Source organism: Phytohabitans maris, assembly GCF_031085175.1.
Classification (GTDB): Bacteria; Actinomycetota; Actinomycetes; order Mycobacteriales; family Micromonosporaceae; genus Phytohabitans; species Phytohabitans maris.
Genome location: NZ_JAVHUY010000007.1, coordinates 57672 through 113349, shown reverse-complemented (window position 1 = coordinate 113349; position 55678 = coordinate 57672). Strand labels below are relative to the sequence as shown.

60 protein-coding genes, 3 tRNA genes and 1 pseudogene (2 of these 64 only partly in view) are annotated in these 55678 nt (G+C 70.0%); 44 read left to right on the top strand and 20 right to left on the bottom strand.

Annotation, left to right across the window (positions count from 1 at the left end):
- Positions 1 to 835 carry the 5' portion of a urocanate hydratase gene (gene hutU / locus RB614_RS09340; protein ID WP_308711991.1) on the bottom strand. 812 nt of this gene lie to the left of the window's left edge, so the window shows 835 of its 1647 coding nt (coding positions 1-835); its start codon is at positions 833 to 835; the stop codon falls past the left edge of the window.
- A 12-nt stretch (positions 836 to 847) separates the two neighbouring features.
- Positions 848 to 1735: a MurR/RpiR family transcriptional regulator gene (locus tag RB614_RS09335; protein WP_308711990.1), complete on the bottom strand. Its 888-nt coding sequence runs from the start codon at positions 1733 to 1735 to the stop codon at positions 848 to 850.
- 101 nt (positions 1736 to 1836) lie between these two features.
- On the opposite strand from RB614_RS09335, the gene RB614_RS09330 reads away from it, so the two are divergent.
- The gene (locus RB614_RS09330) at positions 1837 to 2709 is read left to right on the top strand and encodes an expansin EXLX1 family cellulose-binding protein (protein WP_308711989.1); all 873 of its coding nucleotides are present in this window, start codon (positions 1837 to 1839) and stop codon (positions 2707 to 2709) included.
- Between the two features lie 363 nt (positions 2710 to 3072).
- Here RB614_RS09330 and RB614_RS09325 read toward each other — a convergent pair whose 3' ends face one another.
- The 3 genes from RB614_RS09325 to bcp form a co-directional block, all read right to left on the bottom strand.
- Complete coding sequence (locus RB614_RS09325) at positions 3073 to 3591, bottom strand: GNAT family N-acetyltransferase (protein ID WP_308711988.1); 519 nt, start codon at positions 3589 to 3591, stop codon at positions 3073 to 3075.
- A gap of 89 nt (positions 3592 to 3680) precedes the next feature.
- A tRNA-Leu gene (locus tag RB614_RS09320) sits at positions 3681 to 3764 on the bottom strand.
- 17 nt (positions 3765 to 3781) lie between these two features.
- Positions 3782 to 4258: a thioredoxin-dependent thiol peroxidase gene (bcp, locus tag RB614_RS09315; protein WP_308711987.1), complete on the bottom strand. Its 477-nt coding sequence runs from the start codon at positions 4256 to 4258 to the stop codon at positions 3782 to 3784.
- Positions 4259 to 4334: 76 nt separating this feature from the next.
- Here bcp and RB614_RS09310 point away from each other — a divergent pair, with 76 nt between their 5' ends.
- The 4 genes from RB614_RS09310 to RB614_RS09295 all read left to right on the top strand — a co-directional run bounded on the left by RB614_RS09310 (position 4335) and on the right by RB614_RS09295 (position 6980).
- Entirely contained in the window at positions 4335 to 5045 is a 711-nt protein-coding gene (locus tag RB614_RS09310) for an energy-coupling factor ABC transporter permease (RefSeq protein WP_308711986.1), read from the top strand.
- A 71-nt stretch (positions 5046 to 5116) separates the two neighbouring features.
- On the top strand, positions 5117 to 5449 hold the full coding sequence (locus RB614_RS09305) for a PDGLE domain-containing protein (protein WP_308712126.1): 333 nt from the start codon (positions 5117 to 5119) through the stop codon (positions 5447 to 5449).
- A complete protein-coding gene (cbiQ, locus tag RB614_RS09300) occupies positions 5446 to 6201 on the top strand; it encodes a cobalt ECF transporter T component CbiQ (RefSeq protein ID WP_308711985.1) in 756 nt (251 codons plus the stop codon). Before RB614_RS09305 ends, cbiQ begins: the two co-directional genes overlap by 4 nt.
- Positions 6198 to 6980, top strand: a complete 783-nt coding sequence (locus tag RB614_RS09295; protein WP_308711984.1) for an energy-coupling factor ABC transporter ATP-binding protein — start codon at positions 6198 to 6200, stop codon at positions 6978 to 6980. The genes cbiQ and RB614_RS09295 overlap by 4 nt, the downstream gene beginning before the upstream one ends.
- Before the next feature lie 12 nt (positions 6981 to 6992).
- On the opposite strand, the gene RB614_RS09290 is transcribed toward RB614_RS09295, so the two are convergent.
- The 4 genes from RB614_RS09290 to RB614_RS09275 form a co-directional block, all read right to left on the bottom strand.
- On the bottom strand, positions 6993 to 8000 hold the full coding sequence (locus RB614_RS09290; RefSeq protein WP_308711983.1) for a hypothetical protein: 1008 nt from the start codon (positions 7998 to 8000) through the stop codon (positions 6993 to 6995).
- 35 nt (positions 8001 to 8035) lie between these two features.
- On the bottom strand, positions 8036 to 8734 hold the full coding sequence (locus RB614_RS09285) for a DsbA family protein (protein WP_308711982.1): 699 nt from the start codon (positions 8732 to 8734) through the stop codon (positions 8036 to 8038).
- On the bottom strand, positions 8731 to 9246 hold the full coding sequence (locus tag RB614_RS09280) for a MauE/DoxX family redox-associated membrane protein (protein ID WP_308711981.1): 516 nt from the start codon (positions 9244 to 9246) through the stop codon (positions 8731 to 8733). Before RB614_RS09280 ends, RB614_RS09285 begins: the two co-directional genes overlap by 4 nt.
- A 74-nt stretch (positions 9247 to 9320) precedes the next feature.
- A complete protein-coding gene (locus tag RB614_RS09275; RefSeq protein ID WP_308711980.1) occupies positions 9321 to 9869 on the bottom strand; it encodes a sigma-70 family RNA polymerase sigma factor in 549 nt (182 codons plus the stop codon).
- 144 nt (positions 9870 to 10013) lie between these two features.
- Here RB614_RS09275 and RB614_RS09270 point away from each other — a divergent pair, with 144 nt between their 5' ends.
- Genes RB614_RS09270 through RB614_RS09260 form a run of 3 tightly spaced genes read left to right on the top strand, consistent with a single transcriptional unit; the run spans position 10014 to position 13615 of the window.
- Positions 10014 to 11681: a copper resistance CopC/CopD family protein gene (locus tag RB614_RS09270; RefSeq protein WP_428982960.1), complete on the top strand. Its 1668-nt coding sequence runs from the start codon at positions 10014 to 10016 to the stop codon at positions 11679 to 11681.
- A gap of 11 nt (positions 11682 to 11692) precedes the next feature.
- Positions 11693 to 12385, top strand: a complete 693-nt coding sequence (locus RB614_RS09265; protein ID WP_308711978.1) for a YcnI family protein — start codon at positions 11693 to 11695, stop codon at positions 12383 to 12385.
- A 51-nt stretch (positions 12386 to 12436) separates the two neighbouring features.
- Positions 12437 to 13615, top strand: a complete 1179-nt coding sequence (locus tag RB614_RS09260) for a hypothetical protein (RefSeq protein ID WP_308711977.1) — start codon at positions 12437 to 12439, stop codon at positions 13613 to 13615.
- 262 nt (positions 13616 to 13877) lie between these two features.
- On the opposite strand, the gene RB614_RS09255 is transcribed toward RB614_RS09260, so the two are convergent.
- Positions 13878 to 15110: a glycosyltransferase family 87 protein gene (locus tag RB614_RS09255; protein ID WP_308711976.1), complete on the bottom strand. Its 1233-nt coding sequence runs from the start codon at positions 15108 to 15110 to the stop codon at positions 13878 to 13880.
- Positions 15111 to 15174: 64 nt separating this feature from the next.
- Between RB614_RS09255 and orn the strand changes: the two genes are divergently transcribed.
- Together orn and RB614_RS09245 are read left to right on the top strand one after the other, a co-directional pair.
- Positions 15175 to 15765, top strand: coding sequence for an oligoribonuclease (gene orn / locus RB614_RS09250; RefSeq protein WP_308711975.1), 591 nt, complete (start codon positions 15175 to 15177; stop codon positions 15763 to 15765).
- An 87-nt stretch (positions 15766 to 15852) separates the two neighbouring features.
- Positions 15853 to 15928: transfer RNA gene (locus tag RB614_RS09245), tRNA-His, on the top strand.
- Between the two features lie 151 nt (positions 15929 to 16079).
- Here RB614_RS09245 and RB614_RS09240 read toward each other — a convergent pair.
- Complete coding sequence (locus tag RB614_RS09240; RefSeq protein WP_308711974.1) at positions 16080 to 17315, bottom strand: L,D-transpeptidase; 1236 nt, start codon at positions 17313 to 17315, stop codon at positions 16080 to 16082.
- A gap of 150 nt (positions 17316 to 17465) precedes the next feature.
- The gene (locus RB614_RS09235) at positions 17466 to 18716 is read right to left on the bottom strand and encodes a L,D-transpeptidase (RefSeq protein ID WP_308711973.1); all 1251 of its coding nucleotides are present in this window, start codon (positions 18714 to 18716) and stop codon (positions 17466 to 17468) included.
- Between the two features lie 269 nt (positions 18717 to 18985).
- Between RB614_RS09235 and RB614_RS09230 the strand changes: the two genes are divergently transcribed.
- Positions 18986 to 19058 (top strand) — tRNA-Lys (locus tag RB614_RS09230).
- Between the two features lie 502 nt (positions 19059 to 19560).
- Here the strand turns inward: RB614_RS09230 and RB614_RS09225 are convergent.
- Positions 19561 to 20280 carry a GntR family transcriptional regulator gene (locus RB614_RS09225; protein ID WP_308711972.1) on the bottom strand — a complete coding sequence of 240 codons (720 nt, stop codon included), beginning with the start codon at positions 20278 to 20280 and terminating at the stop codon, positions 19561 to 19563.
- Positions 20281 to 20301: 21 nt separating this feature from the next.
- Positions 20302 to 20847 carry a GntR family transcriptional regulator gene (locus RB614_RS09220; protein ID WP_308711971.1) on the bottom strand — a complete coding sequence of 182 codons (546 nt, stop codon included), beginning with the start codon at positions 20845 to 20847 and terminating at the stop codon, positions 20302 to 20304.
- Positions 20848 to 21271: 424 nt separating this feature from the next.
- Here RB614_RS09220 and folE point away from each other — a divergent pair, with 424 nt between their 5' ends.
- From folE to RB614_RS09170, 10 genes are read left to right on the top strand one after another with little or no spacing between them, the layout of a single operon-like run.
- Complete coding sequence (gene folE / locus RB614_RS09215; protein ID WP_308711970.1) at positions 21272 to 21889, top strand: GTP cyclohydrolase I; 618 nt, start codon at positions 21272 to 21274, stop codon at positions 21887 to 21889.
- A gap of 41 nt (positions 21890 to 21930) precedes the next feature.
- Positions 21931 to 22305, top strand: a complete 375-nt coding sequence (locus tag RB614_RS09210; protein ID WP_308711969.1) for a 6-pyruvoyl trahydropterin synthase family protein — start codon at positions 21931 to 21933, stop codon at positions 22303 to 22305.
- A 5-nt stretch (positions 22306 to 22310) separates the two neighbouring features.
- Positions 22311 to 23030: a 7-carboxy-7-deazaguanine synthase QueE gene (locus RB614_RS09205; RefSeq protein ID WP_308711968.1), complete on the top strand. Its 720-nt coding sequence runs from the start codon at positions 22311 to 22313 to the stop codon at positions 23028 to 23030.
- On the top strand, positions 23014 to 23523 hold the full coding sequence (locus RB614_RS09200; protein WP_308711967.1) for a phosphoribosyltransferase: 510 nt from the start codon (positions 23014 to 23016) through the stop codon (positions 23521 to 23523). Before RB614_RS09205 ends, RB614_RS09200 begins: the two co-directional genes overlap by 17 nt.
- Entirely contained in the window at positions 23520 to 24365 is an 846-nt protein-coding gene (locus RB614_RS09195) for a class I SAM-dependent methyltransferase (RefSeq protein WP_308711966.1), read from the top strand. Before RB614_RS09200 ends, RB614_RS09195 begins: the two co-directional genes overlap by 4 nt.
- Positions 24347 to 25030: a hypothetical protein gene (locus tag RB614_RS09190; RefSeq protein ID WP_308711965.1), complete on the top strand. Its 684-nt coding sequence runs from the start codon at positions 24347 to 24349 to the stop codon at positions 25028 to 25030. The genes RB614_RS09195 and RB614_RS09190 overlap by 19 nt, the downstream gene beginning before the upstream one ends.
- The gene (locus RB614_RS09185) at positions 25027 to 26058 is read left to right on the top strand and encodes a radical SAM protein (RefSeq protein ID WP_308711964.1); all 1032 of its coding nucleotides are present in this window, start codon (positions 25027 to 25029) and stop codon (positions 26056 to 26058) included. Before RB614_RS09190 ends, RB614_RS09185 begins: the two co-directional genes overlap by 4 nt.
- Complete coding sequence (locus RB614_RS09180) at positions 26055 to 27146, top strand: DegT/DnrJ/EryC1/StrS family aminotransferase (protein WP_308711963.1); 1092 nt, start codon at positions 26055 to 26057, stop codon at positions 27144 to 27146. The genes RB614_RS09185 and RB614_RS09180 overlap by 4 nt, the downstream gene beginning before the upstream one ends.
- On the top strand, positions 27143 to 27793 hold the full coding sequence (locus RB614_RS09175; protein ID WP_308711962.1) for a 3'-5' exonuclease: 651 nt from the start codon (positions 27143 to 27145) through the stop codon (positions 27791 to 27793). Before RB614_RS09180 ends, RB614_RS09175 begins: the two co-directional genes overlap by 4 nt.
- The gene (locus tag RB614_RS09170) at positions 27790 to 28578 is read left to right on the top strand and encodes a dTMP kinase (RefSeq protein ID WP_308711961.1); all 789 of its coding nucleotides are present in this window, start codon (positions 27790 to 27792) and stop codon (positions 28576 to 28578) included. The genes RB614_RS09175 and RB614_RS09170 overlap by 4 nt, the downstream gene beginning before the upstream one ends.
- Before the next feature lie 8 nt (positions 28579 to 28586).
- Here RB614_RS09170 and RB614_RS09165 read toward each other — a convergent pair whose 3' ends face one another.
- Positions 28587 to 29120 carry an NUDIX domain-containing protein gene (locus RB614_RS09165; protein WP_308711960.1) on the bottom strand — a complete coding sequence of 178 codons (534 nt, stop codon included), beginning with the start codon at positions 29118 to 29120 and terminating at the stop codon, positions 28587 to 28589.
- Positions 29121 to 29283: 163 nt separating this feature from the next.
- Between RB614_RS09165 and RB614_RS09160 the strand changes: the two genes are divergently transcribed.
- A complete protein-coding gene (locus RB614_RS09160) occupies positions 29284 to 30120 on the top strand; it encodes a class I SAM-dependent methyltransferase (RefSeq protein ID WP_308711959.1) in 837 nt (278 codons plus the stop codon).
- A gap of 150 nt (positions 30121 to 30270) precedes the next feature.
- Here RB614_RS09160 and RB614_RS09155 read toward each other — a convergent pair whose 3' ends face one another.
- The 3 genes from RB614_RS09155 to RB614_RS09145 all read right to left on the bottom strand — a co-directional run bounded on the left by RB614_RS09155 (position 30271) and on the right by RB614_RS09145 (position 33519).
- On the bottom strand, positions 30271 to 31548 hold the full coding sequence (locus tag RB614_RS09155; protein WP_487379826.1) for an NsdA family TPR-like regulatory protein: 1278 nt from the start codon (positions 31546 to 31548) through the stop codon (positions 30271 to 30273).
- A gap of 17 nt (positions 31549 to 31565) precedes the next feature.
- Positions 31566 to 32027: a DNA-processing protein DprA gene (locus tag RB614_RS09150; protein WP_308711957.1), complete on the bottom strand. Its 462-nt coding sequence runs from the start codon at positions 32025 to 32027 to the stop codon at positions 31566 to 31568.
- 103 nt (positions 32028 to 32130) lie between these two features.
- Positions 32131 to 33519, bottom strand: coding sequence for an NsdA family TPR-like regulatory protein (locus RB614_RS09145; protein WP_308711956.1), 1389 nt, complete (start codon positions 33517 to 33519; stop codon positions 32131 to 32133).
- A gap of 471 nt (positions 33520 to 33990) precedes the next feature.
- On the opposite strand from RB614_RS09145, the gene RB614_RS09140 reads away from it, so the two are divergent.
- The 16 genes from RB614_RS09140 to RB614_RS44590 all read left to right on the top strand — a co-directional run bounded on the left by RB614_RS09140 (position 33991) and on the right by RB614_RS44590 (position 48788).
- A complete protein-coding gene (locus RB614_RS09140; RefSeq protein ID WP_308711955.1) occupies positions 33991 to 34881 on the top strand; it encodes an SAM-dependent methyltransferase in 891 nt (296 codons plus the stop codon).
- Between the two features lie 350 nt (positions 34882 to 35231).
- Positions 35232 to 36599, top strand: coding sequence for an APC family permease (locus RB614_RS09135; RefSeq protein WP_308711954.1), 1368 nt, complete (start codon positions 35232 to 35234; stop codon positions 36597 to 36599).
- Positions 36600 to 36604: 5 nt separating this feature from the next.
- Positions 36605 to 37483 carry a hypothetical protein gene (locus RB614_RS09130; RefSeq protein ID WP_308711953.1) on the top strand — a complete coding sequence of 293 codons (879 nt, stop codon included), beginning with the start codon at positions 36605 to 36607 and terminating at the stop codon, positions 37481 to 37483.
- Positions 37480 to 38682 carry a histidine decarboxylase gene (locus RB614_RS09125; protein ID WP_308711952.1) on the top strand — a complete coding sequence of 401 codons (1203 nt, stop codon included), beginning with the start codon at positions 37480 to 37482 and terminating at the stop codon, positions 38680 to 38682. The genes RB614_RS09130 and RB614_RS09125 overlap by 4 nt, the downstream gene beginning before the upstream one ends.
- Before the next feature lie 89 nt (positions 38683 to 38771).
- Complete coding sequence (locus RB614_RS09120; protein ID WP_308711951.1) at positions 38772 to 39026, top strand: hypothetical protein; 255 nt, start codon at positions 38772 to 38774, stop codon at positions 39024 to 39026.
- A 639-nt stretch (positions 39027 to 39665) separates the two neighbouring features.
- Positions 39666 to 39863 carry a hypothetical protein gene (locus tag RB614_RS09115; protein ID WP_308711950.1) on the top strand — a complete coding sequence of 66 codons (198 nt, stop codon included), beginning with the start codon at positions 39666 to 39668 and terminating at the stop codon, positions 39861 to 39863.
- Between the two features lie 1218 nt (positions 39864 to 41081).
- Positions 41082 to 41264 (top strand): FxSxx-COOH cyclophane-containing RiPP peptide, encoded by a 183-nt coding sequence (gene fxsA / locus RB614_RS09110; RefSeq protein ID WP_308711949.1) that lies wholly within the window; start codon positions 41082 to 41084, stop codon positions 41262 to 41264.
- A 203-nt stretch (positions 41265 to 41467) separates the two neighbouring features.
- Entirely contained in the window at positions 41468 to 41854 is a 387-nt protein-coding gene (locus RB614_RS09105; RefSeq protein WP_308711948.1) for a hypothetical protein, read from the top strand.
- A gap of 192 nt (positions 41855 to 42046) precedes the next feature.
- Complete coding sequence (locus RB614_RS09100) at positions 42047 to 42961, top strand: hypothetical protein (RefSeq protein WP_308711947.1); 915 nt, start codon at positions 42047 to 42049, stop codon at positions 42959 to 42961.
- 19 nt (positions 42962 to 42980) lie between these two features.
- Entirely contained in the window at positions 42981 to 43151 is a 171-nt protein-coding gene (locus RB614_RS09095; RefSeq protein ID WP_308711946.1) for a hypothetical protein, read from the top strand.
- Between the two features lie 214 nt (positions 43152 to 43365).
- On the top strand, positions 43366 to 44040 hold the full coding sequence (locus RB614_RS09090) for a GNAT family N-acetyltransferase (RefSeq protein WP_308711945.1): 675 nt from the start codon (positions 43366 to 43368) through the stop codon (positions 44038 to 44040).
- A gap of 367 nt (positions 44041 to 44407) precedes the next feature.
- Complete coding sequence (locus tag RB614_RS09085; RefSeq protein ID WP_308711944.1) at positions 44408 to 46228, top strand: zinc ribbon domain-containing protein; 1821 nt, start codon at positions 44408 to 44410, stop codon at positions 46226 to 46228.
- A gap of 786 nt (positions 46229 to 47014) precedes the next feature.
- The gene (locus RB614_RS09080) at positions 47015 to 47890 is read left to right on the top strand and encodes a class I SAM-dependent methyltransferase (protein WP_308711943.1); all 876 of its coding nucleotides are present in this window, start codon (positions 47015 to 47017) and stop codon (positions 47888 to 47890) included.
- Between the two features lie 175 nt (positions 47891 to 48065).
- Entirely contained in the window at positions 48066 to 48203 is a 138-nt protein-coding gene (locus RB614_RS09075) for a hypothetical protein (RefSeq protein ID WP_308711942.1), read from the top strand.
- Positions 48204 to 48400: 197 nt separating this feature from the next.
- Entirely contained in the window at positions 48401 to 48580 is a 180-nt protein-coding gene (locus RB614_RS09070) for a hypothetical protein (protein WP_308711941.1), read from the top strand.
- Positions 48495 to 48788 carry a hypothetical protein gene (locus RB614_RS44590; protein WP_487379825.1) on the top strand — a complete coding sequence of 98 codons (294 nt, stop codon included), beginning with the start codon at positions 48495 to 48497 and terminating at the stop codon, positions 48786 to 48788. The genes RB614_RS09070 and RB614_RS44590 overlap by 86 nt, the downstream gene beginning before the upstream one ends.
- A gap of 671 nt (positions 48789 to 49459) precedes the next feature.
- Here RB614_RS44590 and RB614_RS09065 read toward each other — a convergent pair.
- Positions 49460 to 49723 (bottom strand): hypothetical protein, encoded by a 264-nt coding sequence (locus tag RB614_RS09065; protein ID WP_308711940.1) that lies wholly within the window; start codon positions 49721 to 49723, stop codon positions 49460 to 49462.
- On the opposite strand from RB614_RS09065, the gene RB614_RS09060 reads away from it, so the two are divergent.
- Positions 49707 to 50480, top strand: coding sequence for a S1 family peptidase (locus RB614_RS09060; protein ID WP_308711939.1), 774 nt, complete (start codon positions 49707 to 49709; stop codon positions 50478 to 50480). The two genes, RB614_RS09065 and RB614_RS09060, sit on opposite strands and share 17 nt — an antisense overlap.
- A gap of 514 nt (positions 50481 to 50994) precedes the next feature.
- On the opposite strand, the gene RB614_RS09055 is transcribed toward RB614_RS09060, so the two are convergent.
- The gene (locus RB614_RS09055) at positions 50995 to 51516 is read right to left on the bottom strand and encodes a hypothetical protein (protein WP_308711938.1); all 522 of its coding nucleotides are present in this window, start codon (positions 51514 to 51516) and stop codon (positions 50995 to 50997) included.
- Between the two features lie 37 nt (positions 51517 to 51553).
- On the opposite strand from RB614_RS09055, the gene RB614_RS09050 reads away from it, so the two are divergent.
- From RB614_RS09050 to RB614_RS09030, 5 genes and pseudogenes are all read left to right on the top strand, one after another.
- A complete protein-coding gene (locus tag RB614_RS09050) occupies positions 51554 to 51838 on the top strand; it encodes a hypothetical protein (RefSeq protein WP_308711937.1) in 285 nt (94 codons plus the stop codon).
- Positions 51839 to 52419: 581 nt separating this feature from the next.
- Positions 52420 to 53571: a hypothetical protein gene (locus RB614_RS09045; RefSeq protein ID WP_308711936.1), complete on the top strand. Its 1152-nt coding sequence runs from the start codon at positions 52420 to 52422 to the stop codon at positions 53569 to 53571.
- Positions 53572 to 53730: 159 nt separating this feature from the next.
- Positions 53731 to 53859 (top strand): hypothetical protein, encoded by a 129-nt coding sequence (locus tag RB614_RS09040; RefSeq protein ID WP_308711935.1) that lies wholly within the window; start codon positions 53731 to 53733, stop codon positions 53857 to 53859.
- A gap of 122 nt (positions 53860 to 53981) precedes the next feature.
- A pseudogene (locus RB614_RS09035) lies at positions 53982 to 54716 on the top strand (S1 family peptidase); the annotation flags it as partial.
- Positions 54717 to 55056: 340 nt separating this feature from the next.
- Positions 55057 to 55678: the 5' portion of a DNA glycosylase family protein gene (locus tag RB614_RS09030; RefSeq protein ID WP_308711934.1), read on the top strand. It continues 134 nt past the right edge of the window; only the first 622 of its 756 coding nucleotides appear in the window; its start codon is at positions 55057 to 55059; its stop codon lies off the right edge, out of view.

Here is a 55678-nt window from a genome sequence, read left to right as displayed (position 1 = left end):
AGTCCGGCGCGTCGGACAGGTCGACGCCGATCGGCAGGTAGCTGAGCGGGTCGTGGGCGGAGGTCTGGTCGGTGACGATGTCGACCTCGACGCCGCGGCGGAGCAGCTCGGGCAGTACCGTGGCGGCGTTGCCCACGACCCCGACGGAGAGTGCTTTTCGCTCCCGCTTCGCTTGTGTGGCTTGGGCTACGGCTTCGTCCAGAGTGGACGCTATGGTGTCCAGGTAGCGGGTCTCCACCCGGCGGGCGAGCCGTGCCGGGCCGACGTCGACGACCAGGCAGGCGCCGCCGTTCATGGTGACCGCGAGTGGCTGCGCGCCGCCCATCCCGCCGCAGCCGCCGGTGACCGTGAGCGTGCCGGCCAGCGTGCCGTCGAAGCGCTTGGCCGCGACCGCGGCGAACGTCTCGTACGTGCCCTGCAGGATGCCCTGGGTGCCGATGTAGATCCAGGAGCCGGCGGTCATCTGCCCGTACATGGTCAGGCCGAGCCGCTCCAGCCGGCGAAACTCGGGCCAGGTGGCCCAGTCGCCGACCAGGTTGGAGTTGGCGATCAGCACGCGGGGCGCCCACTCGTGCGTGCGGAAGACGCCCACCGGCCGCCCCGACTGCACCAGCATCGTCTCGTCGTCGCCGAGCGTGCCGAGCGTGCGGACCAGCGCGTGGTACGACGGCCAGTCCCGGGCGGCCTTGCCGGTGCCGCCGTACACGACGAGGTCTTCGGGGCGCTCGGCCACGTCGGGGTCGAGGTTGTTCATCAACATCCGCAGCGCGGCCTCCTGCGGCCAGCCACGGGCGGTGCGCTCGGTGCCCCGCGGGGCTCTGACGGTCGGCGGCATGATCCCTTCCCCTCAGCTCGTGAAGACCTGGCGGCGGGTGACGGACTGCTCGAACTCCTCCAGCCGGCGCTGCGCCTCCTCCGGCGCGGCGTCGCAGATCGCCTGCAGCACCACCATGGTGAGCGCCATCGGCGCGGTGTGCAGGTCGAAGACGAGCTGGGTGCCGACCGCGGCGGTGAGCGCCACGTCGGCGTGCTCGGCCGCCGGGCTCACCGGCGAGTCGGTGATGACCACAGTGGAGAGACCGGCCGCGCGGGCGTCGCGGAGTGCGTCGAGCGACTCGCGCGGGTAGCGGGGGAGCACCACCGCCAGCAGCGCCGTGGCGCCGGCCGACCAGGCCTGCTCCAGCCGGTCGGCGAGCAGGCTGCCACCGGAGTCGAGCACCCGCACGTCGGGCAGGACCTTGGCGGCGAAGTACGCGAAGTAGGCGGCCAGCGGCGCCGCGGCGCGCAGGCCGAGCACCGGCAGCGGGCGGCTCGCGGCGAGCAGCACGCCCGCGGCGGTGAGTGCGGCGCGGTCGGCGAGCTGGTCGGCCAGGCGGTCGAGGTGGCGCATCTCGGCGCGGACGGCCTGCTGCACCTCGTTGCCGACAGCGGGGGGCGCGGCCACCGCGCCGCTGCCGGTGAGCTCGCGCAGCCGGCGGCGCAGCGCGGGGAAGCCGTCGTAGCCGAGCGCCATCGCGAACCGGGTCACCGACGGCTGGCTCACCCGGGCCAGGTCGGCGACCTCGGCCGCGGAGAGGAACGCCGCCGCCGAGGCGTGCTGCACCAGGCTGTGGGCGATCCGCCGCTGCGTCGGGGTGAGGCGGACACCCTGGAAGAGCCCGACCACGCCGTCGCCTTTCGCGGCGGGCGCGTCGGCGTCACCTCGGGCGCCCGCCGCCTCGGCAGGGTCATTCATACGCCGACTCTATGTATGAAGTCATTCACTCGCAATGGGGTTGGCTTAGGTCTCGATTAGAAGCGTTGCATCCAGGTCGTGCGTTCCGGCAGCATCTGGCGGTGCTCGTCGGTCGCCGCTGGGTCCTCGTCGGTGCCGCGGCCCTGCTCGCGGCCGTGACAACCGCCGTGCTGACCCTGCGCTCGGGCCCCTCCCCGGCCTGCGCCGCTCCGCCGACCGGCAGCACCGTCCACCGCGGCAAGGCGACCTTCTACGACGCCAAGGGCGAGGGCGGCAACTGCTCGTACGTGAGTGCCCCGGACGACAGCCTCTATGTCGCGCTCGGCCCGTCCGAGTACTCCGCCGGCGTGGCGTGCGGCGGCTACCTGGACGTCACCGGCCCCAAGGGCAAGGTCCGGGTCCTGATCATGGATCAGTGTCCGGAGTGCGAGGCCGGCCACCTCGACCTGAGCAAGGAGGCGTTCGCGAAGATCGCCAACCCGGTCGACGGGGACGTGTCGATCTCGTACAAGGCCGCGCCGAACCCCACGCTGCCCGGCCCGCTCAGCTTCCGGATCAAGGAGGGCGCGTCCCGGTACTGGTTCGCCGTGCTGGTGGCCGACCACGGCAACCCGCTCCGCTCGGTCGAGGTCCGCTCCGGCTCGACCTGGCGCGCCACCCAGCGGGCCGAGTACAACTACTGGATCTACGAGAGCGGGCTCGGCCCCGGCCCGTACACGATCCGGCTCACCGACGTGTACGGCCAGCGCGCCACCGCCACGGGCATCAAGATGGCCCCGGAGCAGGTGCAGAAGACCAGCGTCCGGCTGTATGGCGCCGGCGCGGCCGCCCCCAAGGCATCCGCATCGACGAAGGCTTCGACCTCGCCCGCGGCGAAACCCAAGGCGAGCCCGCGCCCCACCACCGCGCCGCCCGCCCTGGCCCCCGCGGCCGCCGTCGCCGACGAGCAGATGGGCGCTGCGGCCAGCTGCTAGGCCGGTTTCGAGAGGTTCCCAAACCCGGAAAGAGGATTGGGCTACCGCGACGCCCGTCGTGGTCCGGACCGTCGCTCCCGCGGCCTCACCCTCCGCGTCGCGCGATCTCACCCCGGCCCCTGCGGGGAGCCACCGGTCGTCCGGGGTCTGCGCGTCCACGACGCCTCAAGTCCGGTGACAGCGCGCGGAAACCGGCGCGGACCCGGCAGCGGAGGCCGGGGAAGTCGGCGAGCGCTGCGAGCCGCCGGCCTCCGCGGTGCCCGCGGGAAAGCACCCCAAGAAAACGCTCCGCTGCGCTCCACGTTTCCCCGGGGACCCCGCGCGTGCGGTCCGCAGGTGACGCGGACGGGGGTATATGTCTCTCTATCGTAGGGGCAGCCACATCAGGGTCTCGTCGCGGTCGTCGTCCGGACCCAGCCGCAGCGCGCCGGGGAGGCGGCCGACCTCCTTGTACCCCAGGGCGGCGTAGAAGCGCTCCAGGCCCAGCCCGCCGCGCACCGTCACGTGCAGCGCCTCGCGTCCGAGCAGCCGGGCCAGGCGCTCGGCCTCCCGCATCAGCGCGGAGCCGTACCCCCGGCCCTGGCACTCGGGGTGGACCATCACCCGCTTGAGCGTGCACCAGTGGTCCTTCAGCGCGAAGCGGTTGTCCACGAAGATCAGCATCGCCACGAGGCGGTCGTCCTCGTACCCGGCGAGCAGGCGGTCGGGCCCCTCCTCGACCGCGGCGAAGGCCTCGGCGGCCGTGGGGAGTACGTCGTCGCGGGTCACCGGCTCGACGAAGCCGACCGCGCCACCGGCGTTGGTGGCCTCGGTCCAGATCGACACGATCTCCTCGCGGAGGGCGGGCGTCAGTGCGGGGTCGAGATCGAACCGGATCGCCATACCCCCATCCTGCCGTCCCCGCGTGAACGGCCGGCGAGGCGATCGGGTCAACCGGGCGGGCGAGCGCCCACCAGGGGTAGGACCGAGCGTGCGGGAGAGGGGACTCGAACCCCTACGTCCTCTCGGACACCAGGACCTAAACCTGACGCGGCTGCCAATTACGCCACTCCCGCAACGGCAAGGAGTCTACTCAGTCGAGCCCCAGATCCTTGCGGAGCTTGGCGACGTGCCCGGTCGCCTTGACGTTGTAGAGCGCCCGCTCGACGCGCCCCTCCTCGTCGAGCACGAACGTGGAGCGGATCACGCCGGTCACGGTCTTGCCGTAAAGCTGCTTCTCGCCGTACGCGCCGTACGCGGTGAGCACCGACTTGTCCTGGTCGGAGACGAGCGGAAAGGTCAGCGCGTCCCGCTCGCGAAACTGCGCCAGCTTGGCCGGCTTGTCCGGCGAGATGCCGACCACCTCGTACCCCGAGGCCTGGAGCGAGGCCAGCGAGTCGCGGAAGTCACACGCCTGCTTGGTGCAGCCGGGCGTCATCGCCGCCGGGTACGCGTACAGCACGACCTTGCGACCGCGCAGCTCCTTGAGGGAGAGCGTCTCCCCGGTGTCGGTGGGAAGAGCGAAGTCCGGTGCCATGTCACCGGGGGCAAGGCGAGGTGTCTCGGGCATGACCCGAACCCTACCGGAACATGGCTTATTGCCAGCTCTTGGCAAGAAAGCGCATGCAGAAATAAGCTCCGGAACCATGGAAGCTGTCGCGCTCCACATATCGAACGGCGTGCTTAACGGCCCCGTATCGGCAATATACGGAGTAATCGCCCTCGTGGCCCTCGCGTACTGCATCTCGCGCGGCCGGCGGGACCTCGACGACCGCCTCGCGCCGATGGCGGGGCTGGTCGCGGCGTTCATCTTCGCCGTGCAGATGCTCAACTTTCCGGTGCTGCCGGGCGTCAGCGGTCACCTCCTCGGCGGCGCGATGGCCGCACTGCTGGTCGGGCCGTGGGTGGGCGCGCTGTGCGTGTCGGTCGTGCTGATCGTCCAGGCGCTGGTCTTCGCCGACGGCGGGGTCACCGCGCTCGGCGCCAACGTCACCAACATGGCGCTGGTCGGCACCGCGGTCGCGTACCTGCTGATCGCCCTGCTCCTGCGCGTGCTGCCGCGCACGCCGACCGGGCTCGGGATCACCGCGTTCGTCGCGTCGGTGGTCGCGGTGGTCGCCGCGTCGCAGAGCTTCGTGCTCCAGTACGCGCTCGGCGGCACCACCGACCTGGAGCACTACAGCCTCGGCGCGATCGCCGGCACCATGGCCGGCACGCACATCCTGATCGGCATCGGTGAGGGCCTCATCGCGGCGGTCACGGTCGTGACCGTGGCCAGGACCAGACCCGATCTCGTGTACGCGTTGCGCGGTCTGCGCCAGCCCCAGCAGGTGACGGCGGAAGGGGTGGCGGCGTGAACGCACCCCACGAGAACGCTCCGCTTCGCTCCACGTCCCCGCGGGGGCCCCGCAGAAGGACGACCTGGTTCATCCTCGGCGGCCTGCTGATCGCGCTGCTGCTCGCCGGCGTGGTGAGCAACTTCGCCTCCGGTTCGCCGGACGGGCTCGACTCGGCCTCCACCAAGGGCTGCACGGTCGACGACAACGGCGAGATCACCGGCGGCTCGTGCATGGGGCAGAACGCGAAGGACAGCGAGGCGGCGGACAGCCCCTTCGCCGACTACGGGATCAGCGGCATCGGCAACTCGTACCTCTCGACGGGCCTGGCGGGAGTGGCCGGCGTGCTGCTGACGTTCGCGGTCGGCGGGGGCCTGTTCTGGCTGGCGCGCAGCCGCAGGCAGCCGGCAGAGAAAGTCGAATGAAGGGTCTCTACCTCGACCGGGACACGCCACTGCACCGGCTCCCGCCCGAGGTGAAGATCGCGGCGATGGTGTCCGCGACCGTAATCGTGGTGGTCACCCCGCGGGAGGCGCTCTGGGCCTTCGCCGGGTACGCCGTGCTGGTCGCCGCCGTCGCCGCGATCGGGCGGGTGCCGGCCGGCTGGCTCGCCAGGCGTTCGCTGGTGGAGCTGCCGTTCGTGCTGCTCGCGTTCGCGCTGCCGTTCCTGGCGGCCGGCGACAAGGTCACGTTCCTGGGGCTGGAGGTGTCCCGCGACGGCCTGTACGGCGGCTTCAACATCCTGGCCAAGGGCACGCTCGGCGTACTGCTGTCGCTGATCCTGGCGGCGACCACGACGACGCGTGACCTGATCGTCGGCCTGGACCGGCTGCGCTGCCCGCAGATCATCACGCAGATCGCCACGTTCATGCTCCGCTACCTCGCCGTCCTCGGCGGCGAGGCCCGGCGGATGCGGATCGCGCGCATCTCGCGCGGCGACGACCCGCGGTTCCTGTGGCAGCTACGCGGCTTCGCCACCGGCGTGGGCGCGCTCTTCCTGCGCGCGTTCGAGCGGGGCGAGCGGGTCTACCTGGCGATGGTGGCCCGCGGCTATGCCGGGCGCATGCCGGCGGCCTGGCTGGCGACCGGCGCCGCGACCCGCAATCAGTGGCTCGCGGCGGCTACCGTTCCAGTGGCGGCAGCGGCGATCGCGGGCACGGCGGTGATTCTGGGATGACTGAACCACTCTCGCTGGACGTGCGTGGAGTCGGGTACGCGTACCCCGACGGGCACGTGGCCCTGCGCGGGGTCGACCTCTCGGTGCGCCGGGGCGAGCGGGTGGCGCTGCTCGGTCCCAACGGGGCCGGCAAGACCACGCTCGTGCTGCACCTCAACGGCATTCTCGATGGGGGTGGGGGCTCGGTCGCGGTCGGCGGGTTGACCGTCGACCGCGACCGCGCCACGCTCGCCGAGATCCGGCGGCGGGTCGGCGTCGTCTTCCAGGACCCCGACGACCAGCTCTTCCTGCCGACGGTCGGCGAGGACGTCGCATTCGGCCCGGCCAACCTGGGGCTGCGCGGCGCCGAGCTCACCGCCCGGGTCGACGAGGCACTGGCCGCGGTCGGGATGAGCGAGCACCGTGACCGGGCTCCGCACCACCTCTCCTTCGGACAGCGGCGGCGGGTCGCGGTGGCCACCGTGCTCTCGATGCGCCCGGAGATCCTCGTGCTGGACGAGCCGTCGTCCAACCTGGACCCGGCGGCCCGCCGCGAGCTGGCCGAGATCCTGCGGTCGCTGCCGGTGACGCTGCTGATGGTCACCCACGACCTGCCGTACGCGCTGGAGCTCTGCGACCGCTCGGTGATCCTCGACGAGGGGCGGATCGTCGCCGACGCGCCCACCCGCGAGCTGCTGGCCGACCCGGACCTGCTGGCGGCGCATCGCCTGGAGCTGCCTTACGGCTTCGCCGTCCCTCCCCGTGATCAAAGCTCCCTTCAAGCCGCTAGAACGACGTGACGGGAGCTTTGATCACGGGGTAGCGGGCTCCGCGGCCGCCGCCTCCCGCGCCGCCGCCCGCATGCGCAGCGCGGCCGCGACCGCCACGCCGCCGCCGATCGCGATCACCGCGAGGACGACCACCCGGGCGAGCACCGGCGACCACGGCACGGGTACGACGCCGCGGGCGAACACCGCGGCGTTGGCCGCCCCGGCGAAGACGGCCACGCAGGTGCCGGCCATGGCGAGCGCGAAGTCGGCGGCCGGGCGGCCCCGGAAGGCGTACCCGCCGGCGGCGACCGCGGCCAGGGCGGTGGCCACCGGCCACACCTGCCCGACGAGCAAGCCCACCAGCACCGGGCCGACCCCGGTGGTACCGGCGTCGAGCTCCCGGGCGACCGCATACCCGATCGCGAGCGGGCCCAGCGCGACGGCCAGCCCGGCGAGCACCGGCAGCGCCCGGGACCAGAGCCCGAGTACGGCCACGCCGACCCCGACGATGATCACGAACGCCCACCACACGCCCGGGCTCGGCGGCGGCACCCAGTCGAGCGTGCCGCGTACCTCCATCGTGGACACACCGTCGCGCAGCGGCACCACCCAGTCGCGTACCCGCTGCTCCCGGGCCGGCTCGGCGCGGACGGCGGGCGGCGGCTCGGCGCTCATCCAGTGCGTGCGGTGGTCGTGCCAGCGGGCCACCGGCTCGTCCGACGCGCGCCGCCACTCCGGCGGCTGGGTGGGGTCGGCGGTGGCCGGCGGCTCGGTGTCGCCGGCGAGCGTCTCGTTGAGGTACGTGGCGGGGGAGCGGGTGTTCTCGTACACCCCGTCGGGGCGCACCTCCAGGTAGGGCTCGCCGTCGTAGCCGAGCACCTCGATCGTCCGCCCGGTGCGGTTGTCGAGCTCCAGCCGGGCGCCCGCCTCCACCGCCCGTACCGTCAGGCCGGGCATCGGCGGCACCGACGTGACGGTCGTGCGGTAGTTCGTCGCGTCCGGCGCGTCGCCCCCGTGGGCCCAGGCCGGGGCCGCGGCCGCCAGCGCCACCAGGACACCGGCGACCGCGGCGTAGACGAGCCGGCTCAGCCGACGGCCGCCTGGATCGCCTCCGTGGTCGGCTGGACGTCCTTGCCGCCCACCCGCACCGTGGGCGTGCCGTTTACGCCATCCTCGCTGGCTGCGTCGGTCACGTGTGCCGTCCACGGCTTGTACTTCCCGTCCCGTACCGCCTGGGCGAAGGCGTCTCCGAGCCCGACCGACCGGCCGATCTCGATCAGCTTGTCGTCGCTGAGGCCGGCGCTCCCCTCGGCCGGCTGCTGCGCGAAGAGCGCCTTGGCGTACTCCCGGAACTTACCGCCCTCCGCCGCGGCCCCGGAAGCGGCCGACGCCCGCGTGGAGTAGTCGGTGGTGGAGTAGCGGTCCAGGAAGGCCAGCGGGTGGTACACGACGGCGGCCTTGCCGTCGGCGACCAGCTGGTCGATCGCGGCGCCGGTCTGCTGCTCGAACTGCCCGCAGGCCGGGCAGATGAAGTCTTCGTAGATGTCGATCTGGACCGGCCCGCTGCCGACCTTGATCCCGGTGCCGTCCTCGACCGCGCCCGCCGGTGCCGTGAACTCGCCGGAGTCCTGGCTCGCCACCACACCCCAGCCGATCAGCCCGGCGACGACCAGCACGGCCACCGCCGCGACCGACGCCCAGAGCGTGCGCGAACGCCGCCTCTCCCGGGCGATCTGGTCGCGCACCATGCGCGCGGCCTGCTTCTGCCCGGCCCTGGAACTCATGTCTTCTCCAGCCAGCTATCGATGGACAAACGGGTGAGGGGCCAGATCAGGAGGAACCCGGCGAGCGCGAGGAAGCCGACGTCACGCAGGATCTCCAGGCCGTAGGTCGGGCTCTGGCCGGCGGCGAGCTGGCCGCCGCTGCCGAAGCAACCGCAGTCGATCTGCAGGCCGCGCGCCCACGCCTGGGTGATACCCGCGACGAAGACCACCAACAGCGCCGCGGAGACGCCGGCGGCCAGCCGGGTGGCGAGGCCCACGACGAGGAGTACGCCGAGCGCGAGCTCGACGAAGGGGAGGGCGGCGCCGATCGCCTTGGCGAGGTCGTAGGGCATCACGTCGTACGCGTTGACGGCCCGGCCGGAGGCGGCGAGGTCGCCGACCTTGGTGCTGCCGGCGGCCAGCCAGACGGCGGCGAGTCCCAGGCGTACCAGTGTGCCGAGCCACGGTCGCGCGGTGCGCCATCTGCCGACAGATGCGGGCGAAACGGACGAACTCGCGGCGGTCACATTCATTAGTCGTCCTACGGTCTGGGGAGGTTCCTTGTGGGGCCTGTCTCGTGGGTCTCGGCTCTTTGGGTCTCGGCGGCCTAGCTCGCGAGGGCGTCACCGAGCGCGTCGACGAGCTCGGCCCGGGCCCGGGCGACCCGGGAGCGGATCGTGCCCACCGGCACACCCTCCACGTCCGCCGCCTCCGCGTATGACAGGCCGAGCACCTGGGTCAGCACGAACGCCCCGCGCCGGTCGTCCGGCAGCCGCCGCAGCAGGTCGGCCGCGCCGAGCTGGGCGGCGGGGTCAGGGTAAGGGCCGTCGGTGTGCGCCTGCGCGGCCAGCCGCTCGTCGAGCTTGCGGCGGCGGACCACGGTGCGCACGTGGTCGGCGCAGGCCCGGCGGGCGATGCCGAGCAGCCAGGTGCGGGCGCTGGACCGCCCCTGGAAGGAGGGGAGGGCCCGGAACGCCCGCAGGTAGGTCTCCTGCGCCAGATCGTCCGCGCTGCCCGGGTCGACCAGCGCGGCGACGAACCGCCACACTTCGACCTGGGTCACCCGCACGAACTGCGCCTGCGCGGCGGGGTCGCCATCGCGGGCAGCATCCACCCACTCGTCGGCGGCGTGGCCATCACGCTGGGCGGGAGTCACGGCACCTCAGGGTACGCGGGATGGCTGGGCAAAAGATGTGTGCCCCTCCGGGAACTTTTTCGGCCCCTCCGCCGACTACACACCCATGACCGGCTATGCGACCCGGCTCGCTTTCGCGCGCCCGGCTCAGAAATCATGGCCGTCATGACCCGCCGCCTCCCGCCCCTCCTCGCCCCCCGCCGTCTCCTTCTGTTGCTGCTCGCGCTCTTCGCCGCGGCTCTCGCCACCCTCGCGCTCCCGGCCGCCCCCGCCAGCGCCCACGCGGTGCTCGCCAGCAGCAACCCGCTCGGCAACTCCGTGCTGCAGGCCGCGCCGGCCGAGGTCGTACTGACCTTCAGCGAGTCGGTCCGCAAGGTGCCCGACCGGATCCGCGTGATCGGCCCGGACGGCAAGCGGGTGGACCAGGGCGACGCCCGCTTCGACGGCGCGGTCGTGACGATCCCGGTACAGCAGACCGGCGCCCAGGGGACGTACCTGGTCAGCTACCGGGTGATCTCCGCGGACAGCCATCCCGTGTCGGGCGGCTTCACCTACTCGGTCGGTGCCCCCTCGACCACGCCACCCAGCGACACGGACGAGGAGATCGGCGACAACCCGGTGGTCGCGAACGGGCTGAAGGTCGCGCGCTACATCGGGTACGCCGGCCTGGTCCTGCTGATCGGCCCGGTGCTGGTGATCAGCCTGCTGTGGCCGGCGCGGCTCTCGCGGAGCGGCCCGGCCGGCGTGATCTGGACCGGCATGGGACTGGTGACGCTCGCCACACTCGCCGGGATCTGGCTCGAGGTGCCGTACACGACCGGCGGCGGCCCCTTCGACGTCGACGGCTCCAGCCTGCGAAACGTGCTCTCCAGCACGTTCGGGACGGCGTACCTGATCCGGCTGGGTCTGCTCGTGGCGATCGGGCTGCTGCTCCGCCCGCTGCTGCGCGGCGAGACCGGGCGGGTCGACCAGATCCTGCTGGCCGTGCTCGGCGGGGCGGCGATCTTCACCTGGCCGGTCGCCGGACACCCGGCCGCCTCGCCGGTCGCCGCGGTCTCCGTGGTGGTCGACGCGGTCCACCTGACCAGCATGGCGGTGTGGCTGGGCGGCCTGGTGATGCTGATCGGGTTCCTGCTGCGCCAGGCCAACGACCGCGAGCTGGGCGCGATCCTGCCGATCTGGTCGCGCTGGGCGGCCCTGGCGGTCTGCGCGCTGGTGCTGGCCGGCACCGTGCAGGCGCTCATCGAGGTGGGTACGCCGGACGCCCTCGTCTCGACCACGTACGGCCGGCTGATCATCGCGAAGGTGGTGCTGTTCGGCGCCGTGGTGGCCGTCGCCGCGTACTCGCGGAAGTTGGTCCGGGAGCGGCTCGGCGAAGGCGGGCCGCGGCGGCTGCGCCGCGCGGTCGGTGTCGAACTCGGCATCACCGCCGTCGTGCTCGGGCTCACCGCGGTGCTGGTGCAGACCACCCCGGCGCGCACCGCCTCCGCGAACGAGGACCTCGGCGGGCCCGGCTTCTACTCGGCCACGCTCGACAGCAACCTCTTCAAGCTCCAGGTCGACGTCGACCCGGCCCGCAAGGGCAACAACTCGGTCCACCTCTACGCCTACGACAAGGCCAACAAGCCGCTGCCGGTGGTCGAGTGGACGGGGACGGCCGCACTGCCCGCGAACGACGTGGCGCCGGTCGACATCCCGCTGCTCCCGCTCACCGACAACCACGCCACCGGCGAGATCACGCTCCCGCTCGAAGGCGACTGGCAGCTCAAATTCACGGTACGCATCTCCGAGATAGACCAGGCCACGGTGACCGCCACCGTGCCCGTGAGCTAGAAGGGTTCCCGATGAAACGCGTTGCTCTCGTGCTCGGCGCCGCTGTCACCTTCCTCCTGGCGGTGGCGGCACCGGCCGCCGCACACGTCACCGTCAACCCGCAGGAGGCGGAGAAGGGCGGCTTCGCGCGCCTGGCGTTCCGGGTGCCGAACGAGAGCGACACCGCCTCCACCGTGAAGCTCGAGGTCGTCCTCCCGGAGAACGCCCCGGTCGGCTCGGTCTCGATCATGCCGGTGGCGGGCTGGACGGCGACGGTGGAGCGGCGCAAGGTCGACCCGCCGGTGGACGTGCACGGCAGCCAGGTCAGCGAGGTCGTCTCGAAGATCACCTGGACCGCTCCGGCGGGCGGTGGCGTCAAGCCGGGCGAGTTCGTGGAGTTTCCGGTCTCGATGGGCCCACTGCCCGATGTGGACAGGATGGTCTTCAAGGCGCTCCAGACGTACTCCGACAACGAGGTCTCCCGCTGGATCGAGGAGCCGCAGCCGGGCGCCGAGGAGCCGGAGGAGCCCGCGCCGGTGCTCGCCCTCGTCTCCGCGGCGGCGGCGGATCCCACCTCCGCCCCCGACGCCGCGGCCCCGTCCACCGAGGACGATGACGGCGGCGACGGGCTGGCCGTGATCCTCGCCGTGGTGGCACTGGTGGCCGGGCTCGGCGGGCTGGTCCTCGGCGGTCTCGCGTTTGTCCGGAGCCGCAAGGCGTCGTGACGCCGATCCGCTCGTTCTCCTCATAAGGGGCATCTTGGAGGGGAACCGGGAATGCGGATCGTGCGTACGGCTGCTGGCATGTTGCTGCTCACCATCGGACTGCCGGTGCTGCTGGTCGGCGGTGCACTGTGGACAGCCATGCAGCATCGCGACGGGGACGGGGCGTTCAGCGGCCGGGTCGAGCGCATCACCACACCCGGCCACGCGGTCGTCGTACCGGACCTCGACGCGCTCCTGCGCCGGGACGCCCCGTTCGCCCGCGCCCGGGACACCCGGCTTCGGGTCAGCGCCCGTACGGAGGCGGGGCCGGCGCTGGTCGCCATCGCGCCGGCCGAAGACGTGGCCCGCTACCTGCACGGCGCCGCGTACGCCCAGGTCGACCGGGTCAGCCTGACCGCCGGCCCGCTCCCGGTGGCGGTGACGCCGGTCGGGGGCAGGGCGGTACCCGCCGCGCAGCCCATCTGGCAGATGTCCGGCACGGGAGAGGTGGGCTGGGCCTCCTCCGAGGTACGCGGCCAGCGGCTGGCCCTGGTCGTGATGCGCCCGGACGCGAGCGCCGGCATGACGGTCGACCTGCGCGTGGAGGTGCGCCCCGGCTGGCTGGGCTCGGCGACGTGGGGCCTGCTGGTCGCGGGGGCGGTGCTGGTCGTACTCGGCATGGCGACGCTGGCCTGGCCGTCCCGCCGCCCTCCGCTCGCCCGCCCGGCCACGCTCGCCGACGTCCTGACCGGGTCGGCGTCCGTGCCGGCGCATCTCGTCGACCGCCCGCGGACGGGCTGGACCCCGCCCCTCCCGATGCCGGTGCAGCCGATCCTGGCCTGGCCGCCGCACCCGAGCGTGGCCGTCACGCCGGCCCCCCTGCCCACCGAGCCGGTCGCGGACCTCCACCCGGTCTCGCCCGGCCCGGTCGCGGGCCGCGCCACCGTGCCCGGCCCCGTCCTGGAGCGCGCTCTGCCCGACGAACCGGGGGACGGCTGGCTCGGCGAGCCGCGGGCGGCCGGCGAACCGGCGGGGGACGACGTCGCCGCCGGGGAAGCGGCGGGGCCGGAACCGGCCGACGGGCCGCCGATCGGTCCGGACCTGCCCGGCTCGGCCGACCTGGCCAGCGCGCTGGGGGCACTCGGCACCGGGACCAGATCCACCCGCCGCCGCAAGACCGCGGCCGGCCTGCCCGCCGACACCACCGTGCCCACGGTCTCCTCACCGACCGCCCGCCGCACCCGCGACTGACCGGGGCGATCGGCTGTGATCGAAGCTCCCCCCACGTCGTTCTAGCGACTTGGGGGGAGCTTCGATCACAGCCGTGGGAGGGCGAAGCCACCCCGACTCCGAAGCTCTCCAGATCGGCGGATACGCCCTGGATCGGCGGAGTGAGGTGTAGAAATGGCGAGTGGCCCTCCGCATGCCGTTTGCGGAGGGCCACTCTCACCGGGGGAAACGGTGCGCTGTTGATCTTTGGGGGAGGATGGGGAGCTTGTCTGTTAAGGACAGATTAGCCCACTCGGGCGTGGCTAGGTAGATCTGTCCATTTCGCCCCTCGTCTGCGATAATCGAGCACCCCGGTCCGCACCGGCAGCACGGCGATCAACACGAGCGCGAGCAGCGCATACGCGTTGCGCCGGAGAAACTCACCCACCGTGTCGGTCGGCAGCGGCGCGATGCCCCAGTCGTCAAACGAGACCACGCCACGCAGCAGCACCAGGAACCCGGCGGCGGCCAGCCCCAGCAACGCGAGGCGCGGTCGCAGGTCGCGTTCGCGGAGGGCGGCGTCGACCAGCACGACGAAGGCGGGCACGAACCAGTACACGTGGTGTGTCCACGCGATCGGGCTGGCCAGCGCCCCGACCAGCCCGGCCAGCGCGAGCCCCGCGACCTCGTCGCCGGCGCGGGCGGCCTGGGCGGCGCGGCGGATGCCGTACACCGCGACGAGCGCGACCAGCCCGAGCCACACCAGCCGGCTCGGCTCGGCGGGGAGCGCGGCCCGGCCGAGGAGCCCGAGCAGCGACTGGTTGCCGGTGTAGTCGGTGCGCCCCACCCGGTCGGTCGCCCACAGCTCGTGCGTCCAGAACTGCCACGAGTCGCGCGGCGCCATCGCCGCCGCCAGCAGGGTCGCCCCGACCGCCGCCGCACTCGCCGTGATCGCGGCGCGCCAGCGCCGCGTGGCCAGGAGATAGACGACAAAGATCCCCGGGTACAGCTTGAGCGCCGTCGCCAAGCCGACGCCCAAGCCGGCCCAGCGCGAGTTTCTGGGTACCAGCAGGAGCAGGTCGCCGAGGATCAGCACGACGAGCAGCATGTTGATCTGGCCGAACGTGAACGTCTCGCGGGTCGGCTCGATCAGGAAGACCAGCGGGATGGCGATCCCCACCACGAACCACGGCGGCTGCCCGTGGCGGAGCGCGACGGGATGTACGAGCCACCAGGTGGTGACGGCGATGGCGACCGCGGTGCCGATCAGGAAGATCACGATCGTGGCGCCCACCGGGATCGCGGCGAGCGGGCGGAGCAGCGCGGCGGCGAACGGCGGGTACGTGAAGTAGAGCTCACCCTGCACCCGGTCGGGCTGGGCGTAGTCGTAGAGCGGGTGACCGTCGGCCCACCACCGCATCGCGCTGACGTAGATGCGCAGGTCGAAGAAGTCGTGGCGGTTGCCGTACCACTCCAGGAAGGCGGCGACCGCGCCGGCGATTGCCGTGACGGTGGCGATCCGGATGGCTTTCGGCATGTTCAGCAGCGTAACGGCGCTTCGGCCAGGGTGATGTACGGCCGTCGGCGCGTAGGCTGAGCCCGTGGCTGATCTTCTGGTCTGGATCGACTGTGAGATGACCGGGCTCGACCTCGGCAAGGATGCGCTGATCGAGGTGGCCGCGCTGGTCACCGACCCTGACCTGCGGGTGCTCGGCGACGGGGTCGACGTCGTTATCCATGCCGACGATGCGGCGCTGGCCGATATGCCCGACGTTGTGCGCGACATGCATAAAAAGTCCGGCCTGACGGAGGAGGTCCGCCGCTCGGCGGTCTCGGTCCCCGAAGCCGAAGACATGATCATGGAGTACATCACCCGTTGGGTACCAGACCCGCGTAGCGCGCCGCTCTGTGGCAACTCGATCGCCACCGACCGCGGGTTCGTGGCGCGCGACATGCCGCGACTCGACGCCCACCTGCACTACCGCATGATCGACGTCTCGTCCATCAAGGAGCTGTGCCGCCGCTGGTACCCCCGGGTGTACTTCGGCCAGCCGGCGAAGGGACTGGCCCACCGCGCGCTCGCGGACATCCGGGAGAGCATCCGCGAGCTCGAGTACTACCGCCGCACCATCTTCGTACCGCTCCCCGGGCCGGACGTGGAGGCGGCCAAGGCGATCGCCGCGACGCTCTGACCACCGATACCCTGTCGACGGATGTGGCCAGGGTATGGCTATCATTGGTCGGCGCACCGCACCGGCACCTCCGGCGCGGCTGACGTGGTGGCTGTAGCTCAGTTGGCAGAGCACCGGGTTGTGGTCCCGGGTGTCGGGGGTTCAAATCCCCTCAGTCACCCCAGAGTTTGTTTCGCGGCACCGCCAGCGAGGGCTTGTCCCGCGGGCCAGGCAGCGGAGGTCGGGGTTTCGGCGAGCGTCTACGCGAGCCGCCGACCGCAGCGGTGCCCGCGGGAGCATCCGGTCCGCAGCTGAGGCGGACCGGGGCTCATCGATTATCCGTTGTAGGGGATCGCGCTGCCCTTGACGTACTGCTCCCAGCTCATGTTCCAGTCGGTCCAGCCGTTGCCGTTCTGGAGCTTCTCTTCGGTGTTCTTGACCGTGATCACGTCGCCGATCCGGGTCTGGCCGAAGAGCCAGGCGCCCATCGCCATCGACACGTTGACGCAGCCGTGCGAGACGTTGGTGCGCCCCTGCACCCCCTCCGACCAGGGCGCCGCGTGGATGAACTGGCCGCTCCAGGTGAGCCGCTGCGCGTAGTCGATCGGAGTGCGGTAACGGTTGGCCGGGTTGGGGTCGTCCATGGTGTCGAAGACGGTCTTGCGCTGCTTTTCGATGATCACCATGGTGCCGCTGGCCGAGGGCGTGCTCTTCTTGCCGAGGCTGACCGGGATGGTCTTGATGACCTTGCCGTCCTTGGTGACGGTCATCTTCTTGGTCTTGTTGTCGACCGACATGACGAACGATGGCCCGATCTTGACGTCGACGTTGACGTCGGCGCGCCCGTAGTAGCCGTCGCCCATCGGCAGCCCACCGGTCTGCAGCTTGTACGAGATCTTGGTGCCGGCCTGCCAGTACGTCTTCGGCCGGTAGTGCACCTCGGTCGGGCTGGTCCAGTGCCAGATGCCCTCCTGCTGGGGCGTGGACTGGACGAACAGGCGCCGCTGCACGTCGTCGCGGTAGTCCTGCGGGACCTCCCGGCCGAAGCGCACGATCAGCGGCATGCCCACGCCCACGACCTGGCCGTCACCGAGGAAGCTGGAGACCCGCACGACCTTGCTGGGCTTGGCCATCGTCGTGAACGAGCTGGTGCTGGTGGTCGGCTTGCCGTCCGAGCCGGTCGCGTTGATCGTCACCGTGTAGGCGGTGCCGTACTCGAGCGCGCCGCTCGGCAGCCACGACTTGCCGTCTTCCTGCATGGTGCCCTCGACCGCCTCGCCGCCCGCGCTCTTGAGCTCGACGGTGGGGTTGCTCGCGTTGTCCATCGTGAACGCGATCGCCGTGGACGCCGGCACGTCCTTGGCGTCCGCGGCCGGGCTGGTGACCGTGGCGCCCTGCTTGGGGCCGCTGTCTTCCTGCTGCTGGCCACCGCCGCCGTTCTTACCGTCGTTCCACGAGGCGGCGGGCGAGTCGTTGCCACAGGCGGTGAGGGCGAGGACGCCGGCCAGCACCGCGGCGGAGAACGCACGCCACGCGGCCTTCCGGCTCGGTGTACGTCGGTGCGATCGCATCGCTGCCATGGTCCCCTCGCAAATCGTCGATGCCCCTGTGCGCTCATTACCCAGGCGCAGAGGTCAATCCTCCTCTAATGACGCGCTCCACCAAATCCCGGTTTCATGCCGTGGCGTTGAACACTCTGATTTGCCCCGCTTTATTCGCATTCATTGCGTTACGGGCAGAGCGCTGCCCTTGATGAACTCTTTCCAGCTCATGTTCCACGCGGTCCACCCGTTGCCCGGGCTCAGCTTCTCCTCCGTGCCCGTCACGGTCACCGGATCGCCGACCTTGGTCTGGCCGAAGAGCCAGCGGGCGTTTTCGGTGGAGACGTTGACGCAGCCGTGCGACACGTTGGTGCGGCCCTGCTGCCCGACGGACCAGGGCGCCGCGTGGATGTACTGCCCGCTCCAGGTCAACCGCTGCGCGAACGCGATGTCCACCCGGTAACGATCGGCGGGGTTGGGGTCGTTGGTGGTGTCGAAGACGGTCTGCTCCTTCTTCTCCATCACCACCATGGTCCCGCTGGCCGAGGGCGTGCTCTTTTTGCCCAGGCTGACCGGCATGGTCTTCACGACCTTGCCGTTCTTCAGGACGGTCATCTTCTTGCTCTTGTTGTCGACCTTCATCTCGAACCGGTCACCGATCTTCGCGGTCGCCTTCCGGTCGGTGTCCCCGTACCGCCCCTGACCCATCGGATGTCCACCCAGCGCGATCCGCGTGGTGATCTTCGTACCCGGCTGCCAGTACTCCGGCGCCCGGTAGTACGCCTGGGTGCCGTTGGAGACCCAGTGCCAGGCTCCCGGCTGCGGCGGGTCGGTGCTCACGAACATCCGCTTCTGCACGGCCGCCCGGTCCTTCTTGGCGATGCCCGGGTGGAACTCCACGACCACGGGCATGGCCACGCCGTACGTCTTGCCGTCGAAGAGGTAGAGGCCGGTCCCGACCCGCTTGCCGGGTTCGCCCATCGTGGTGAACGTCGTGGTCTGGGTCGCCGTGCCGCCGTCCTTGGTCGCGGTGACCGTCGCCGTGTACTGCTTGCCGTACTTCAGCGGGCTGCTGGGCACCCAGGCGCTGCCGTCGTCGCGCATCTTGCCGGACACCTTGCCGCCGCCCGCCTCGGCCAGCGTGACCGAGGTGACCTCGCCGTCGTCCAGCTTGACGCCGATCTCGGAGCTCACCGGCAGGTTCTTCGCGTTGGCCGCCGGGGTGATCGAGAACGAGAACGCCGCGGCCTGCTCACCCCTGCCCTCCGCGTCGGGGCTGGCCGGGACATCGGCCGCCGGCCCCGCGGTGGCCGTGGTCCCGTCCACGAACCGGGGCTGCTCGCCGCCGCCGTCACCACAGGCGGTGAGCGCCAGCGGAGCCAGCAGCGCCAGCACGGCAGCCTTCACCAACCCCCGCGTGCCCCTGCTCATGTTTCGTCCCCGTTCTTAGGTGCCCTGCCGGCTCGGCTCGGTTGTCGTTTGGGTTGGATGGTGCGGTTGGGTTGGATGGTGCCACCGATGTGGTGCTTGGGTTTGTGGTGCTTGGGTTTATGGTGCACTACCCGCGCAGCCGCGATGGCCAGTCCAGCACCCTGCCAGATCAGCGCGTGTGTCGCTTCCACCACTCGGCCCGCCGCGCCGAGCGAACCGGTTGGAAGTGGTGCTGAGGGCCGTGTTAAGGTTGCTGCCGTTGTCAGCGAGCGCCGCTAGCTCAACTGGCAGAGCAGCGGACTCTTAATCCGCGGGTTCGGGGTTCGAGTCCCTGGCGGCGCACAATTGATCAAGGATCTGACCTGGGCTTCTGTCTGGGATTGGAGTTTTCTTGATGTCCACAGTGGGTGGACGTGTGCTCGTCGTGTGCTCTGGAGCCAGCGAACGGTGCGGCCGGTGGTGGTTTAGGCAGCACCGTTCGATGGCCTGGCGGTGACGGCCCCAGAATGTGATCTTGGTGGGGTGCGGTGGCTGCGTTGTGCGCAGGCGGCGATCGCCGCGCGGGTGCCGGTGCTGATCGCTGGCTCACGGGTGGTCAGTGGCTGAGTCGGGTCGCAGGACACCCGAGCGACGCCGGCTCGCAGTACTACTCCAAACGCTGTAGTCGTCGGACCGCAAGGGGGTGCCCGTAGCTGCACCGGCCGGGTGGGGCCTGGAACCCGGGGCACGTCAGCTGGTACTACCGGCTCGAGCTGTCGCCCGATCTGGCCGGCAAGCCGCTGGGGCGGCAGGTCCCCTGCGACGGGCATGACCGCTGCGCCGCGGTGTAATTGGCGAGGGCAGGTCAGTGCGGGATGGGCTGCAGGTATTTCAGTTCGTAGAGGTGGGCGCCCTTGACGAGGATTGAGGCTTCGACCGGTTGGGCGCCGTCGGAGTGGATGACTCGAAGCTGGCGGATCACGGGCACGTCGTCGGGGAGGTCTAGCAGCTCGAGCTCGTGGGTGGTGGGCAGTCGTGCGGAGAGCCGGTCGAGAAGCTCGCGTTGCGGGTAGCCGAGGTCGGCCAGTACTCGTGGTGCCCCGCCGGGGATCTTGCCGCGTTTGGTGATGTCGCTTCCTCGGACGATCTGGAGTGGGTAGTACGACCAGGACAGCTCGACGGGCTCATCGGCGTGTAGTAGTAGCCGGTGCCGTAGTACGGCCAGGTCGTCGTCGGCCAGTGCGAGTGCTTCGGCGACGTCGGCTGGTGGCCGGGCCTCGCGGACGTCCAGCAGTTGGTAGCTGTACCCGCGTGGGGACGGTGCGAGGTAGGCGGCGATGTCGACCACGTGTGGTTGGCGGGCGCGGACGTAGACGCCTTTGCCGATGTGGCTGTCGAGAAAGCCTTCGTCCTTTAGGGAGGCCAGGGCGCGTTGGATGGTGGCGTTCGCTGCGGCGTACTGCGCGACGAGTTTCGGTGTCGATGGAAGTTGCGTGCCTGGGCCCAGTTCGCCAGACATGATTCGCGCTCGAAGGTCGGCGGCGATCTGTTGATGGCGGGGTCGGCCGTCAGTTCGTTTGGCCACGACGGCTCTGTCCTTCTTCGGTTAGTCAATGGTTAGCTGGTACCGCAGGTGCCGGTGCCTGGCTTTCATGGTGATCATGCTGGCTTCGACCGGCTGTCCGCTGTCGGTGGCGGCGACCCGGATGAGTCGCAGTACCCACTCCTGTGGGTCCAGGGCCAGCGCGGCGCGCTCATGCGCCGTGGGCTCCCGGGAGCTGACGTCTTCGGTTATCCGGCGCGGGCGGTGGCCCAGTTCGGCGAGCAGTGTCACGGCACCGCCGGGGATCTTGCGGGGTTCGGCCAACGGGGTACCGCGGGCGATCGCTGTCGGGTAGTAGGAGTCGGTCAGCTCGACCGGCTTGTCATCGAGCAGCATCAGCCGACGGCGGACCACGACCGGCTCGTCGGCAGCCAGGCGCAGCGCTTCGGCCACCACCGGCGACGCGGCGACCTCGCTGACTTCGATGAGTCGCTGTGTGCCGGTGTGACCGTGCTGAGCCGCCTCGGCCGCCCACGCCTCGCGATCCCCCGGCGAACGGGGTGTCACGTACGGGGTGGACACACTGACCCACGTGCCCGGCTCGGCCATGACCAGGGCCTCCCGACTCTCTGCGCTATCTGGTACCTGGTCACCTTACGCGGAAGGCGGCAAGGGAAGTGGCATGCCCTTCGCAAAACCATACCTTGTCACCTTACTCGAAAGGCGGTACGGTCTGATTCAGGGAGTCGCTCGGCCGCCTCGCCCACGCCATCCCGTACCAGGGATTGACGAAGAGCTGCAACAGTTCGATGTGGTCGGTGTCGGCGAACTGACCGTCGCACGACATGATCAGGGGGTCTGTAGGAGGCTGTTGACCCAGGCGATCGACACCTCGACAACATCAGGGCCTGGTAGCGCCTGTGGCGCTTCGTCGATGTCCGCTAGTAACGACGGTGGGCCAGTTCGGCCGATGAGCGCGTAAGGCGAGGCGGTCGCCGACGCGGCCGGCTCGCGGAACGGAGGGCGGCTCAACGTGAGCGTTCAGGTGGGCGGCGTCGGTCCTGGTGCGGCGTTGGGCGGCATCGGGGACGAAGGCTGGTGCGAGGGGCGGGCGGCTGCCGCCGCTGAGGCTCTCTTGGTCGCGTTGGGGGTGTCGCTGGAGGGAGAGCATCGTCGCGGAACGCCGCTGCGGCTGGTGCGTGCTCTGCGTGAGATGTTGACGCCGCCTCGGTTTGATCCGACCTGCTTCGACAACGCGGAGGGGTATGACGAACTGGTGGCGGTGGAGGCCGTGCCGTTCTTCAGCCTTTGCGAACATCATGTGCTGCCATTCGTCGGCACGGCAACCGTCGCCTATGTTCCTGGCCAGAGGATCGTGGGATTGTCGAAGTTGGCCTGGGTGGTGCAGTCGTTCGCGCGGGGCCTTCAAGTCCAGGAGCGGATGACAGCGCAGATCGCGGACTGGCTCATGGAGCAGCTCGAGCCGCGTGGCGTCGGGGTGCGGTTGCGGGCTGAACACCTGTGTATGAGTCTGCGCGGCGCCCGGGCGACGGGCGCGATAACGAGTACGTCGGCATGTCGCGGAGTGATCGCCCAGGAGTCTGTCCGGCGTGAGGAGTGGCTGCGCTTGCTGTCCCACATGCCTGGGTGAGCACAAGCCGATAGTCCAGTCGGGTGAGAGGACCAACGATCGTGGGCTACACGATTGGCAAGCGTTTCACATTCAGCGCCAGCCACCGGCTGGATGGCCTTCCCGACGGGCACCAGTGCGCCCGCCTGCACGGTCATAACTACACGGTCGAGGTTGTTGTTGGTGCTGAACGGCTGGCGGCGCCTGGATTCGTGACGGACTTCGGCGATCTGGCGCCAATGAAAACCTACGTCGCCGAAGCCTTCGATCATCAACATCTCAATGACGTGATGGACAGGCCGCCTACCAGCGAGAATCTGGCCGAGCACCTCGCGGTGTGGTTCATGGAGCACGTGGAGCCGACGATTGCGGGGCGGCTGGTCTGTGTCCGAGTTGGTGAAACGGATTCGACATGGGCGCAGTACACTCCGCAGTGACGACTATGACCGTTGACAGCTCGGCCCTGCCTGCGTGGCTGCGGATCGCGGAGCTGTTTGGTCCTACCGTGCAAGGCGAAGGTCCTTCCGTCGGGCAGCGAGCGTTGTTCATCCGACTGTCCGGCTGCAATCTCGACTGCTCCTGGTGCGATACCCCCTATACCTGGGATTGGAGCCGTTTCGACCAGACCGCCGAGTCGCGAGAGACGGCTGTTGCCGAGATCGAAGGATGGGTTCGGGTCCAGGGTAAGGACGGCGACCTGGTGGTTATCACCGGCGGTGAGCCGCTCATGCAGCGCCGCGGCCTGGTTGCGTTGGTCGTCGCGCTTGGCGGTCTGGGGCGCCGGATCGAGATCGAGACCAACGGCACGATCCCACCCGGCCCGGACCTGGTCGCCGGGGTGCATCGGTTCAACGTCTCGCCGAAGTTGACTGGTTCTGGTGTACCGGAACAGCGACGGATCCGGCCGCTGGCTTTGCGGTCGTTTCGTGACTGCGGCAAGGCGGTGTTCAAGTTTGTGGTCACCGGCGACGACGATGTCGCGGAGCTTGCCGAGTTGCAGAGGCGGTTCGGGTTGACGCCGGTGTGGGTGATGCCGGAAGGCACCACGCCGGAATCGGTTTTGGCGGGGATGCGGACGCTGGCCGCTCCGGCGCTGGAACACGGCTGGAATCTCACGCCGCGGTTGCACGTGTTGCTGTGGGGCGATGAACGTGGCCGCTGATCTGGGACGGCCCGCCGCGACCCTTGGCTGGCCCGAGCTTGCCGCCACCGTCCACGATCTGGCGCGTGCGGCATGCGCGGACGGGCTGCCGGACGTGGTGGTTGGCGTGCTTCGCGGCGGCATGATCCCGGCCGTGATGGTCGCCCACGCCCTGGCCGTGCGCACGGTGCGCGGCGTGGAGGTCGTTCACACGCTCGGCGACGGCGTCGACGCCCGAAAGTCCGCACGACCTCAGGCGCGCAACCTGCAGAGCCTGGGCGATCTTGCCGGGCTGGACGTGTTGATCGTTGATGACATCGCCGGCAGTGGCGATACGGCCGTTCGCGTACTTGACCTGGTGCGCGGCGTCGGAGCAGCCCGTACCCGTATGGCTGTCTGCGTCGTCAACGCCGCCAACTGGCGGCGCGACGACCTGCCGGAACAGTTGCTGTCCTATGTCGGCGTCACGGTCGAAGGGTGGGTGATCTTCCCATGGGAGATGTCGGTGCCATGAGCGGCCGGACGGCCGCCAGCGAGTTGGACGGGCGGTGCACCACCCGGCCGGGCACACCAATGATCGGGCCGTACTCGGTCAACCAGATGGATGACTTTTACACCGCGATCGCTCGTGGCGAGGTGAAGGCGTCCGGGATCATGAACCTGGCTCAGCGGCTCTACATCGCCGAGCGCTGCCCGGAACGAGCGCGCGTGGTTGACGTTTGCTGCGGGCGAGGACTGCAGCTGCCCACCCTCTACCGTTACGGCAAGCAGTTGCAGGGGTACGTCGGGCTGGACCTGTCGCCGGCCAACCTTGCCGAGGCAGCCGCGACGGTCGAGCGCCTCAACGCGTCCTACGGGGCAGCGCGGTTCCCGACCGCGTTCGTGGAGTGCGACGTCGCCGCACCATGGCCCGCAGAGGCGGTGGCCGGCGAATTCGATGTGGCTGTCTACACCTCAGCGCTGGAACACCTGCCACGCGAACAGGCGGTCGCCAGCCTGCGCCATACCGCGGCGGCGTTGCGTCCCGGCGCGGTGCTGTATCTGTCCACTCCCAACACGCCGGGCGATCCGCCACGGCCGTTGCAGCACCGGGTGCACGTCTACGAATGGAACACCGCCGAGCTGGAACCGGTTCTGGCCGAATGCGGATTGGTCGTCACCGACCGGGTCGGGCTGCTGTGCCCGCCCGTCGAGCAGGTCGCGGCCGCCCTGACGGCGCAGTACGGCGACGGCGCGTGCGCCTGGTACCAGCACTTGCGGCAGAGCGTTCCGGCCGCCCTGCTGGACGCCGTCGTGGCTGCGGTGATCCCGCAGGCGGCAACGGAGGTGCTGTACGTGTGTCGGCGGCCGGCGTGACCGGCGTCGGCCGTTGGGTCAGCGTGGAGGGCCTCAACGGCGTCGGGAAAACCTATCTGACCGGACGGCTCGCCACGCGGCTGGGCCAGTCCTGTCGGCTGGTCAGCGAGTTGACCGATCACGGCCCTGAGCAGCTCACCGGGCAGGTGACCGCGGCCCTCGCACGTCGTGCGGGCACGTTCCTGCGGACCGGACACCCGGTCACCGAGATGTTCGCCTTGCTGGCGTTGAAGGTCTACGAGTACGAGCGCCTCACCGCCGACCCGCGGCCGCCGGCCCTGGTCCTGGAAGATCGCGGCCCGGACACCGTGGCGGTCTACCAAGCCGCGATCATGACGCTCGGGCAGCCGGCCGCGGCCGCCGCCGAGATCGTCGACCGCGTCCTGACGACCGCCAGAACGTGGCGGCCGCTGCCGACACTCACCATGCTCGTCGTGGACGACCTCGACGCCTGCATCGGTCGGTACAGCGACCGCCTGGGCGCACCGGTCAACTCGGCCGACCGCGAACTGCTGGTCCGCGTCGACACCCTGTACCGCGAGCTGGCCATCAGCAATCCTGACAGGATCCGCGTCGTCGACCGCACCGGACGCCCGCAGGGCGATGTGCTGGCCGAGATGGAAGCCCATTGCCGGACCCTGCTGAAGAAGACGGGCACCCAATGACTGGAATCTGCCTGCTGTGGGCGCTGCGGTCGCCATGTAACCTCGGCTGCCGGTACTGCTACTTCGGCACCATCGAAGACCATCGCAGCAATCCGCCACAACAACCCGGTCAACTGTCCCACCTGTCCCGCACCGACCTGGACCTGGCGCACATCGCGGCGTTCGTGCAGACCTTGTCCGGCTCCCGCGTCCAGCGGATCTTCCTCGCCGGCGGCGAGCCGTTGATATGGCCACCGATTATGGACGTCATCGCGGCCATCAAGGCAGCCGGCGTGCAGGTGGTCGTCTGCACCAACGGCATACCGCTGACCCGGCATCGCCTCGTCGACCAGATCATAGAGGCGGAGGTGGACGCCGTGTCGGTGTCATTGGACTCACCTGACCCCGGCTACAACGACACCTGGCGCCCGGCACGCAACGGCATACACGGACACAGTGATGTGCTGGCTGGCGTTCGCGGCCTGTTGGCCCGTCGCGGCGCGCGGCGCACACCCCGGGTCGGCCTCTACATGGTGATCACCCGGCTGAACATCGATGCCGTCACCCAGGTGGCTGCGCTGGCCGCCGATCTGGGCTGTGACTACTTCGTGCCCCAGCCGATCGCCCTGGACCCGGACCACCCACTGCACGGGCAGCTGTCGCTGACCCCGGCCGACGCCCCGGCCCTGGGACGAGCCCTGGCCGACCTGAACACCCACAGGCCCGTCGCACTGCCCGCGCCCACCTACCGCGACCGGGTCATCGACGCGATCACCAGGAAACAGCCGGGGACTGTCCATGGCTGCTTCGGCGGCACCGACCTGTTCTTCATCGAACCAGATGGCAGCGTCTGGGACTGTCCCTCCACCCTCAAGATCGCCGCAACCCGGCCAGACCGACACCGCACCATTCGAGACGCCCACGCCAGCGACCTGTTCGGCCCCGCCCGACCGTGCCAGGACTGTCACCTGTTCTCCCGCGACTGCGTCAACATGTGGCCCCTTAGCGGATTCGGGGACTTTCTCCAGCCCGCTGGCGCAGCCCGATGAACTTCGCCGACCTCGCCATGCCGGGCCTGGCCGACCCGCTTACCGCCATGCCCGATCCCGCTGGCGCGACTCAGGTGACAGCGCTAGAAGACGAGCTCGCGACCCGGTTCAACGTTCCACACGCCGTTGCCGTTTCCTCCGGCACCGCGGCCCTGCACCTCGCCCTCAAAGTGCTCGGGATCGGCCCCGGCGACGAGGTGCTGGTGCCGGCACTGTCAGTGGTCATGTCGGTGGCACCGGTCGTCTACCTCGGCGCTCGGCCGATCTTCGTCGACTGCAACCCGGACGGCACAGACTTCGACTACCACGACCTGAACGCCAAAATCACACATGCGGCCAAGGCCGTTCTACCCGTCCACCTTTGGGGCCGCGCCGGCGACCTCACCCGCCTGTGCCGATGGGCCGACGAACACCACCTCGACGTGGTCGAGGACGCCTGCCAAGCCCAAGGCACCGACATCGACGCACACCCAGCCGGAACGCGCGGCGCGATCGGCTGCTTCAGCATGAAAGACGGAAAAATCCTCTGGTCCGGCGAGGGCGGCTACCTCCTGGTCCACAAGGAACAGCACGCCGCCGCCGCTCGATCCTTCCGATCGCACGGCCAACCACCACCCCCGACCGGCTACCCACCCCACGTCGGGCACAACTACCGGCTCGCCGAACCCCTCGCCGCGATCGCACGCGCGAACCTGTCCCGGTTCGACCAACTGCTCGGCCACCGGCAGGACCAAGCCCGCCACCTGCGCGAGCACCTCACGGACACCCCAGGCATCGCGGTCCCGCAACCGCCGACCACGCTGCGATGGAACGGATACAGCTTCCTAGCCACCGTGAACCTGCCCGCCCCCCGCGCATTCTGCGAACACCTAGCCCGCCTGGGCGTGCCGAACAGCGTCGGCACCTTCCGACTCCAACCAGCCGACCAACGTCCCGAGTTCGCCGCATACACCCCCGACCCATGCCCCAACGCGGCCGCCGTCATCGGACGAACACTCGCCGTCGTGCTGACTGACCACGACAACGAACACCGCATCGCCCACTACGCGCAGACCATCGCCCGGGAGGCCCACCGTTGGCAGCCATGAACCTCATAAACGACGAGGAATTCCAGGCCACCTGCTTCGTCGTCATCGACTTCGAAACCACCACCCCGGCAGGCCACCGCCCGGAACCCATCGACGTGGCCACCCTCGCCCTGCGGCAGCAAGCCGACCAACTCGTGGAAACCGGCCGGTTCACCGCACTGATCCGCCCACCGGAACACGCGCCATTGACCCGCCTCGACACCGAGCAGACCGGCATCACCCCCGACATGCTTCGCGGACAACCCGACGCCGCCACCGTGCTGGCCAGACTCGACACCCGCCTCGACGAGCCGCCCTACCTGCTGGTGGCACACAACGCCCCCACCGAGGTCGGCATCCTCTACGACTATCGCGACGCCTGCCCGCGCCTCGCCGCCACCGATCTGCTCGACACCGTCCGGCTAGCCCGCGCGATCTACCCGGACCTCACATCCCACCGCCTGGACCTGCTTATCCACCACCTCGGCATCCCCTGGCCGACCGACCGGCACCGCGCCATGCCGGACGTCGAGGCAACCGCCGAAGTGTTCCGCCGTATCCTGCAGCACGCGGCAACCACGAGCCGATGGCGGACCCTGCGCCAGCTGCGCGCCGACGCCGGCGTCGACGCCAAGGGCGGCAAGCCCGAGCAAGGAGCCCTGTTTTGACCCCCGGTCGAGAAGGACCAGCCGCGCACGACCTTCGCTGCCATCGCGGCCGACTCATCTCTGTCGAAGGGATCAGCGGCGTCGGCAAGACCCACCTGACCGGACAGCTCCTCGAGCGTCACACCAGCGACGGGTTCGTGGTTCTCGAAGAGTTCTCCCAACGGCACCACACCGACGACAACGACCTGGGACGGGACCTGCTGCGCATCCTGATCGCAGCGGCGAACGGCGATCCGTTCCTGCGCAGCGGACACCCCGGCACGGAGACCCTGCTGCTGCTGGCGATCAAGACCTTCGACTACGAAAACGGCAGTGCGACAGCTCTCGCCCAGGGCCGCACCGTCATCGAAGGCCGCAGCGTCCACTCCACCGCCGTCTACCAGTCCCTGATCGTCCACCCCGATGACCAGAGCGCCTACCAGCACGCACAACTCATCCTCGACCTCGCCGCCAGATGGCGGCCCCTGCCGGACCTGACGATCCTCATCACTGACGACATGACCGCCGCCATCCGCCGCGCCGAAACCCGCGACGGCATCCGCTACACCGAACAGCAGTGGCAGCTACACCGGCGTGCTGACGCCCTATTCGGACGCCTCGCCGCAGACGACCCACAGCGGCTCACCGTGCTGGACCGCCGTCGACTAACCAACGACCAACTCATCGACCAGATGGCAGACCATATCGCGGCGGCTTCCCCGCGTTGCCTGGCCGAAACAGTAAACCGCACTACGGCACCCGCACGCTGCAGCCAAGACTGCCAACCTCAGCACGCCGAACGGTGAGGCACCACTCAACCGCGAGCGGCTACCAACGGCCGTACCGCCATCACCGGATCGACTCGGCCCGTTACCACGTCATCAACGCACGAGAACAACACCGCCGCCAACTGCCGGGTGTCCTCGAACATCGATAGGCCAGCCAACTGCCGCTGATCGAACCAGCCAAACCGGTGTACCGACTCCGCGACCGGCGTCGGATCCTCCACCACCGCCACATACTGGTGATCAACATGCACGTGCGGCTCACCAAGATGATTGTCTGCCGGCACGTCCTGCTCCGTGGTCCACCACGGCGCGGCCACCGACGAATGCGGGAACCCGACCGGCAATCCCGGGGTCGGCGGATCGATCAGGCGTACCCGCCGCAGCCCCGACTCCTCCTCAACCTCGCGCACCGCCGCCTCGGCCTGCGTCTCGAACAGCTCCACATGCCCACCCATGATCATGTGGCGGCTCAAACGGGGATGCTCGATGAGCCCCAAACGCCAACAGTCGCCAAAGTGGCAGAAGACAAAGGCGCCAGCGGTTGCGTGCTTCACCGTCATATCAACGCGTCCGTCCCATCCGGCAATCAGGTCCCGAGCGACGCCTCAAAGACGCTCCGGCCCCGACTGTGCCACACCGCGGCCGGCCTGTCCGTCCGGCACACCGACCGCGGTCGACCAGACCCCAGAGACCTTGAACCGGCTCTGTCTCGGTGAGGACCCCATGATCGCAGATCAGCCCACCTGTGTTGACACACGCACCGCCTTCGACCAGTACCTCGTCCGTCGGTTGCCGCCACACGTAGACCTCGCGGTACGAAGCCATCTCGACCAGTGCGACCCATGCTGGCAGGCATGGGATCGGCTGCGATGGGACCGCGCCGCCGGCACAACCTTGCACACCGAACTCGTCGAGTACCTCGGCGACAGATTCAAGCCCTACCACGACTCATCCCGCACGCTCGCGCAGCAGTGGGACCGAGCCACGCCCCAAACACACGAACAGGTTCGACGCTTCTACAGCAGCACCGACGCGTACCTCTACAACCAAGTCATCTGGCACGCCAGCGGCCATCGCCCCCGCTACGTCGACGCCGCCAAACCCCTTCTCACAGCCCACCGCGACGCGACGATCATCGACTACGGCTGCGGCATCGGCGAAGACGTCCTCGCCCTGCACCGTGCCGGCTTTCTCGCCCTCGGCTGCGATCTGCCCTCACCACCGACCGACTTCTTCACCTGGCGATCCCATCGGCACGGCTACCCACACCCGGTCTACCAACCAGAACACCTGCTGGCCAAAGCGCCGATCCTCTTGTGGATCATGGACACACTCGACCACCTACCGGATCTGACCGCGACAATCGGTGCCCTGCTCAACCTCAGCGAACTCGTTATCTGCGAAAACCTACTCCAGACGCGTCACCATGGCCGGCAAGGGTTCCATCACTACCGCTCACCATTCAATGTCGATCGACAGTTCGCCGCCCACGGCCTTTCTCGGCTCTCCGCCACGCCACCGGATCTATCGATATATACCCGCCACAGAACGTGGCGGTAGAGCTCGGCGCGGACAATGACACCGTGTGGACCATTCGGAACGGTTTATCGCGACTGAGCGTCAGTGCATCGCCGCACCTCTCTTTATCGCATGCAATGCGGGCATCGGTGGCAGGTAGAGCATCCCGGGAGAGTAGATATTTCCTGGCGGTCAGTCGAACAAGGTAGCGTATATGTGATCGTCAAGATCCGCGACCGATTGATGACCATTCCAGCGGCGCAGTAGCCAACGTACATGGCGTATACGGCCAGCAGCTACCCGGCTGCGGGATTTGCCGACAAGGGTTACGCACTCGCGTAGAGACGAGACCGCGAGGTCAGGCTCGGGTCTTGAGCATACCAGATGCGTTTTTGCCAGGTCGGCAACAATTATCGATAGCTGAATGGGATCTATACTCTCGGGAATTCCGTACCTTGCGCGATTGAGATGGTCTATTGCGGACGTAGTTGACCCGGTAAGCAAGTTGTAAAGACCTGTGAAACCTGCCAGGCGAGCATCGTCAAATGGCCTGCCGGACGGATCATCGGGACTCGCTTTCTCTGTATACTGCTCTGCAAGCTGGAGTGCTGCAGCGGCGGGGCGCACGAGCTTGCGACGTGCAGCTATCTCGGACTGAATCGCAAATGCGCGGGCACGCGTCGTCATGCTTGGGCCCGCGAGGGCAGCCTTGATTGTAGTGTTAATGATTCGCTCGGCGGTCGCGAAGTCGTCATCTCGGTGCATAGTTACCATGGCCAAGCTAGTGCCGATGCTAGCGACAAGCGACTGGCTGGGTACGCGCTGCGCATGCGATAGGGCTTTGTCATAGTATCGTTTGGAGAGTTCATCGTCGCGAAGTTCGAAGGCGAGTCGGGCTGCGGCAGCGTATGTGCGGGCCGCAAGAGTCCGGCCGTCGGGTGGCAGATCGGTGTTCGTCTGTTTTGCGTGGCGTAACGAGTCAATCAATGGAGCGAGTGCGATCTGTGATCGTACAAATGGGATTTTGCCGATCTGCTGTGTGATACCGTTAAGAGTCCGGGTCATTTCGGCGAGATCGCCATCGTCCAGCCGCGATGCGGCAGGATGGCGTCCTTCGGCCCAGGCCAAAACGGTAGTATGAAGCTCCGCCACCCGATCGGGCGCAACGCCCATTTGCTGGAACGCGGACAAGAGGGCGAGGAAGTCTGACCCGGGTCCAGTTTGAACCTCCTGGCCCCGCTCAGCATAAACATGGGCTAGGATCCATTGGTAGCGAGCATCAGGAATGGTAGACGAGCCTGACTCCCAGCGAGCTATTGTTCGACGGATGCTAGCGAGTGCGGTGTTTGCAGTCGCATCGATGCTGAGTCGCTTCGCCATTGACTTGATCGTCTGAGCCTGGTCTGTCCAGGACCAGCCGCGCCGTTCGCGGAGGCGACGTAACTGTTGTTTTCCGGGCTGGCGGTCCATGGATTCCATCTCGTGGCTCAGATTGGCACGATCAGACGTGGCTTTCGCTGCTCGGCGGCGTAGCGAATGGTGAACCACGTGCCGCTCTTCGGGTCGTCCCCGAGAGGGAAAGCGATCAAGAGCTGTGCCCGATCGACCATCCAGCGATTTCTCGCATGATATGCCTCCGTGCTTGGAAATCTCGGGTGGTCCAGTTCGACAATCTGGGCACGCCCCGAACGTTCGGCAAGCGCTATCGCCGCCTGAGCCTCGCGAGGCTGCCGTGAGACCTTGCCTGGCGCTGCTATGACGAGACGAGCGGGTGTGTGACTAACCAGCCATGTGAGAGAAAGGCTGTCGATCCCGACTGCTCCGCCGACAAACACACATGCTTCCTCGTCGTCGGTAAACGGCGAGAGGAAATAGTCGAAGATTTGATCAAATTCGTCCTGATCGCGGTTACCGGTCCTCCGGCTTCCAGAGATCACGACCGTTGTCACCAGATGTCACCTTCCTTGAGGTGTGGGCGCGCCTGAAGCTGAACATACGGCACCGAACAAGGCGTTCACCGCCCCGAGATTGGAAGCGTTAGGGCAAGTGATGTTATGCCACCTTGAGCAGTTGGCCGGCGCGGGCCTGGAATGCTTGTACTTCCGGCATCCGTCCATGTGGCTTGAACCGCTTGGTGAGGTCGCGGACGGTTTCGATGCAGCGGCTGGATTCGACGGTTTCGGCGAGCGATATCACGGTTTGGCCGCGGGTGGCTGCGCGTTCGATTTCGTTGCGCTGCAGGTCGCCGGAGACGAGGGCGGCTTGGCTGAGGGCGCCGCGGCGGGCGCGGTGTTGGCGGGCGGCTTCGGCTGCGGATTCGCTGGCGAAGCGGTCGATTTGGGCGGTGTCGGCGATGTCGCGGAAGCAGTGGGCGGCTTCGCCGTACAGGTAGGCGGGGTCGATGAAGCGTGCCCATTCGGGTTCGTTGTCGGGGCGAACGTGTTGGAAGGTTGCTTCGGCGCGGCGGACGGCTTCGGTTACCGATCCTTTGGGGCGGCCGTCGCGGGCGAGGGCGGCGAGCGCGCGGGCTTCGAGGATTTGCAGGTCGGCCATGCAGGCGGGCGAGTCGCTGATAGTGATGCCGCGCTGGCCGACGCGGGCCAGGGCGAGTGCTTCCTCGGGGTAGCCCAGCAGGTTGGCCTGGTCCGACATGCCGGCCAGGACGTGCGCGCCGAGCACCTTGTTCTTCGAGGCGCTGGCCAGTCGCAGCGACTGGATGAGGTAGCGCTGGGCGAGGCCGTGCTGGCCGTCGTCGTAGGCCATCCAGCCCACGAGGTATGCCTGCTCGGCGGCGGCTTCGTAGAGTGCCAGTTGAACAGCTTCCTGGTCGTGCTGGCGACGTACCAACGGCAGGACGTAGCCCGAGAGGTATTCGACCAGGGTGACGCGGGCGTGGCCGCCGCCGCGCATGACGTCCATCTCTTGCATGATTTTGAACATGCCGCGGATGCCGTCGATCTGGCGCATGCCGATCTTGCGGGGGGCGTCCTGGTCGAAGGTTTCGTCCAGCGTCGAGAGCAGCCAGTCGCGGCTGGGACCTGCTGCGGCGGCCAGGACGAAGGGTGCGGTCATCATGCGGCGCCGCTGCATTCCTCGGGATTTCAACTCGGTCCTCCCCAGTTCGAGGATGGTGTCGACGGTCCCTGGCACGTCGGAGTTGTAGGTCAGGGCGCGGGTGGCCAGGCTGGCGGTGTCGGTCATGCCGAAGTCGCTGGGCCGGACCTGGCGGCCCAGCCGTTCGCTAAGTGCCTGGGCGATCAGCGACGGCACCGGCGGCTCGGGCCGCTGCCCCTTACGCACCCAACGGTAGACGGCCGTGTAGTCGTACGTCAGCTGAAGCCCTTCGTCCTGTCCGAGCTCGTTGACCCGGCGTGCAAGTCCTCCCTCGGAGAGGCCGGCTTCGGTGACCAGCTCGGCCAGCGGTTCATTTCTCTTGGTCATCGCCAATCCTTTCGCCGCCGCTCACTTCGACCGTACCGGTATCGACGGTTCGCGCGCATGGCCTGCACTATGGCATGCACATTTCACATGGGTGCGCACATGGTTCCGGCCAAAGCATCGGCGACGGTTTCATATACGCGCGGCGACGTTGACCGATGCCATCACATCGAACCGTTGCCAGTCGTGGCCTGCGCCTTTTCTGTCTTGCCCGTTCGTACGAGCCCGTGGGAAGGAGGCCGCAAGTGGCACTGTCCGTGACTGGCCAGGGTCAGGAGCTCCCACGCCCAACGGCGGAGGAGCTGGCAGCGGCTCAGCAGAGCGCGGCGGCACACGCCGACGATCCCGACACAGGCGTCTGCCCACGGTGCGGGGTGACGCGCTGTGCGACCTGGCGGGCGGCCGACGCCGTGATCCTGCGCGGCCTTGACGGCATGGCGGACGCCGCAGGCGAGGAGGAGGCGAGGGCCTGACATGGATCAGCGGAGGCGGGAGTTGCTGACGCCGGGTGTGTTGTTGCCGCATCCGCGGGTGCCGGAGGCGGATCTGTCGCGTCCGAGCGCGGCCCGGGTATACGACTACTTTTTGGGTGGGATGCACAACTTTGATGTGGATCGCCGGTTGGCGGAGCGGGTGTTGGCGGTGGCGCCGTGGGTCCAGGACGTCACGCATGCCAATCGGCGGTTCCTCAAGCGGCTGGTCGAGTATCTGGTCGCCGAGGCCGGTATCACGCAACTGCTGGACGTCGGTTCGGGCATCCCCACGGTGGGCAACGTCCACCAGAGCGCCCGGGAGAGGTTCGAGGACGCGCGGGTCGTGTACGTGGACGTGGATCCGGTGGCGGTGGCGTACAGCCGCACCCTGCTGGACGGCGACGACCACACCCTCGTCGTGCAGGCCGACATGCGCGACGCGGAGGTCGTGCTGGACCAGGCGGAGAAGCTGCTCGACTTCTCGCGGCCGGTCGCGGTGTTGATGGTCAGCGTGCTGCTGTTCCTGCCCGATGACCAGGAGCCGTTGGAGTTGGTGCGCCGGTATCTGGATCGGTTGCCGGGCGGTAGTTATCTGGGGATTTCGCATGTCACCGACGAGCACGTCACGGGGGCCTTGCTTGCTGAAACGCAGGCGGTGACGGCGTTGTACGCGGCGGCTGGTACGCCGATCGTGGCCCGCACCTATGAACAGGTCGCCGACTTCTTCACCGGTCTGGAGCTGGTCGAGCCGGGTGTGGTGGCGCTGGACGACTGGCGTAACGGGACCGGTGTGCGGGTGGCTGATCCGGCCATCGCCGCGTTGAGCCTGGGCGGCTTGGCCCGCAAACCACCGGCAGACCGGCGGCCGCCGTCGCGGGTTGGGGCGGTGTAGGACGTGGCGACGATTCCGGTGGCATCGCCTGCGGCCGTCAGTGTGCAGCTCGGGCTGTCGCAGCCCTGTTGGGCGGCTGCCATATTCCTCAGCTCTGGTGGTGGTGTCTCCCCGCCCGCACGGGATGTCAGCTCCGTGCGGGCGGGTGAACCGGCGGGCGCGCCGCGGGCCCTGGAGGGGGCCGGCCTGGTTGGGCTGGTGCGCGGCGCGTCCGTCCCGGGGATCGCGGGCGCGGTCTTGGGGGTCGCGGGCGCGGGGGTGGTGGTGTGGTGACCGGGCCGCGTGGGTTGGCTCGTCGGAGTTTGGGCGGTGGGTCGTTGTGGGTGGTGGCGGTAGCCGCCTCGAGCCCGTTGATCGTGTTCGCCGGCGGTATCCCGGCGTTGTATGGGCAGAGCGGTGTGGTGGGGGTGCCGTTGGCGCTGCTGTTGGCCGCTGGGGCGGTGGGTGTGCTGCTGGTCGGTTACGTCGCGGTCGGACGGCGGCAGCGGCATAGTGCCCCGTTCTACGCGGTGTGCGCGGCCGGTTTGGGCCGGCCGGCCGCGGTCGCGGCCGGCGTGCTCGGTTTGGTGGTCTACGGGGCTATTGGGGCCAGCATCTTGGGCCTTTCCGGCGCCACTCTCGCGGCTGAGTTCGGTGGTCCGTGGCCGGTGTGGGCTGCGGCCACCTTGCTGGTGGTGGCTGGTTTGGGTGGGGTGTCGGCGGTGAATGTGCGCCTGTTGACGGTGGTGCAGGTGCCCACGATCGCGGTCCTCGCCGCGGTCGATGTGGTGGCGGTGCTGACGCCGGCGGACGGGGCGTTGAGTGCGGCGCTGTGGTCGCCGGCGAGCCTGGCCGGCGGCGGCGTCGGTTTGGTTGTCGCGTTGGGGTTCGCGGCTTGTCTGGGGTTGGACGTGGTGCCGGCGTTTAGCGAGGAGGCCCGTGGCGAGGCGACGGTGGCGCGGGCGACGGCGGGTGCGGTGGTGTTCGCCGGCCTGTTCTACGCCCTGTCGGCCTACGCGGTAGCGGTCGCGGTCGGACCGGCCCGGATCACCGCAGGCGCCGGTGGTGGGGTGTTGCCGTTCGGGTTTCTGACGCAGCGGTGGTGGCCGCTGGGTGCGCTGTTGGCCGGGTTGGCCGGGGTGCTGCTGATGGCGAGTATCGGCGTGGCGATGCTCGCCTTTGGCAATGTCTTCGCGCGTTACGTCTACTCCTTGGCTCGGGATGGTGTGCTCCCGGCCGGGCTGGCCCGGGTGGGTGCCGGCCGTAACGAGGGTGCCCCGGTGGGTGGTGTGGTGGTTTATGCGGTGGCTGGTGGGCTGCTGCTGACAGTGTTCGCGTTGGTGGGGGCGGATCCGGTGGACGGGATGTTCACCTGGCTGTCGGTGATCGCGGCGGTCGGGTTGCTGGTGTTGCTGACCGGCGCGAACCTGGCCGCCCTGACCTTCTTCCGCCGTATGCCGGCTGGGGCGCCGTGGCTGGTTCGGGTCGGGTTCCCGCTGCTGGGCGTTGCTGTCGGCGGGACCGCGTTGGTGGTGACGGTGTCCCATTTGGACTCGCTGGTGGGGTCTGGGTCGGGGTTGGTGTGGCTGGTGCCCGGGGTGTGTGTGGTGGCGGTGCTGGTCGGGGTGGGTCGGGCGGTGTGGCTGCGGTCCACGAATCCCCTCGGGTATGGGCGGTTGGGGCAGCGGCCGGATCCGTTCACGGTCCCGGACCGGCAGCTGTCAGGGCTGGGGGTGTGACCGCGATGGGCGTCGAGCACCCGAGCGCTGCGATGGCGCGGCCGTATCTGCGGCAGCCGCGGGCGACGGCCACGTTCCCGGTGGCCGGTGGCGGGCAGCCGGGGCCGCGGCACGCCGTGCCGGACACACCGCCGCCGTCGGTGTCGGGGAGTCAGCCGCGGTATGCGCCGGCTGCGGCGGGGCCGCAGCAGGCAGGGGAGCAGCCAAGCCCGGCGGTGGATGGTCGGCGGTTGGGGCCGGTGGTGGTGCGGAACCGGGCGGTCGATCTGCTGTTGCATGCCGGTGGTAAGCACGCCGAGCACGTGTGGGAAAGCCGTGGCACGGCGGTGGCGGTACACGCGGTCATGTTCCTGTACGCGGACCCGCAGGCGGCCGATGCCGGCCAGGCACTGTTTATCGCGCCGCGGTATCTGGTGGCGGGTCCGGAGAGCGCGCAGCTGGCCGGGGTGTTGGCTGGTGTGACGCGTAACGCCCTGCACCACCGGTTGGCCGCGGACAGTTTCGACGCGCGTATCCATTTGGCGACCAACGCGGGGCGGATGCCGGACGGCGTCGTCTACGCCGGCACCGCGATATCCACGTTGGACACCGACGCCGGCCCATTCACCCGGATGCGGCGGCTGGTGTCCAGTCCGTGGGAGGCACCGGGGCGCTGCCTGATCGAGCTCGTCGACGGCACCCGGATTGCGGTCGACCGGAACCCGCCGGGAGAGCCGGTGCGGGCGGTGGTGCGGTCGACGTCCACGTTGGAAGGCGCCCGCTACGCATCCCGTCCGTGGACGCATGCGCCGGATCTGGTGCGGGAGCCGCGGGCGCGGACGGTGTGGTGGCTGCTGCACCTGCTGCATCTGGCGGTGGCCGGGCCGGAAGGGGGCGGGCGATGAGCGTTGACCTGACCGGCCTGCCCGCGTTCGCGGACCGGCTGCGCAGTGCGGGGCGTTACAACATCGGGTTTCCCGGCGCGACCGACATCGACCACACCGATCTGTCCCCGTGGTGGGGCCGCATGTTGAACAACGTGGGCGATGCGTTCGCGGATGGGTTGGCGGTCAATCACAGCAAGGTGTGGGAGCGGCAGGTGCTGCGGTTCGTGGCCGACCTGCTGCGCGCCCCGACCACCTGGTGGGGGTATGTCACGTCGGGGGCGAGTGAGGGCACCCTGCACGCCCTGCACCAGGCCCGCCGCCGGTTCCCGACCGGGGTGGTTTATCACAGTGTGGCGGCGCACCCGAGCGTGGCCAAGGCGGTGGACCTGCTCGGCATGGACGCGGTGGTGGTGCGGGCGGGTGGTCGGGGGGAGATGGACTACCACGACCTGGCCACCGTCGTGGGCCTACATCGGGATCGGCCGGCGGTCGTGGTCGCGACCGCCGGCACCACCCTGGACGAGGCGGTCGACGACCTGCGGCAGATCCACGCGGTGCTGGACGAGGCCGCGGTGGTACGCCGGCTGGTGCATGTCGACGCCGCCCTGGCGGGTATTCCCTTGGCCCTGCTCGAACCGCAGGACCGGTCGGGCATCGATTTCGCTGATGGTGCGGACAGTGTGGTGGTCTCGGGGCACAAGTTCCTGGGTGCGCCGATGCCGTGCGGGATCCTGATCACCGCCACCCCACCCGCCCCGCCCACCGGTGTGTGTTCGTACAGCGGTAGCCCGGACACCACTGTGTCCGGTTCCCGTAACGGCCATACCCCACTGCTGCTGGCGCACACCATCTCGCGGTTGGGCCGGGACGGGCTGCACGGGCGGGCGGTGCAGGCCCGCCGGCTGGCCGGGTACACGGTGCGGCAGTTGACCGGACTGGGGTGGCCGGCGTGGCGGCACCGGCACGCGTTCACCGTCGTGTTGCGGACCCCGCCGGCGCCGGTGTTGGGCAAGTGGGTGCTGGCCGGTGACAGCGGCGAGCGTTGCCACATCGTGTGCATGCCGGGTGTGAGCGCCGGGCAGATCGACGAGTTCGTCTCCGACCTGCACGCCGCCCTCACACCCACACCCGGCAGCAGCCCACTGTCCGGGTTGGACGGTGCCGACGCCGGTGTGCCGGTGCCGGCGCGACGGATGTCTGGCACGGCGGTGACCTGACGGCCCCTTTTGTCCTCTCAGTTTTCCCCATCTTCTCCTTATCGGACTTCCCCCCTTCTTTCTTGAGTGTGTTTTGTTGGAGGCATGACGTGATTGGAACGTTGACCCGGCGCGCGGTGGTGCTCGGCGGGGTCGGGTCACCGCCGTTGAGCGTGCCCACCCAGTTCGGGCCGCCGCGCCGGATGTGGTCGCCGCTTCGTTGGTACGCGGTGATGCTGCTGTTCGGCTGTCCACCCTGGGCGTGTCTGCGACATCCGCCGCACGGGGACGGCCTGGCACCGGGCGACGGTACCGGTCTGCAGGCGGCGGCCCGCGCCGCGGCACTGGACGGGGCCGGGCGGTGACCGTGGCACGGCGGGATCGTGGCGGCTGGGCCGGGCCGGCGGTGCGACGGCTGCGAGGGCTGGCGGCGCCGCGGGCCGGGCGGGTGGGGTTGGTCGCACAACTGCGCCGCCCGGGCCGGAACCTGGTTCGTTCGATGGGTCCGCCACGCCACCACCTGAGACTCCAGCCAGCAGGTACTGGTCAGCGAGTCCCTGTCCGATCACCCCGACTATCGTCCACAAGGGAGCAGGATTCGTTGTCCATCCACACACGTGGTCAGACAGCCGTGCTGGGCAGCCAGTCGACCGGTCCGGTCTACCTACGGACGACGGGCTTGCCGTTGATGCGTTCACCCCTTCGGCTATCGCGCGCAGGTCGCGCCAGGACTGGGTTCCGGCACCGCCGTTACGCCTCCCAAAAAGGGGCCGGGCCCGACCGGTGGGGGGGGGGCGCGCCCCCCCCCCGCCCCCCCCCCCACCACCCGAACCGCTCGCCGGCGGCGGGCGTCGGTAACAACAGGGTGGCGTGAGCCGCCGACCGGTTGATCGTGGCGGCTTGCGACACAACCCCGGGTACCGCTGAGCTCCCCCTTTACACGAACACCTTTCTGGAGGTGACGATGACCCGGCGCCCTGACACTGTCGTTGTCGTCCCTGGGGATGGACAGCGCGGTGCTGGTACTGATGTTGATCGTGGTAGTGATCGGCGGCGTCGGCTTCATCGGCGGCACTATGGCAGGGGCGCTGCTGGTCGGCCCGGGCGAAACCACGGCGGTCCTGGTCGTCCCCACGACGGCATGGTTCGCCCTGTTCGCCGTCCTGACGCCGTTTTCGTGGCAGGTGGTGCGGACCGTATGACCGCCGCTCTCGCGCCACTCGAACCGTCCGACGCACGCGCCCTGGCGGTGCTTTCCGACCTTGCCCGGATCATCGCCGACCTGTCCGGCCGCGGCCGGGGACTGTTCTGCTCGCCGAGCAGAATCTGCCCTTGGCGTTGCGGGTCGCGCCGACCGGGTGCGCGTGCTGCACGAGGGCCAGATCGCGTTGCAGGCTGCGCCGGCGGCGGTCTTCGCCGGACTGCGCCTGGTGGATTGCTGCCTCGGTGCAGTGGCTGTCGCTGTGGTGCAGGCAGCAGCATGAACCAGCACGCGACGGTCGAGTTGGTCTCCCCACCGGTCGGCGCCTTCGGCCGCTGTGGACGGTGTGGTGTCGGCCTGGTGTGGGTCGAGGTCCACGTGCTGGATCCGCGCCTTCCACGACCCGGGAGCGTATCGCCCGGCCCTGCCGCTCAGCTGTCGGTCACTTTCGGTCTTTGCTGTTCGCGTCCGCCGCTACGTACCAGAACGCCTCCGGCGGCAGGCGCGACACCCCGAACCTGGCGAGGGTTCTCGCCGGGTTCGGGACGGGGTGGATGGCGGCGGTCCCGCCAACACCGTCGCCATCCACCCCCACTCACACGGCGAGGGTCGGGTAATGACCGCCATCGACACGGTGCCGTGGCCGCCGGCCGGGGTCACGTTCTGCGAACCCGGTCAGCCGTTGCGGGTGCGTCCGGTTGGCCGGGGCCGCCGCTGCTACCGGTGCGTCGGCTGTCCCGAGCTGCACTCAGCGCCAGCCGTGGGACGACTGGTCGTGGTCGTGGCTGCCGAACGCGACTGGATCCGCGCCCACGACATCGGCGGGCCAGACATCTCGACGCCCGGATGCCCGTACCGATGGGAGAGCTGGTGCGGGGCCTGCTGGACTGGCTGGTCGACCACACTGCCATCGCCACCACCGAGCCGCTGATCGAGGTGTGGTGGCGCCCGGTCGCTGTCCTGCCGCCATACAAGCCACGGCGGGGCGCGAGCGGTGACCGCCGCGTGCCCGTTCCCGGACCGGCGACCCCACCAACCCGCCCGCCGATTCTCCGCGAGAGGGAAAACGATCGTGACCACCAGCGGGGTTCCAGGCGGCGGACGCGCCGACACGCCGGGGCACCGGGCAGGGGTAGCCGTCGCGCCGATACGGGCCGCCAACCTCATTCCCATCTTGTGCAGAACACCGACGGGGGTTTAGCCGCGATAGGAGACTCGCATGGAAGCTGGCGAAGGCTACGACGGCGTTCCGGACCTGAGCGATCTGCCGTTGCGGGAGCTGCTCGATGGCGACAACCCGGTCCTGGCGCGGTGTGTGCGCAGCCTGCTGGACGATCTGGGAAACCCGGGCGAGTCCTACGCGGCGCACGGCAGCACCCCCGCCAACCCGCGGGATCTATGACCCCGGCCGCCACGGGCCGGACCATGGCCGGGCACCCGCACACCCAGGCGGGCGCCCGGCCACCCCTGAACCCACCGTTGTGGCGGTTTCGGCAACCACGTTCCAGCAGAAGTACGTGCCAGCAGAAGTGGAGGCACACGGTGACCGGGACAGGCCCTGGAACTGTCGGCGGTACCGGCGGGGAACCTGACGGCGATGACACGGTGATCCACACGGTGGTGCCGGCGGCTCACCCGGCCGACCGGCGACCGGCCCCACCGCCGCAGACAACGGCCGGCGAGGCGCCTGCCCGGCTCGACCGGCAGGAGCCCGGCGACCCGCCGCAACCGTCACCGGGTTCCGATGTGGACGATGCCGGCCAGGTGGTCCGTTTCCCCGACCTGACCGGTATCGCGTTGGCCGACATGTCCAGCGTCGACAGGTCCATCCTGGTCGACGCCCTGCAACGCGTGCTGCGCAGCGTCAGCGAGCCTGGCGAGGCGTACGCCGCTCACGGCAACACCCTCGACGTCCCGGCAGCCGTGGCGCAACCTCGCCGAGCCCCGCCCCAGCAGGACGGGCGCCATCTCCGAACGCAGGTGGACCAGTGACGGACATCCTGCGGAGGGAGACCGGGATGCGATCCCGCGGCGACGGTGATGACCTGGCCCGCGAGTTCGACGGGCGCCCGGCGACGACCATGAATGCCGGCCATCAGTGCGGCCGGTACCAGGTCGATCCATATCGGACAAGCCGGTGAGGGGCTCGTTCGTCCCTACCGGATTTGTGGGGAGGCACCTGCCATGACTGACACCCCAGACCCTTCGCCACGGGTTGGCTGGCGACCGGCGGCCGTGGGAGCCGCCGCGGTCGTGGTCCTGGCCGTCGCGGGAGCCGTCGTCCAGACGCGCCGGGCCGGCAGCGAGCAGCCGCCGCCGGCGGCGGTCGGCCAGGCGAGCACCGCGCCGGGCTCGCAGCCGGCGGCCGGTGGTGCCGGCCGGGTGTGGTGTATGGGTGAGCTCGCGGACGCGGTGGCCGCTCTGTCGCCGGAACCGGTCCAGGCCGGCCGGTACACGTACGTGTATACGCGGTGGTGGGGCGAGGACATGTCCTACCGCCGAAAGCAGGGCACGGTCCAGCAGGTGGTGACGTACGAGTCGAAGCTGTACCGGGCCGTGGACGGGTCCGGCCGCCTGGACGTGATCGCGATCCCCGGCGCACCGTCCCGGCAGGAAGGCAGCAGCCGCTACAGCGCGGGTGGGTTGGCCGGTGTGTTGCCGGAGCCGATCGCCACCAGCCCGCAGGTGTTGGCCGGGCAGCTGCGGACGCATTCGCCGCCGGTGATGGGGCCGCAGTGGGTGCTACGCGCGGTCGCGGACGTCTACCAGTCCCATAGCACGGTGCTGCCGGTGCGGGTGGCGCTGCTACGCGTGTTGGCCGGCCAGAACACCGGCCTGGAATGCGAGGGCCGCACGGTGGACCGGGCCGGCCGTACCGGCGTCGCGGTCGCGGTCAACTCCCACTCCGATCAGACGCGGGACCGGTTGGTGTTCGACCCGGCCAGCGGGCGGCTGCTGGCGGCCGAGCAGGTGATCCTGCGTAACCCGCCAGCACTGTCTGGCACGACACCGCGCACCGTGTCGTACTGGCTGTTCCTGCACACCGGCCAGGTCGACGACCTACCACCAGCCCTAACCCACCTAACCGCTCAACCTTGAGTCCTATGTGGAGGGTTCGATGCAGGACAATGGCAATGGCGATGCCGATGCCGATGCCCGGGTGCGCGCGCTCGTGCTCGCCGCACATCCCACCGGTATGCCGGTCGGCGTGCCTGCGGTGACCGCGGCCGACCTGCGGGCCCGGCCGCGCCGGCCGCGCCGGCGGCGGGTGTGGTCACTGCTCTGGTGATCGGGCAGCGGCCTGCCGTGGCCCGGCGTTCCCCCGTCGTGCCAACGCCGGTCGCTGCTGCCACGCCAACCCAGGGCGCCCCGATGATCTTGCCGCGTCCAGCATCGTCCACCGCGGCCGCGGCGGACTGCTGTTCGACGTGACCGGCCGCAACCCGGCCAGCGTCACCAGCCCGTAGCTGTTGTTGCCAAACACGCGTGAGATGGAATCTTCGATGACGACCCCGATGTCCGAGCAGTCCCAGACGGTGCGTGTCACGCCGGCCTCGATGGCCGGGCCGGCGGCTGCCGGTCAGGCCGATCAGGTCGCCCGGATCCTGATCGCCGGCTATGTCGATACACCGCAGGGTCGGTGGCTGATCGCGGACCGGGACGAGCGGTTGATCACGTTCGGGGTGTTCTGGCCGGCGATGGTCCGCTACGGCCGGGACTACGGCTGCATCGATGTGGCCACCGACCAGGCCGGGACGGTGCTCGGTGCCGCGATCTGGTTCAACCCGGCCGAGCCGGGTGACCCGGTCTCGTATCGGCAGTGCCTGGCCGATGCCTGCCGCGACCACCTGGCCCGGTTCCTACGCTTCGACCAGCTGCTGGCCACCCGCGCGCCTGACCCGGACGACGGGCTGCGGCTGGCGTGGCTGGCCGTGGCCCGCCGGCACCAGGGCCGCGGCGTGGCCAGCGCGCTGCTGCGGTACCGGCATGGCCTGCTGGACGCCGCAGGCGGGTCGGCCGCGTTGGTCGCGGGCACGGCCCGGACCCGGAACCTGTTTGGCCGGCACGGCTACCAGACCGGGCGGGTGTTCCGGTTGCCGGGCGGCCCGACGCTGTGGCCGATGCTGCGGCCGTCTGGCGGCGGGCCGGGCCATGGCACGCCGTCGGCCGGTCCGTGACCGGCGGCGCCGATCGCGGCTCCGGCCGACGGCGCCTGCCGGGATCCGGAGCTGCCGCGATGACAGGTGCAGCGATGGGCAGAACCGAACCTGACCTGACGAGTGTTCTGGCCGTGTTTCAGGAGAGATCGAGAGGTGAGAACGCCACGATGGCAGCCGCACGGAATCGCCGGGTTCGGTCATCGCGTGGACGACGGCGCGGACAGCGGGCACGCCAGGGCGGTGCTGGCCTTGCCGTCTGCGGTGACGACGTCGCCTCGAGGTGGGGGCAGGCGCCCTCGGACCGGGGCGGGGGCGGCGCCGCGGTGAGCGTGCGGGTGTCGCGGCCGCGTGGCGGGCGGTGGCGTGTTCGCGGGGGTGGGTGTTGATGGGGACGGTGGTGTACCGGTACGGGCTTCGCGGCCACGTGGAGCTGCCGGAGGTGTTGTGGGAGCAGATCCGGATGGCGCACCGGTTCGGTAACGCTTTGGTCGAGTTGGAGGAGGAGCTGGAGCGGGCCAGGAACGGGGTGTGGGCGAGCGATCCGGGGTGGGCGCACGCTGACCGGGAGGTGACCGCCGCGGATGACCGCCTTCAGCAGGTGGTCGCGCGGGCGAAGCGGGAACGGTTCCAGGACCAGCACACCGCGGCGGAAGCCGCGCAGGCGGTGCGGGCGGCGCGGGCCGGTTTGGCCGCTGCCCGCGCTGTGCGGAAACGGGCGGCCGGTGCCGCGTATCCGGGTTTGGCACCGCGGTTCGCGCAGTTGAAGGCCGAGCATGTGGAGGCGGTCAAGGCGTGCCGGCGCTCGTTCGCCGCCCGGGGCCTGTACTGGGCCACCTACAACACGGTGGAGAAACGGCATCACGTTGCGGTGCGGCTGGTGGCGCGGCGCCGTAGCAGCGGTCAGCCGGCGCGGTTGCACCGGCACCGGCTCGACGGGGGTGGGCTGGTGGCGGTGCAGCTGAAACGAGCGGCGGGGGACCCGACCCGCACACCTGCTGTGCTGGCCTCCGGGGCCGGTAAGTGGCGTAACGTCATGCGGCTCACGCCGTGGATGGAGCCGGCCGCCTTCGACGGGTTGCCGCGAGGTGAGCGCCGCGCGGTCGGCCGCACCGGGCAGGTGAGCATCGCGGTCGGCGGTAGCGCAATGGTGACGCTGCCGGTGGTGGTGCACCGGATGATGCCGGCAGACGCGGACGTGTGCGCGGCCGAGCTGGTCGTGCGGCGCCTGGCCGGCACAACGCGGGCGGCGTTGTGTGTGACGGTGAAGGTGCCCGACCCGCCGGCAGCGCCGCCGCGGCCGCCGGTGGCGGTCCATCTGGGCTGGCGCGGCCGGGCGGACGGCTCGGTCCGGGTCGCGGTGTGGGCCAGCCCGCATCCGCTGCCCCCGCCACCGCAGCACCTGGCCGAGGTGGTGGTCGTCCATGACGGGGGTCGGTGGGGGGAGTTGGTGGTACCGGCCCGGACGGTGGACGTCGCGGCCCGGCCGGCCGCGTTGCGCTCCACCCGTGACCAGGCCTTCGACCCGGTCCGGGACAAGCTGGCCGGCTGGCTCGACTCCCATCCCCAACCCGACCCCACAGACGACGACGCCGTGCTGACCGGTGAGCAGGTACGCCGGTGGAGGTCGACGGCCCGGCTGGCCGCCCTGGCGATCGGCTGGCGAACCACACCACCGGCCGGCGGCGGCGAGATGGCCGCCTTGCTGGAGGCGTGGCGGGTGCGGGACAAGCACCTGTGGACCTGGGAGGCCAACGAACGTCACCAAACCAGCGGCCGGCGGGACGAGATGTGGCGTCGGGCCGCCGCCTGGCTGACCGCCCACACCGCGGTCCTGGTCCTGGACGACACCGACCTGAAAACGCTCCGCCGCAGCGACACTATCGACGATCCGATGTTGCCCGGGATCGCCGCCGCCAAAGCCCGGGCCCGCGCGCAGCTGGTCGCGCCCGGCCGGCTCAGACACGCCCTGACCACGGCGGCGCGACGGCGAGGGGTGGCCGTCCACACCGTCTCACGCGCCGGGCTCACCCGAACCCACCGGGCGTGTGGACACACCGCACCAGCACATCCCCGGTACGCGGCAGCGGCGGTGGTCACCTGCCCGCACTGCCACCTGCCATACGACCAGGACCACAACGCCGCCTGGATCATGCTCGACCGCCACCACCAACTCCCCCAACCCGCCGCTGCCCAGGAGCACCAATGAACACCCCAACCGGCCACGTCGAACCACCACAGCACGCCCCCGGACCACACCAACGCCCACCCAGCGGCCCGAACCGTGGGCCTTGATGTACCAACAGCGGATACGCCTGCTCGGCGGCTTCGTAGCCGAGACCCAATGCGGATAGCCAAGGGATACGCCTGCTCGGCGGCCTCGTAGCCGAGACCCAGTGGGGATAGGTCGACAGATACCCCCTGCCCGGCCGGCTTCCACGCGCATTACCGAATCCCGTTCGGACCTGTGTAGGTGACCAGCATCGAAGACCACGACAGCGCAACCGGCAAACGCCCAGCCGCCCAGCCAGCAACCACCAGCGTTACCAGCGACTAGCGACTACTAGCGACGGAGCCTGTTGTCCGATGAGCGAGCCGGGCCCCACCGATATCCCGATCCCATCCCACCGGACGGTGTGGACGGTGGGCCGTCGGCTCGGTCCGCTTCTGCCTGCCGCCGAACGACGGGCCTGGTGGGCGGGGGCGACAACGGCGCTGCCGCGGGGCGGGGCGGTGAGAAGGTGCGCGGCCGGGGGTGTGCGAAGGGCACGAGGTGATCTCTGGGTTGTCCGGTCGGGCCGGCCCGAGCTGGTAGCGGTCCGGTTGGGGTGAAGGACCTGCACCCGCTTGTGGGGCGGGGGTGTCTGGGTTCCCGTCGCACCGTCAGGTGCGCACCCTTGCTCCTGCAACCACGGTGCCTGCGGGGTAGTTGGAAAGCGTCGGTTCGAGTCCGGCCGGGAACCACGATCCGCGTCAGAAGAAGGATCCGTTTGAGGTGAAGGAAAAGGTGAGTGGTATGAGCCGGGGCAACGTGATCGCCGCGGATGCGATGCCGTACCCGTTGGACAACCACGCCCCGCAGGCGGTGGGGTATCACGCGTTGCTCGGCCAGTTGTGGGACGGGTGGAGCGTTGCCCGGCTCAAGGACTTGTTCGGCGAGCCGCGCGAGACGATGGCGGGTTTGCGGTGCTGGGAGGTCGGGGCCGGTGTGGGTGGCCAGTTCGCGGTATGGCTGGCTGGTCGGGTGGGCCGGGACGGTTTCGTGTTGGCCACCGATCGGCAGGTCCGTGACATCCCGGCGCTGGCGAACCTGGCGGTGGTCGAGCACGACCTGACCGGTGACCGGGAGTATCCGGGGTGGCCGGGTGGCTTCGATCTGATCCATGTGCGTCTGGTGCTGCAGTACCTGCCGCAGCGGCGCCGGATCCTGTCCCGGTTGGCGGATCGGCTGGCGCCGGGTGGCTGGCTGCTGGTCGAGGACTGGGTCACGACCCCGGCCGTCGAGATGGTGGTGTCGTCGGTGTCCGAACAGGACGCGGCCCTGTATGTGCGGGTGCAGCAGGCGTTGAGCAACGTGTTCGCCGAGGCCGGCACCGACCATAGCTGGGGAGGCCAGGTGTATCCGGCGCTGCTGGCCGAGGATCTGACCACGGTGGGCACGCAGATGTGCGGGCAGGTGTGGCCGGCTGGCGGGCCGGGGTGTCGGCTGGTGGCCGGCACGATCGCTCAGGCTCGGGACCGGCTGCGGGCCGCCGGCATCACGGTCAAGGAACTGGACCGCGTTGGTGAACTGTTGACCCGCGACGATCCGGGGTTCGCGTTGGCCGGGCACCTCATGCACTCCACCAGCGGATGCCGCCCGCCCGGCTAGAACCCGGGTGGCTGGTCTTCCCTGGCCGGCGGTTCGGAAGCCCGCCCGGGCCAGGAAGGGGCGCCCGTGCCAGGGCGCCCGCCCCCGCCCAGCACTCCGGCCGGCCCGAGGCGAGGGCCGGGCTGGGCGGGGGCACCCCAACCCCCAATTCCCAACCCTGAGGAGAGGACACGAGATGGGCAAGGACAGCGGTAAGCAGGCGGGCGACAACCCGATTGCCAAGAAGCACACCGAATGGAGCCAGCACCGGGCACAGCAGACCGCGCACAAGGACGCCGAGAAGGTCATCGAGCAGACCCGCGACAAAAAGTAGCGGCGAGCGATGCGGGGCTGTTTGTTGCGTCGGTCTGGCGGAGGCGGACAGCAACGACGACCGCCTCGTCACCGTCCGGGCGGGCCTGGCCGCCTGCCCGAGCAACTGCCGTTGCCGGTGAACCGGCTACCGAGCCGGCGATTGGTATGCGGCGCCGTTGAGTGTGACCGTCCAACCGAGCTGTAGGGAGAGTTTTGATGGGTAAGGACAAGGACAACAACGACAAGCCGAACGTGACCATGTCCGCCACCGACCGGTCGGGCAGGACGCACACGAAGACCGGCCGCGCCGGTGGGGACGGCACGGTGGAGGTGCATCGCGGCACCACGCCGGGCGTGCACCAGGCCGGCGGCGACCAGGTCTTCTACAACGACTGACAATGGCCAACGGCCCGAGGCGATACCGGACAGTCCGGCGCCGCCGGCGGCGCGGCCGCGGGGAATCCCTGATCTGAGCGAGCTGCCGCAGGCCGAGGTGATCGACTCGGACGAGTCCGTGTTGGCCAACGCCGTCCGCCGGGTTCTTTCAGAGCGGGCAGAGCCTGGCGAAACCTACGCGGCGCGTGGCGGCAGTCCTCGTATCTGACTGCCGTTGCGCCGGCCTGCCTTGCGGGCCGGACCTACGGCCGGGCGCCCGCCTGTATCCCGCCCCCGCGGGTGTCCGGCCCACTGCCGAAACCCGTTCCTATCCCTTTCTCGACTGGTGTCTGGACGTGTGACGATGACCCGAACCCCTAGCACGGATGGTGTGGAAACCGGCAACCGTGAGCCGGATGTGGCGGCGCTGGCCGCGCCGCCGCGCGCCGCCGCCTTGTCGCACAGCCCGTTCGGGGCCCTGTCCGGCGGCTCAGCGACCGCCGCCGCCGTCCTGCTCACCACTTTGCGGCTGTTGGCCCTGCACGCCACGGTCGAGCGTTGGGGTGGTGTGTGCGGGAGGCGACGTGCGGCTCGGCGGTGGGCCCGGGACCGCCCCACCACGCGGGCCGGGCTGTGGCCGGGCACCCCTTGCGGGTGCCTGGCCACCCCCGAAGACCTGTTGGCCGGCTTTGTCGCGACCAGCCTGCAGGCCAGCCCGCGACAGGTGCGGGAAAGGGTGGTCTCGTACGGCAGTCGCGGCGATCGACACGGACGACAAGGCAACGAGGTGTTCACCGACGGTCCGGGGCGTGGTGGCGTGTGGCGGCGCAGGCGACCGGCCGGCGACGGCACCCGGCCGGTCGGTGAGGCGGCAGAGTCCCCGCCGGCCCCGGGTCACGGTCACGCCGGGCTCTGCTTGAGTGTGGTCGGGTGGCTCTTCGCGGCGGTTGCCGTGTGGGGGAGGCGGACACTGCCGCGGTGGCTGGGTCGGGCCGGCCGGATGCTGCCGGTGATCGCCGTTGTCGTGCTCGTGCTGGCGATGACGGCGTGCGGCTCCCCGCCCATGCCGGAGGGGGTGCCGGACCCGCCGGCCTCGGCGTTGGTGACGCGGATGCCGTCGAGGACGGCGACGCAAAGCTGCCCGGCGGTGGCGAGCTTGATCAAGGCCAAACCGGACGGCGACCGGCATGCCTGCGGCGCCAACCTGGTCTCACCAACGTATGTGGTCACGGTGGCGCACTGTGTCACCAACCCGGACGGCAGCCTGGAGGACCACACCCGGATGCGGGTGCGGATCGGCTCCGCGAGCTGGCGTAGCGGTGGGCAGGTCAGCGCGGTGGCGGGGGTGGAGGTGTTCCCCGGCTGGGACGGCGACGCGCTGCGTCCGCCGCAGCCGCACGCGGACCTGGCCCTGCTGCGGCTGGCCACCGCGGTGGCGGATGTGACGCCGTTCCCGCTGGCCTCACACGCGGGTATGGCGGTCTCTACCCGGGTGGTCGGCTGGGGTGTCCAGGTCGACGACCGGTGTGCGGTGCTGCCGGACGGGGCCGAGCCACCAGCGCAGGTGCTGCACGAGCTCGATGGCGTGACCGCCCCCGCGCAGCGGTGCGCGGCGGTCTGGATCACCGACGGTGAGTTGTGTGTCCAGTTCGACAGGCAGGCGACGTGTGGTGGTGACTCGGGTTCGCCGGTGTTGCAGAAGATCGACGGGCGGTGGCAGCTGGTCGGTGTGATGAGCCACGCCTACGGGTTGGTCCCGCGCTGCGAACGAGCCGTCCCCGCCGTAGCGGCCACCGACCTGACCAACCCGCACTACCGGGCCTGGATCATCCGAATCGCCTGCGCCCCCACACCAGCCGACCCCGACCCGTGCCGACCACCAGCCGGCCGGCAGTCGAGCCCGGACGGGGGATTCGAGTGAGCCGGGCCCGCGAACATCGCGAACACCGACGCCGCCGGCCAGCATGCGACGGGGTGTGCCGGTTCCCGGAGCCGGTGGGGACATCCGCGCCCGGATCGGCGGTCCGCCGTGACCGCCACCGTCGGCGGTGGCGGTCACGGCGTCCTGGCTGGACCAGCCGTGCGCCTGCTGGCCGGGCCGCTGGCGCACGCCGCTGGCGGTCGGGTCGGGGTACCTGCTGTTCGGGGCGGTGGCCGATGATCGGTGGTGGAGCCGGGCGGGTAGTGGTGTGGCTGCTGGTGGCCGCGGGGTCCGTCCCGGTGGCTGTTAGCCCGTTGGGCTGGGTGGGTGTGGTTGCGGTCCCTGCGGCGGCCAGGGCAGCGACCGGGTCGCTGGTAGGGCAAGCGGTTGGGGTCGGCTGCCTGGTGGCGGCGGGTGGCTTGACCGCGCAACAAGCCGTGCGGCCGCCGGCAGCGCCCGCCCCGGCCAGCTGCTCGCGGCCATTGTCGAGGCCAGTGCGATGACCGGGCCACCCTTACCGCGTGATGCAGACGGCCGACCATTGCCCCAGACGCGCACGGGCGGTCGCGGGTACCGCCGTGAGTGGCCCGATGAGCTGCTGGCCGATCTTGTTGCTCGCCGCAGGGCCGGCGCTTCGATAGGCCAGCTCGCCACCGAGACCGGGACCCCGTCGGCGACCCTGCAGCATCAGTTCGATCAGCTCGGTGTGCATCCGCCCGGCGCGGGGCAGCCGCGGTTGCCGGGTGGGCTGTCGCCGGACGAGATCGCCGATATCGCCCGCCGGTACGCCGAGGGTGCCAGTGAGCGGACGGTGGCCGCCGAAACGGGGGCATCTCGGCCGGTCGTGCGGGCGGTGCTCGATATGACCGGGACGCAGCGGCGGCGATCTCGCGGGGCCGGTGGGCACCGGACGGCTGAGCAGGTCTGGGAAATCGTCGCGCGTCGTCTCGCCGGCCAGTTGGTCGCTCACATCGCGACGGCTGTTGGCGTGCCGGATTTCCGTTGTCGCCTTGCGTCTGGCGGCCTTGAAGACCAAGAGGGGTGGGCCGTGCCCGCCAGCGTGGAGGGGACGAGTGGAACAACAGCAGCGTCAGCTGACCGAGGAGCTGGCCGACTGGGTGCACGCGGCGCGGATGGCCGCATGGCAGGCGGTTGGCCAGACCTCGATGCGGTCCCGGCACCCTACCGCGGAAGAACAGATGGTCCCCTACGCCGACCTGGCCGAGGCGGACAAGGACGACGACCGCCGCCTGGTGGCCGCCGTCCTGGCCGGCCTGGCCGTGCTGCCCGAGCACGATGTGCTGCTTCTGCTGGCCCGTCACCGGGCCAGCGACGCACAGCCGGCACCCCAGCCATGACCCAAAACCGAACCGAGGAGCACGGGAGGGGGTACCGGTATGACCGCTGTTGCTGGGGCCCACCTGCGGCCTGGACCAGGGGGCCGAGCGCCCGCACGCTGCCATGCGCGGGCGTGCGGCCGACACCGCCGAACCGTGGGTGCCACCTGCACCCTCGGGCGCGGCGATGAGCGCGGCCGGACCACGCCGGCCCTCGGCGGGCGGTCACCATCGCGGTGCGGCTCGCCGCGGTGCGCCGGCAGAGGGCTGGCCTGGCGTGTCACGACGCGGACTGCCACATCCGCGACGGTCGCGTTCTGGACCAACCCCGAGCAGGTATCGACCACCGTAACCGCCGGTCAGAACGGCGCTGTCACTGCACTCATCCAGCTCACGGTGACGACCATCGTCTGCGGCTTGCTCCTGATCGTGGCCAGATACCCGGACTTGCCCCGCACCCACCCCACCCCTGCTAGCCCCGCCCCTGCTGCTAGCCCCGCCCCTGCTGCTAGCCCCGCCCCTGCTGCTAGCCCCGCCCCTGCTGCTAGCCCCGCCCCTGCTGCTAGCCCCGCCCCTGCTGCCGCAGTGGCGCGACGAGCGCGGTGCGGGATGTCGCCCGTTTTGCCTCAAGGTTGGAGCTCGATACCGTGTCCACACCCGCAGCGGCTGTGCCGCCGCCACCGATCTGGATGTCCACGCCCGCGGCGACCGTGCTCGATCTGGTCGGCGCACCGGATTTGCGGGCACGGCGGCGGTCGCTGGCACGCATCAGGGCGCTGCTGTTCGGCGGGATCACCAGTGCTGGCCTGTTGGTGTCGCTGGTGATGATCTGGTGGGGCGTTGACGTTGTGGCTGTTTTGGGTGGGCTGCTGTTCGCGGTGACCTCGTGTCTGCCGGGCGCGGCTACCGTCAGCTGCCTGGTCTGGCTCAGCCGTGATCGGGGCCTTGATGGGTTGTATCTGCGGATGACCAGTCAGTACGTCGAGTACGGGCACGAGGGCGGCAGGTGGAGCGCACCGTGGGCGGCTGTCCGCGCTGTCCGTGTCTGCTGCCACCCGGCCGGGTTCGGCCCGGACGTGGTGGAACTTCGGGTGGAGGCGCATGGGTGGGGACCGTTCACCGCGCGCGGCCCGGTCGGCTATTTCGACGTCCTGGCCCGCGACAGCGACGTCGACCTGCGCGTGGTTAGTGACCTGGTCAACCACGCCACCCTCGGACGCATCACCCTGTTTCCCGACCGGAGCGAGGCGGCAGACCGCCAAGACGCGGCCGCGAGCACGGAGGTCTGGCGGCCGTTGCGTCTGTTCCACACGGCCCCCCGTCCGGGTGGTGAGAACGCCGGGCCCGCCGCGACCGCGGTGCCATCTGACGACCCCGTCCCGGCCGTAGCCCACCCGCGGTGGTGTGACCGGCAGCAGTGTCTGGCGGTCCAGGACGACTTCCACCCCGACGCGCCGCTGCCCATGCACGTGGGTCGCCGCTACCACGCGGACCCGGGCGGACGCGGTCGACGCACCTGGGTCGCCGCGCAGCTGGTCCAGTTCGTGGGGGACCCGCAGCCGCAGCGTACGTTCGTCGGCCTGATCGTTGCTGACCTCGACAGCGAGCAGACCTTCTACATCGATGCCGGGCAAGGCGCCACGCTCGCACGCGCGCTGCTTGATCTGGCCGGGCAGGCCGACACGGTCGCCGCGGCCGGCGATCGGCCCGACAACGCCGGCGCCGGTCCGACCCCACCGGCGGGCGCGGGATGAACCAGTGCGGTGTGCGCGCAGGATCTGGGCTTAACCCCGGCCGCCGCGGCCGACAAATGGGTGTCCTGTTTGGACTTGACGCGTGATGGCGGTAAGAGCCCGCCGCCGCGACCGGCGGCGGGTCGACATTTCCCTTGTCCCTCAACCTGAAGGAAGACCGTGAACAGGAACTGCCTCAGCACGTTGAGCATCGTCGCTGTGGCGGTGGCGATGCTGCCCGCGGGCGCCGCGGCTGCACCGACCGCCGCCGATCCGCCGCCGGCAGTCATGCCGGCGGCCGGTGAGTAGAGCGAGCCGGACCGGACGGTGTCCCCGATGATCGTGGGTGGCCGGCCGGCCAGCCAGGTGTATCGCGGGCTCGGCTCGCTGCAGTACCAGCGGGGGGGGACAACCCGAACTTCCACGAGTGCGGCGTGCTGCTGTGGGATGCGTGGCACGCGGTGAGCAACGCCCACTGCGTCACCGAATACCCGACCGCGGTACTGGAGGACCCGGGCAGCTTCCACATCCGGTTCAACAGCAACGACCGGCTGGCCGGCGGCGTCGTGCGTCAGGTGTGGAAGACGGCGGTGTACCCGAGCTGGGCCTGGGGTGCGAACCCGCCGGGAACGGTGCAAGGGGACAGCGCCGTGCTCTGGCTCACCGCGCCGGTCTACACCATGCCGAACATTCTGACACCGATGGCCGGGCTCAACCGGATACCGGTAGGCCCGGCGCGGATCGCCGGCTGGGGCTGGACCACCTACCCGTGGAACCAACCAGACGCACCCCAGCATCTGTCCGAACTGGACACCGCGATTGTGGACCTGTCGCACTGTACGGCGGCGGCCATCGACGCCGGTGAAGTCTGCGTGGCCGACCTGAACAATCCGAACACCGTGGCCTGTTTCGGCGACTCCGGCGGGCCGGTCATTGTCCGGGCGCCACGCACACGCTCCTTCTGGTACCTGGTCGGGACCGCCTCCCGCCAGACAGCGGTCGCCTGTGCCGGGCCGGTGGTCTACACCTCGGTGCTGTACTACCGCGACTGGATCAACCAGGCCATCAACGGTACCTACCAGGCGCCGAAGCCGAAGCCGACGACGTCCACGCCGCCAGCCAAGCGGCCGGCCTGGCGCTGGGCGGGCTGCGGGACCGCCTGCTGACAACGCCGAACGTGTAACACCACCGATACCGGTTTCTGGCTCCGGCGCAAAAAAGGGGGGAAGCCGGGCGGCGCACGCCACCCGGAGCCAGAACCCGAAATCTGGACCACCCCACCGGTCCTGAGGACGCTCAAGCAGCAGGCCGTGGCAGCAGCCGACACCACCGGTAGCGGACCGCCGCCACCACCTGGCGACGAGCTGCTGTCGCAGCTGCGGCACGACTGGCTCGTCGTGGTGCTGAGGCGGGCCACCGACCGGAACCGGAACCAGGTGGTTGGCCAAGACCGTCACCGCCAAGAAACCGGCGATCGCCGCCGTCCAGAAAGGCACCGCAGCAGCGATGAGCGACATCGACTTCGTGATGACCGACCACCCAGCCTGGATCCCGGCCCGCGACGGCCGGGGCAAGGTGCGGGTGCTGGTCACGTTCGAGGGCCGCTGGCTTCTACGAACCGGCCCGACCGGGTTCACACTGCGTGAGCTGGCCCCGGCCGCCTTCGAACCCGCCTATACCGTGTTCCGGCTGCCACCGCACGTGCTCAACGAGTTGCCGCAGCTGGCCGCCAGCCTGGCCGGCCTCGGCGCGGTGGCCCGGTTTCGGACCGGCAACCTGTGGGACGCCCTCGGTGCGGCAGCCATCGCGCAGATGCACCGCCCGCCCCACGCCGCCAGGCTGTACCGCCAGTTCTGCTACGCGCACGGCGAGCGGCTGCGGCTACCCGGCGGCAACTACTGGCTGTTCCCGACCCCCGAAGCCGTCCTGGACCTGACACCCGACCAGTTCACAGCCGTGGGCCTGGCCGCCAAACGCGGCCTGCTGCGGGACGCCGCCAACAGCTACCTGCGCGACGGCCGCCACTGGCAGACCCTGCCGCCGCCGCGGCTGGCCGAGCAGCTGGGCCGCATTCCCCGGGTCGGCCAATGGACCGCGCACGCCGCGGTGGCGGACTGGAGCAACGACT

Bases quoted from the DNA above. Each gene is read 5' to 3' on its own strand.
- RB614_RS09335 (WP_308711990.1), bottom strand. From the start codon at position 1,735: ATGAATGACCCTGCCGAGGCGGCGGGCGCCCGAGGTGACGCCGACGCG.
- RB614_RS09325 (WP_308711988.1), bottom strand. From the start codon at position 3,591: ATGGCGATCCGGTTCGATCTCGACCCCGCACTGACGCCCGCCCTCCGC.
- bcp (WP_308711987.1), bottom strand. From the start codon at position 4,258: ATGCCCGAGACACCTCGCCTTGCCCCCGGTGACATGGCACCGGACTTC.
- RB614_RS09310 (WP_308711986.1), top strand. From the start codon at position 4,335: ATGGAAGCTGTCGCGCTCCACATATCGAACGGCGTGCTTAACGGCCCC.
- cbiQ (WP_308711985.1), top strand. From the start codon at position 5,446: ATGAAGGGTCTCTACCTCGACCGGGACACGCCACTGCACCGGCTCCCG.
- RB614_RS09295 (WP_308711984.1), top strand. From the start codon at position 6,198: ATGACTGAACCACTCTCGCTGGACGTGCGTGGAGTCGGGTACGCGTAC.
- RB614_RS09285 (WP_308711982.1), bottom strand. From the start codon at position 8,734: ATGAGTTCCAGGGCCGGGCAGAAGCAGGCCGCGCGCATGGTGCGCGAC.
- RB614_RS09280 (WP_308711981.1), bottom strand. From the start codon at position 9,246: ATGAATGTGACCGCCGCGAGTTCGTCCGTTTCGCCCGCATCTGTCGGC.
- RB614_RS09270 (WP_428982960.1), top strand. From the start codon at position 10,014: ATGACCCGCCGCCTCCCGCCCCTCCTCGCCCCCCGCCGTCTCCTTCTG.
- RB614_RS09265 (WP_308711978.1), top strand. From the start codon at position 11,693: ATGAAACGCGTTGCTCTCGTGCTCGGCGCCGCTGTCACCTTCCTCCTG.
- RB614_RS09260 (WP_308711977.1), top strand. From the start codon at position 12,437: ATGCGGATCGTGCGTACGGCTGCTGGCATGTTGCTGCTCACCATCGGA.
- RB614_RS09255 (WP_308711976.1), bottom strand. From the start codon at position 15,110: ATGCCGAAAGCCATCCGGATCGCCACCGTCACGGCAATCGCCGGCGCG.
- RB614_RS09240 (WP_308711974.1), bottom strand. From the start codon at position 17,315: ATGCGATCGCACCGACGTACACCGAGCCGGAAGGCCGCGTGGCGTGCG.
- RB614_RS09235 (WP_308711973.1), bottom strand. From the start codon at position 18,716: ATGAGCAGGGGCACGCGGGGGTTGGTGAAGGCTGCCGTGCTGGCGCTG.
- RB614_RS09220 (WP_308711971.1), bottom strand. From the start codon at position 20,847: ATGGCCGAGCCGGGCACGTGGGTCAGTGTGTCCACCCCGTACGTGACA.
- RB614_RS09205 (WP_308711968.1), top strand. From the start codon at position 22,311: ATGACCGTTGACAGCTCGGCCCTGCCTGCGTGGCTGCGGATCGCGGAG.
- RB614_RS09200 (WP_308711967.1), top strand. From the start codon at position 23,014: ATGAACGTGGCCGCTGATCTGGGACGGCCCGCCGCGACCCTTGGCTGG.
- RB614_RS09195 (WP_308711966.1), top strand. From the start codon at position 23,520: ATGAGCGGCCGGACGGCCGCCAGCGAGTTGGACGGGCGGTGCACCACC.
- RB614_RS09185 (WP_308711964.1), top strand. From the start codon at position 25,027: ATGACTGGAATCTGCCTGCTGTGGGCGCTGCGGTCGCCATGTAACCTC.
- RB614_RS09180 (WP_308711963.1), top strand. From the start codon at position 26,055: ATGAACTTCGCCGACCTCGCCATGCCGGGCCTGGCCGACCCGCTTACC.
- RB614_RS09175 (WP_308711962.1), top strand. From the start codon at position 27,143: ATGAACCTCATAAACGACGAGGAATTCCAGGCCACCTGCTTCGTCGTC.
- RB614_RS09165 (WP_308711960.1), bottom strand. From the start codon at position 29,120: ATGACGGTGAAGCACGCAACCGCTGGCGCCTTTGTCTTCTGCCACTTT.
- RB614_RS09160 (WP_308711959.1), top strand. From the start codon at position 29,284: ATGATCGCAGATCAGCCCACCTGTGTTGACACACGCACCGCCTTCGAC.
- RB614_RS09155 (WP_487379826.1), bottom strand. From the start codon at position 31,548: ATGGACCGCCAGCCCGGAAAACAACAGTTACGTCGCCTCCGCGAACGG.
- RB614_RS09145 (WP_308711956.1), bottom strand. From the start codon at position 33,519: ATGACCAAGAGAAATGAACCGCTGGCCGAGCTGGTCACCGAAGCCGGC.
- RB614_RS09140 (WP_308711955.1), top strand. From the start codon at position 33,991: ATGGATCAGCGGAGGCGGGAGTTGCTGACGCCGGGTGTGTTGTTGCCG.
- RB614_RS09130 (WP_308711953.1), top strand. From the start codon at position 36,605: ATGGGCGTCGAGCACCCGAGCGCTGCGATGGCGCGGCCGTATCTGCGG.
- RB614_RS09125 (WP_308711952.1), top strand. From the start codon at position 37,480: ATGAGCGTTGACCTGACCGGCCTGCCCGCGTTCGCGGACCGGCTGCGC.
- RB614_RS09115 (WP_308711950.1), top strand. From the start codon at position 39,666: ATGGACAGCGCGGTGCTGGTACTGATGTTGATCGTGGTAGTGATCGGC.
- fxsA (WP_308711949.1), top strand. From the start codon at position 41,082: ATGGAAGCTGGCGAAGGCTACGACGGCGTTCCGGACCTGAGCGATCTG.
- RB614_RS09100 (WP_308711947.1), top strand. From the start codon at position 42,047: ATGACTGACACCCCAGACCCTTCGCCACGGGTTGGCTGGCGACCGGCG.
- RB614_RS09095 (WP_308711946.1), top strand. From the start codon at position 42,981: ATGCAGGACAATGGCAATGGCGATGCCGATGCCGATGCCCGGGTGCGC.
- RB614_RS09090 (WP_308711945.1), top strand. From the start codon at position 43,366: ATGACGACCCCGATGTCCGAGCAGTCCCAGACGGTGCGTGTCACGCCG.
- RB614_RS09085 (WP_308711944.1), top strand. From the start codon at position 44,408: ATGGGGACGGTGGTGTACCGGTACGGGCTTCGCGGCCACGTGGAGCTG.
- RB614_RS09075 (WP_308711942.1), top strand. From the start codon at position 48,066: ATGGGCAAGGACAGCGGTAAGCAGGCGGGCGACAACCCGATTGCCAAG.
- RB614_RS09070 (WP_308711941.1), top strand. From the start codon at position 48,401: ATGGGTAAGGACAAGGACAACAACGACAAGCCGAACGTGACCATGTCC.